Source organism: Leucobacter sp. Ag1, from assembly GCF_000980875.1.
Taxonomy (GTDB): domain Bacteria; phylum Actinomycetota; class Actinomycetes; order Actinomycetales; family Microbacteriaceae; genus Leucobacter; species Leucobacter iarius.
In genome coordinates this window covers 1-57,671 of sequence record NZ_LAYO01000094.1, presented here as the reverse complement: position 1 = coordinate 57,671, position 57,671 = coordinate 1, and the positions used below count along the sequence as shown (strand labels likewise).

The following is a 57,671-nucleotide window of genomic DNA, read 5'->3' as shown; positions in this document are numbered from 1 at the left end:
TCCCATGACGACCCTCCAGTGGATCCTGGTGATCGGCGGCGGCACCGCGCTGACGATCACGCTCATCGCCGCGCTCATCCGCGCGATCATCGGGCCGACCGTGCTCGACCGCATGATCGCCTCGGACGTCTTCCTGACCACCGTCGTGCTCGGGCTCGGCGGCGACATGGTGATCCGGCAGCACACCGATTCGATCACGCTCATGACGGCGATCGCGGCGACCGCCGTGTTCGGCACGATCACGGTCGCGCGGCACGTGCACCGCACCGACGGCCCCGAGTCCGTCGGCCCGATCACCCAGCCGGGCGAACCCGGACCCGAAGACGCTGCGCACGCGACGGAGGAGGCCCGATGAACCTGCCCGAATGGGTCGACACGGCCTGCGATATCGCCGCTGCGGTCTGCGTGCTGGGTGCGGCCGTGCTCGCCGTCGCCGCGGGCGTCGGCCTGCTGCGCTTCTCCGATCCGCTCTCGCGACTGCACGCGGCGACCAAGCCGCAGATCCTCGGTCTCCTGCTCATCATCGCCGCGGTCGCGCTCTCGGACCGCTCGCTCCTGACCCTGTTCGCGCTGGTGCCGACCTTCATCATGCAGACCCTGACGGCTCCGGTCGCCGCGCACATGATCGGCCGCGCGGCGTATCGCGCGGGACACATCGACACCGAGCGCCTGTCGGTCGACGAGCTCGCCCCCGCGGTCGAGCAGTCCGATCACTCCTGAGCAGCACCGCTGACCGGCATCCGTCCGAATCCGTATTGCCAGGACCCCCGCTTGGGGGTCATTTCCCGGGAGTCCGCCGAGACCGACCCTCCCGACTGTCACCCTGAGAAGAAGCTGTGTCTTCGCGGCACCGCTGATTCGACCGGTTCAGGAAGGGAAAACCGTGGCTTCAACGAAATCCAGGCCCGCTCGGCGGCTCGCCGCACTGGTGGGCGGCACCGCCGTACTGCTGGGAATGGGGGTGATCGCGCCCTCGGCCGCGGTCGCGGCTCCCGCTCCGGCGCCCGCAGATCCGACCGTGCTCTTCCAGGAGGGCTTCGAGAACGGGACGGGGACGGACGTCATCGCCCTCCCGTCCTACACGGGAAGCCAGGGAGCCTCCTACACCGCTGATCCGTTCTGGCTCAGCGCGGCCGCGTGCAACGGCCTGGTGCTCCAGGGCGGCGGCGACTGGAGCGGAGCGGGAGCTCCGTGCGCCGTCCCCGAACACCGGGACCGGCTCATGGACCTCGCGGGAGTGCTCGGCGCAGGAAACGCGTCGAACCACCTCGTCGCGGCCTACACTGACGCCGACGGACCCGCGGGCCAGACGCTGCTCGCCAAGTCCTCGGGCAGTGGGATCCAGCTCACCAAGGGCCACTTCTACGTGGCGGGCATCGACATCGCCGAGGTGAACTGCTTCGCGGCGGCCGACTCGACGATCTCGTTCGGGCTCGTGCTGCCGAGCGGCGAGGTCATGATCGACGGCGCGCCCGCCGTGGCCTGCAGCACCGGCCAGACCACCACCGTGAACGGGCACGAGATCAAGTACGGCTCCTTCCGGAGCGCCGGTTTCAAGGCGCCTGAGACGGGCGCCGGCGAGTACGTCGTGCGCAACCTGCAGACCGGCGGCGGCGGCAACGACTTCGCCTACGACAACCTCGTGCTGATGGACGCGACCCCGACGCTGCACAAGTCCTTCTCGAAGGACGCGGTCGAGGTCGGGCAGCCGGTCACGATGCAGCTGACCGTGGTGAACACGAGCGAGCTCTCCGAGAAGACCGGCTGGGGCTTCTCGGATGCGATGCCCGCGGGCATGAAGGTGGCGTCGACGCCGAACATCGCCTCGACCTGCGCCGCCGGCGACGTCACCGCGGCCGCCGGTTCCTCCGCGCTCTCGGTCGAGAACGGTTCGCTCGCGAGCGGCGCCGAGAGCTGCACGATCTCGGTCGACGTCGTCCTCGACAAGGGCGGCGACTTCACGAACGTGATCACCGGCATGGACGGTCTCGGCGGCACGCCGAGCGCCGCGGTCCGCGCGCTCGTCCCCTCGCTGTCGCTGACCAAGACCGTCGCTCCCGAGACGCTGACCGCCGACCAGCGCGAGGCCACCTACACCTTCACCGTGCGCAACGACGGCGACGTCGACCTGCACGATGTGGCGGTGACCGATCCCGGTCCGATCGGCGGCACGGGCACGATGGGCGCCATCGACTGCGGCGGCGTCACCGACCTCGCCGTTGACGAGCAGATCGTCTGCACGGCCGTCTACACCGCCGGGCTCGATGATCTCGACGGCACCGCGCTGAAGAACGAGGCCAAGGCGTCCGGCGTCAGCCCCGCCGGCACCCGCGTCGACGCCGACGCCTCGGCCCAGCTGCCGACCGTCGCCCCGAAGCCGGAGCTCACCCTGGTGAAGTCCGCCGACACGGACGTCGCGACCCGCGCCGGCCAGAAGATCGTCTACTCGTTCCTCGTGACGAACACCGGGAACGTGACCGTCACCGACGTCGCGGTGGCCGAGGGCGACTTCTCGGGCAAGGGCGAGCTCGGAGACATCGTCTGCCCGGCAGCGGCCGAGTCTCTCGCGCCCCAGGCGAAGGTGACCTGCACCGCCGACTACACCGTCGTGGCTGCGGATCTCACGGGCAAGGCGATCACCAACACTGCGACGGCATCGGGCACCGGCCCGAACGGTGCGGTCGTGTCGAAGGCGGCAGCCGCGCAGGTGAAGACCCAGGCACCCGCTGAGCTCGCGGTCACGGGTTCGGCGTCCGGCTTCGTTCCGGCCGCCGGCGCGCTGGCGCTGCTGCTCATCGCCGGTGGCGCGACCGTCGTCGCGACCCGTCGCCTGAACGCTCGTTCCTGAGCCGGGAGCGTCGCCTGATCCGATCCGGCGGCGGTAGCGCGAAGGGCCCGGTCCTCCTCGAGGAGGACCGGGCCCTTCGTCGTGCGTCGGCCTAGAGGTCGACCAGGTACCGGCTGTAGGCGGGCACCGTGAGGAACGTCGGGAAGTTGTCGCCGAGCGACACGTCCTCGAACAGCTCCGTCGCGTCGTCGTAGCGGTCGCCCGGGAAACGGTCGAAGCCGGCGACGGTCTCGCGCACGAGCTCCTGCACCCACTCGCGGGTGATGCGGGTGCCCTCGGCGGTCGACTGATCCTGGTGGATCCACTGCCAGATCTGCGAGCGGCTGATCTCGGCGGTCGCGGCGTCCTCCATCAGGTTGTCGATCGCCGCGGCGCCGATGCCGCGCAACCACGCCTCGATGTAGCGGATGCCGATCGAGATGTTCTCGCGCACGCCGGCCTCGGTGACGTCGCGGCCGATGTGCACATCGAGCAGCTGAGCCGCGGTGACCTCGACGTCGTCGCGCTGGCGATCGACCTGGTTGGGGCGGTCGCCCAGCACGGCGTCGAACTCGGCGCGAGCGACCGGGATCAGGTCGGGGTGCGCCACCCAGGTGCCGTCGAAGCCGTCGTTGGCCTCCCGGTTCTTGTCGGCGCGGACCTTCTCCTCGGCACGACGGGTGATCTCGGGGTCGCGACGGTTCGGGATGAACGCGCTCATGCCGCCGATGGCGTGCGCTCCGCGCTTGTGCGCGGTCTTGACCAGCAGCTCGGTGTAGGCCCGCATGAACGGCACCGTCATGGTGACCTCGCTGCGGTCGGGGAGCACGAAGCGGGCGCCGCGGCCGCGGTAGTTCTTGATGATCGAGAAGATGTAGTCCCAGCGACCGGCGTTCAGGCCGGCGATGTGGTCCCGCATCACGTAGAGGATCTCCTCCATCTCGAACGCGGCGGGCAGGGTCTCGATCAGCACCGTGGCGCGGATCGTGCCGTGCTCGAGGCCGAGGGCCTGCTCCGTGTAGGTGAAGATGTCGTCCCAGAGCTTCGCCTCTTCGCTCGATTCGAGCTTCGCGATGTAGAAGTAGGGCCCGCGTCCGCGGGCGACGAGCTCGCGCGCGTTGTGGAACGCGTAGAGGCCGAAGTCGACCAGGCTGCCCGAGGCCGCACCGGACTGGCCGTGCGCGTCGACGTAGCGGATGTGCTTCTCGACGAGGTGCCAGCCGCGGGGGCGCATCACGATCGTGGGGGTCTGCTCGGCGGTGACGCGGTACTCCTTGCCCTCGGGGCTCGTGTACTGCAGCTGATCACGGATCGCGTCGAACAGCGACAGCTGGCCGCCGATGACGTTGTGCCAGGTGGGACTCGTCGCGTCCTCCTGATCGGCGAGCCACACCTTGGCGCCCGAGTTGAGCGCGTTGACGGTCATCTTCGGGTCGGTGGGGCCGGTGATCTCCACGCGGCGATCCTCGAGGCCCGGGCCGGGGCCGGCGACCCGCCACTCCGCGTCCTCGCGGATGTGCCGGGTGTCGGCGCGGAACTTCGGGTCGCGGCCGTTGCCGATCTCGTACCGGCGGCGCTGCCGGTCTGCGAGACGCTCGTGGCGGATACCGGCGAAGCGCCGGTGCAGCTCGGTCAGGAACTCGAGCGCCTCGGGAGTGAGGATCTCCGCGGAGCGGGGGATGGCGGGGCCGAAGACCTCGATGCGCGGGCCGATGGTCGCGGGGGTGGCGGTCTGCTGCTGCGGGGCCGCCTGCGTGGTGGTCATGATCTGTTCCTTCCGAGGGAGCCGATGATCGAAGTGGAGAACCGGTGCCGAGCGATGCGCGGGATCGGAGGATCCCGGATGTTCGGCGGTGATTCCATCTTGAACGGCGGTGACGGGCCCGGACCGGCGATTCCGCAGGTGAAGTTCCGGGGAATTTCTGCTTGGCGGAATTTTCGGGATCTGGCACCATGGGCATATGACGCTCACCGCAGCCCCGCGCACCCCGGCCGTCGAACCCGCCGAGGACGACACCGCCGACGCGCTCACCCTCGGCCGCCGCATCCGCGAGCGGCGCGCGCAGCTCGGTCTCACCCTCGAGCAGCTCGCGACCGCGATCGACCGGGCGCCCTCCCAGCTCTCGGCCATCGAGAACGGCAAGCGCGAGCCCCGGCTGCCGATCCTGCGCGCGCTCGCCGCAGCGCTCGACTGCACCGTCGACGAGCTGCTCGCCGACGAGGCGCCCAGCGAGCGGGCGGCGCTCGAGATCTCGGTCGAGCGGGCGCAGCGCGGATCGGTGTTCCGTTCGCTCGGTATTCCGGCGATCCGCGTGTCGAAGGCGACGTCCGACGACACGCTGAAGGCGATCCTCGGGCTCCACCAGGAGGTCGAACGGCTGCACCGCGAACGCGCGGCGACGCCCGAAGAGGCCCGCCGGGCGAACACCGAGCTGCGCGCCGAGATGCGAGTCCGCGGCAACTACTTCGCGGAGCTCGAGGCCGAGGCCCAGCGGCTGCTCGGGGCGGTCGGCTACAGCGGCGGCCCCGTGTCGCAGCGCACCATCGCGCAGGTCGCCGAGAAGCTCGGCTTCAGCCTGCACTACGTGACCGATCTGCCGCACTCCACCCGTTCGGTGATCGACCGTCGCAACGGCCGGATCTACCTCGGCGCGAACCTGCCCTCGCGGGACGCCCGGGCTCCGATCCTGCGGGCGCTCGCCAGCCTCGTCTGCCGGCACGAGGAGCCGCGCAACTACGGCGACTTCCTCCGCCAGCGCGTCGAGGCCAACTACCTCGCGGGTGCGGTGCTGCTGCCGGAGGACGCGACGGTGGAGCTGCTGAGCGCGGCGAAGCGCGAGCGGCAGATCTCGATGGAGGATCTGCGCGACGCGTTCGCGGTCTCGTACGAGATGGCGGCGCACCGCTTCACGAACCTCGCGACCGAGCGGCTGGACCTCGAGGTGCACTTCATGAAGGCGCATGAGTCCGGCACGCTGATCAAGGCCTACGAGAACGACGGGGTGCGCTTCCCCTCGGACGCTCTGGGCAATCTCGAGGGGGCGACCGTCTGCCGCAACTGGACCGCGCGCACCGTGTTCGCGCAGCCCGACCGCTTCAACCCCTGGTATCAGTACACCGACATGGCGGCGGGCGGCACCTACTGGTGCACCTCGCGCGTCGAGAAGGCGAAAGAGGGGGAGTACTCGGTCAGCGTGGGCGTGCCCTTCGACGCGGTGAAGTGGTTCCGCGGTCGCGAGACCTCGCACCGCAGCACCTCCGACTGCCCCGATGAGCGCTGCTGCCGGCGGGCGAGCGACGGCCTGACCCGCAAATGGGAGAGCGCGGCATGGCCGGAGGCCGCGACGCCGACGAGCCTGCTGGCGGCGCTGCCGACCGGCACCTTCCCCGGGGTCGACGCGCACGAAGTCTACGAGTTCCTCGAGGCCAACGAGGTGCGCTGAGCTATGGGTCCGCTGAGCATCTGCGTGCGGCACCCCGTCACGGGATGCGCCGGGCCGAGCGCTGCGATAGCGTAGAAGGACGACCCCAGAAGCACGCACCGCACGTCGCGGTACCGGAGGTGAGAGACGACATGAACGCCGAGAATCTCCAGCATCGCCCGGATGACACCGAGGCCCGCTCCACGCAGCAGTTCCGCGAGGATCTCAACGCGATGATCCGTTCGCGCGCGACCGACCTCACGGTCGACGAGCAGGAGGCCGTGCAGGCGCTCCCCTCAGGTGCAGCGCTGCTGGTGGTGCGCCGCGGTCCCGACCTGGGCGCCCGATTCCTGCTCGACCAGAAGGTCACCGTCGCCGGTCGTCACCCCGAGGTCGACATCTTCCTCGACGACGTCACGGTCTCCCGCAAGCACGCCGAGTTCCGGCGCGAGGGCACCCGCTTCTTCGCGCGCGACCTCGGGTCGCTCAACGGTACCTTCTGGGACGGCCAGCGCATCGACGGCGAAGTCGCCCTCGAGGACGGCTCCGAGGTGCAGGTGGGCAAGTTCAAGTTCACCTTCTTCGCCTCGCGCTTCGATCTCGCGGACCTCGCCTGACATGGCGGCGTCGGCCGCAGCGGTTCCCGCCGCATCGAATCCGGCCGGTGCCGGCGCACGGTTGAGCATCGGGCAGGTGCTGTCGCACCTGCAGGGCGAGTTCGGGGACCTCACTCCCTCGAAGCTGCGCTTCCTGGAGGAGCAGGGGCTCGTGACCCCGGAGCGCACGCGCTCGGGGTACCGCAAGTTCTCGCAGGCCCACGTCGAGCGGCTGCGCCTGATCCTGACCCTGCAGCGCGACCACTACCTGCCGCTGAAGGTCATCGCCGAGGTGCTCGACGAGGTCGATCAGGGCCGCGACCCGGTCATCCCCGGTGCCGCCCCGCGGAGCGCCTCGAGCATCCTCATGCCGCGACGGCTGCTCGGCCGCGAGGAGCTGCAGCAGCTCACGGGCGCGAGCTCCCGGTTCCTCGGCGAAGCGATCGCCGCCGGCCTGCTGCCCGCCGCCGAGGTGTTCCCGCACGACGCGGTCGCTGAGGTCACCGCGCTCTTGCGCCTCGCGGAGCAGGGGATCACGCCCCGTCATCTGCGCGCCGTGCGCGTCGCGGCGGAGCGCGAGGCCGAGCTCATCGAGCACGCGGTCTCGAGCCGGGGCGTGCGCGGCGGAACCCCGCACTCCACGGAGGACGCGCTGGCCATCGCTGCCGAGCTCGAAACCGTGCGGAGCGGCGTGCTGAAGCGCCGCCTCACCGGCCGCTGAGTCGACTTCTTCGGGCCCGTTCGACGGGCGCTCCGCGTGTTTCCGCGGATCCGTCGACGACGCGCGCGACTCGCCCCCCGAAGGTCGTTGCACCGGGGTCGAGTGCTCGATACCTTTGAAAGGTCCGGATAGGCCGGAGCAGACGACAGGGGACCAGCATATGGAGCAACTCAGCCAGGCGCCGGGCGACTCCGCGGAACTCAATATGCTGTTCGCCGACGGACTTCCGAAGCCCGACGCCGATGGCGGGTACAAGGGTGCGATCGCCGCTCGCGCGGCCGGCATCACCTACCGTCAGCTCGACTACTGGGCCCGTACGGGGCTCGTCGAGCCCACCGTCCGCGGTGCCAAGGGCTCCGGGTCGCAGCGTCTCTACGGCTTCCGCGACATCCTCGTGCTCAAGCTCGTCAAGCGCCTGCTCGACACGGGCATCTCGCTGCAGCAGATCCGCACCGCGGTCGAGCAGCTGCACGAGGCCGGCGTGCACGACCTGGCGCAGACCACTCTCATGAGCGATGGCGCGAGCGTCTATCTCTGCACTTCCAACGACGAGGTGATCGACCTCGTCAGCCGTGGGCAGGGCGTGTTCGGCATCGCCGTCGGCAAGGTGCTCCGCGAGGTCGAGGTCACTCTGGTCGACATGGACGAGCACCGCGCCGAGGCCGAGTCGGCCGTCGATGAGCTCGCGGTGCGCCGCCGGGCCCGCAAGATCTCCTAAGCGCTCCCAGCGTCCTCAGCGCCGCCGCTCGTCGGCGTCGTGCTCGGAACTCGATAGTCGAGTCGCTCCTGCACGGTTGCCCGATTGGGAGCCGTGCGACCGGCGGGTTTGGCGGGAGCGATCAGCGCGAAGCGCCGATCGCGGATGGATCGTCGCGCGGGCCCAATCGGGCGACCGCGCAGGGGCGTCAGTTCGCCGCGGGATCCGAGACGACGTCCGAGTCGTCGCCCTCGTTCTCGACGACCGCCGTGGCCTGCGTCGCCTGGCGGGCCAGGGGAGCGCTCGCTGCGCCTTCGAGCTTGGCGGAGCGGAGCACCCGGTCGAGGATCTGGTCGAAGTAGCCGGCCATTTCTTGCGCGGCTTCGCCCGGCCACATGTGCACGGGCTTCGCCGCGCCCTGGGCCTGCTGCAGGGAGGTGCGCTCGGGGAGCTGCGGGCTGAGCACGAGGGGGCCGAACATCTCGCGCAGCTCGCGGGTGCGGAACTGGTGCTCCATCGACTGCGGGCGAGTGCGGTTGATCACGATGCCGAGGGGCTGCAGTCGCGGGCTGATGCCGCGTCGGATCTCCTCGATGGCGCGGAGCGCACGGTCGGCGGCGGCGACGGCGAAGAGGCCGGGCTCGGTGACGACGAGCACGCGGTCGCTCGCGGCCCACGCGGTGCGCGTGAGCGCGTTCAGTGAGGGCGCGCAGTCGATGAGGACGAGGTCGTAGTCGGCCTCGACGCTCGCGAGCGCCTCCTCGAGCTTCCAGATGTCGCGGACCGACGGGTGGGGGCCGTCGAAGTTGATGGCCGAGGGGCTGCCGATGAGCAGGTCGATGGCGCCCTCGTGGTGCTGGTTCCAGCCGCTCGCGGCGATCGCCGAGCGGACCGTCTTCTCTTTCGGGTTCTCGAGCACGTCGGCGATGTTGCCGTGCCCCTCGGGGTTGACGTCCATGCCGGTGGAGACGTCGGACTGCGGGTCGAGGTCGACCACGAGGGTCCGGAGCCCGCGGGAGAACGCCGCCGAGGCCAGGCCGAGGGTGACGGTCGTCTTGCCGACGCCGCCCTTGAGGGAACTCACACTCAGAACATGCACGGCATCAAGCTTAGGGGAAGAAGCCTGAACGGAACATCTCCCAGTGCGGTTCGCGGGGATCCCGCAGGGCGATTCCGCGGCGCCGGTAGACTCGATTCCCATGGCTGTACGTGAGATTCGAAAGTTCGGCGACCCGGTGCTGCGCACCGTCTGCGAGCCCATCACCGAGATCGACGAGGGTGTGCGCGCCCTGGTCGCCGACCTGTGCGACACGGTCGCGTTCGACGGTCGCGCGGGGCTCGCCTCGACGCAGATCGGTCACACGCTGCGCGCGTTCAGTCTGCACATCGACGGCGAGATCAGCTACGTGCTCAACCCCGAGATCGTCGAGCTCGCGGGGGAGCCGACCCCGACCGGCGAGGGGTGCCTGTCGGTGCCGGAGCTCTGGTTCCCGGTGCTGCGCTACCCCCGGGCCACCGTCCGCGGTATCGATCTCGACGGTGCGGAGGTCGTGATCTCGGGCGAGGGGCTCCTGGCGCAGGCGCTGCAGCACGAGTGCGACCACCTCGACGGCAAGCTCTACCTGAACCGGCTGGATCGTGAGAACCGCGGCGAGGCGATGCGGCAGATCCGCACCTCGGACTGGTTCTGATCGATCCCGCGTCGGCTGCGGCCGCGCGGTGAACGCCGAGGGCCCCGATCCATCAGGATCGGGGCCCTCGGCGTTGCGGGCGATGCCCGGGCGGAGCGTTCGCGGTCAGCGCGGGGTCGAGATCGCCGCGGTCTGCGGGTTGTCGCCGTAGAGCGCCGCGATCTCGGAGGCGTAGTCGCGCAGAATGTTGTCGCGCTTGATGCTGAGCTTCGGCGTCAGGTGCCCGTTCGCCTCGGTGAACTCGACGGGCAGGATCACGAACTTGCGGATCGACTCGGCGCGCGAGACGAACTCGTTGCCGTGGTCGATGGCGCGCTGGACCTCGGCGAGGACCTTCGGGTTCACCGCAGCCTCTTCGAGGCTGAGGCTCGGGTTCTCCCCGTTGTTCTTCAGCCAGGTGCCGAGCATCTCGCCGTCGAGCGTGACGAGCGCGGCGATGAACGGCTTCTGCTCGCCCACGACGACGACCTGGCCGACGACGGGGTTGGAACGGATCGGATCCTCGAGCACCGCGGGGGCGACGTTCTTGCCGCCAGCGGTGACGATGATCTCCTTCTTGCGACCGGTGATCGCCAGGTAGCCGTCGTCGTCGATGGAGCCGAGGTCGCCCGTCTTGAAGAAGCCGTCCTCGGTGAACGCCGCGGCCGTGGCCGCGGGGTTGTTCCAGTACTCCTTGAAGATGTCGATGCCCTTGATCTCGATCTCGCCGTCCTCGGCGATGCGGATCGTGTGGCCGGGCAGCGCCGGGCCGACGGTGCCGATCTTGAACTTCTCGGGCAGGTTGACGGTGGCGGGCGCCGTCGTCTCGGTGAGGCCGTAGCCCTCGAGGATCTTGATGCCGAGCGAGTGGTAGAAGTGGCCGAGGTATCGGCTGAGGGGTGCGGAGCCCGAGACGGCGTAGCGCACGCGGCCGCCGAGCGCTGCGCGCAGCTTCGAGTAGACGAGCTTGTCGAAGAGGCGGAACCGGAGCTCGAGCATCAGCGGGACGCGACCCGTCTCCTGCGCTTCGGAGTAGGCGACCGCGACGCGCGCGGCGGCGCGGAAGATCTTGCCCTTGCCCTCGCCCTCGGCCTTCTGCTCGGACGAGTTGTAGACCTTCTCGAACACGCGCGGCACGGCGAGCAGGAACGAGGGCTTGAACGTGTTCAGCGCCGGCAGCAGCTGGGAGGTGTCGGCCTGGTGGCCGACGCGCACGCCCGCGTGCACGGCGAGGGTCGAGATGAACCGGGCGAAGACGTGCGCGAGGGTGATGAAGAGCAGCGTCGAGGCGCCCTCCTCCTGCACGACCTGCGAGAGCGCGGCGCCGGCGTTGCGCGAGAGGTCGACGAAGTTGGCGTGGGTGAGCACGCAGCCCTTGGGGCGCCCGGTGGATCCCGAGGTGTAGATGAGGGTCGCCGGGTCGGAACCGACCGCGATCGAGCGGCGGCGCTCGATCTCCTCGTCGGGGATCTCGTCGCCCGCGGCACGGAGCGCGTCGAGCGCGCCCTCGTCGAGGCGCCAGGTCAGGTCCAGGTTGGAGAGGTCGCCTCGGACCTCCTCGAGCCGCTCCGCGTGATCCCGCGTCTCGGTGATGATGCCGCGCGCGCCGGAGTCCTCGAGGATCCAGTGCATCTGCAGCGGGGAGGAGGTCTCGTAGACCGGCACCATGATCGCGCCCGTATAGAAGAGGGCGAAGTCGACCAGCGTCCACTCGTAGCTGGTCTTGCACATGAAGCCGATGCGGTCGCCGGGCTGCACGCCCCCGGCCACGAACCCCTTCGCGACCCGGATCACCTCGTCGCGGAACTGCGCGGCGGTGATGTCGCGCCAGCCCGACTCCTCGGGGACCGCGAAGAGCGGTCGATCGGGCGTGGCGGCCACCCGCTGCTCGAGCAGGTCGGTCACGTTGTCCTCGGGGACGTGCGGGATGACGATCGGCGTCTCGGTCTGATTCACGGCAGCTCCTTCGGCACCAGGGCGAGGTCTCTGGGCGGCTTCTTCGCCGCCGGTTTCTGCCTGCCACCCTATTGCATGCGACCATGCGACGCCCGGCTCCAGTATCCTGTTTCGAGTCGAAGGGACGTCTCCGCCGTGTTCTACTGGATTCTCAAGCACCTGGTCATCGGACCGCTGCTGAAGACGATCTACCGACCCTGGGTCGAGGGCGCCGAGAACATCCCCTCGTCGGGTCCGGTCATCATCGTCGGCAACCATCTGTCGGTCATCGATTCGTTCATCATGCCGATCATGGTCGATCGGCGGGTCTACTTCCTCGCGAAGAGCGACTACTTCACCGGGACCGGCCTCAAGGGCTGGTTCGTGCGCAGCTTCATGCTGTCCGTCGGGCAGCTGCCGATCGACCGCTCGGGCGGCAAGGCCTCCGAGGCGTCGCTGAACACCGGGCTCGGCGTGCTCGATCGCGGCGACGTGCTCGGCATCTACCCCGAGGGCACCCGCAGCCCGGACGCGCGGCTCTACCGCGGACGCACGGGCGTCGCCCGCCTCGTGCTCGAGTCCGGCGCGGTCGTGGTCCCGGCGATCATGGTCGACACCGAGAAGGCCATGCCGATCGGGGCGAAGCTCCCGCGGATCCGCCGCATCGGCACCGTCATCGGCAAGCCGCTCGACTTCAGCCGCTTCGCGGGAATGAGCGCGGATCGTTTCGTGTTGCGCAGTGTGACGGACGAGATCATGCTCGAGATCCAGAAGCTCAGCGGTCAGGAGTACGTCGACGTCTACGCATCGAGCGTTCGGGCGGCCAAGCGCCCCTGATCGGTCGCAGCAGCGGTTTCGATCACCTCCGCCGGGTTCGCTCGTGATCCCGCCCGTCGAGTACCCTGGAAAAGTTGCGGCGAACGGCCGCGGCATGCGGGTTCGTCCCGCAGATTTCGAGAAACGGCGGAGACCAATGGGCGGTCAGACTGAGACGGCAGTGAAGCGGGACGTGTTGGCGGAGCTCGACACGTATCGCACTCGCGAGGCGAAGCAGCAGCCGACCTGGCCCGACGCGGCAGCCGTCGAGGCGGCTTCGGCGAATCTCGCCTCCCAGCCCCCGCTCGTCTTCGCCGGCGAGGCGGACCAGCTGAAGCAGCGGCTCGCTGCGGCCGCACGCGGCGAGGCTTTCCTGCTGCAGGGCGGCGATTGCGCCGAGACCTTCGAGGCCGCGACCGCCGACAAGATCCGCGACCGCGTCAAGACGCTGCTGCAGATGGCGGTCGTGCTGACCTACGGTGCGTCAATGCCGGTGATCAAGCTGGGCCGTATGGCCGGCCAGTTCGCCAAGCCCCGCTCGAGCGACACCGAGACCCGCGATGGAGTGACGCTCCCGGCGTTCCGCGGCGATCTCGTGAACGGCTACGACTTCACCCCCGAGTCGCGCGCGGCGGACCCGTCGCGGCTGGTGCAGGGCTACCACGTCTCGGCTTCGACGCTGAACCTGATCCGCGCCTTCACGCAGGGCGGCTTCGCCGACCTCCGTCAGGTGCACGCCTGGAACCAGGGCTTCGTGTCGAACCCGGCCAACCGCCGCTACGAGTCGCTGGCGGCCGAGATCGACCGGGCGCTCAAGTTCATGGAGGCGTGCGGCGTCGAGAGCGCCGCGCTGACCCAGACCGAGTTCTACGTGAGCCACGAGGCGCTGCTGCTCGACTACGAGCGTCCTCTGACCCGCATCGACTCGCGCACCGGCGAGCTCTACGACACCTCGGGGCACATGCTCTGGATCGGCGAGCGCACCCGCGAGCTCGACGGCGCGCACGTCGAGTTCCTGTCGCACGTGCGCAACCCGATCGGGGTCAAGCTCGGCCCGACCGCTTCGGTGGACGACGCCATGCGCCTCATCGACAAGCTCGATCCCGAGCGCGAGCCCGGCCGCCTCACGTTCATCACGCGCATGGGCGCGGGCAAGATCCGCGAGGCGCTCCCGCCGCTGCTCGAGGGCGTCAAGGCCGCGGGCGCTCAGCCGCTGTGGGTCACCGATCCGATGCACGGCAACGGGATCACCACGGCGACCGGGTACAAGACCCGCCGCTTCGATGACGTCATGGACGAGCTCCGCGGCTTCTTCGAGGCGCACCGCGCCGCCGGCACGGTCCCCGGCGGCATCCACGTCGAGCTCACCGGTGACGACGTGACCGAGTGCCTCGGCGGATCCGAGAACATCGACGAGGAGACGCTGGCGACCCGCTACGAGTCGCTCTGCGATCCCCGACTGAACCACATGCAGTCGCTCGAGCTCGCCTTCCTCGTGGCGGAGGAGCTCAAGCAGATCGCGCACTGAGGCGCACCGCGCCGGTGACGCGAACGGCCCGGATCCCGCAGGGGATCCGGGCCGTTCGCGTTTCGCGGGGGCGAGCAGTCAGAGCTCGAAGTTGAGCGTGATCTTGGTGCCCTTCGGCACCATCTCGCCGGCGGCGGGCTCGGTGCTCTCGACCTTGACCGCGTTCCAGAGCAGCTCGGGAACCGCCGTCTGCGGGTCGAAGCCGGCGTCCTTGAGCGTCTGCACGCCCTTGCGCATCTTCTGGCCCGAGACATCGGGCACCTCGAACAGCTCGGGGCCCTTGGAGACGGTGAGGCCGACGGAGTCGCCGGGCCGCACCGGGTCGGTCGAGTAGATCACGCCGATGACCTTGCCCTTGGCGATGTCGTCGCTGAACTCCTCGACGTTCTTACCGGAATCGACCGTCAGTTCCTTGTCGGCGAGCGCCGAGGTCGCGGCGTCGACGGTGCTGCCGGTCACATCCGGGACCGTGCCGACCGAGACGACGAGGTCGACCTTCGCCTGCTCGGGGTACTGCTCGCCGAGACCCTTGCCGTCGGAACCGAGGGCCGCGATGACCGTGCCGTTCTTCGCGTCCGAGCTGAACTGGCGACCCGTGACCTTGCCGAAGGTGAACCCGGCCTTCGCGATCGCGGCCTCGGCCTGATCCTGAGGGAGACCGACGAGCGTCGGCACGGGCAGGATGCGCGGACCGGTGGACTCGCAGAGCTCGACCGCGGTCTTGCGATCGACCCGGGAACCGGCTCCGGGCTTGGTGCTGACCGCTTTCCCCTTGGGGATCTCGACGCTCGAGCACTCGGTGCGCGTCGCGGTGAGCGTGAGACCGCTGAGCTCGGCCTTCGCCTCGGCGAAGGGGAGCCCGGCGACGTCCGGGACCGTGACCTGGGAACCGGGGCCCTGCCCGAACCACCAGCCGGCACCGGCCGAGGCGGCGACGGCGAGCGTCACGAGGAGGGCGATGATTCCGCCGCGGCGCTTGCGGCGGCGGGCCGTCGCGGCGGCGAGGCCGACCGCACCGGCATCCGCCGGTTCGGGGATCTCGGGAGCGGGCTCCGGAGCGCCGTCGGTGGGGGCCTCGGCCACGGGATCGAGCACCGTGGTCGAAGGCAGCACCGAGGTCGCATCGAGCCCGAGGTCGCTCGGGAGCACCCGGGTCGCGTGGAGCGGGGAGCCCGAACGGATCCGCTGCAGCTCGGCGAGCGCCTCCGAGGCGTCGGCGGGGCGGTTCGCGGGGTCCCGCTGCGTCAGCCAACGCACGAGCGCGTCGAACTCGGGGCTCGACTCGGACGAGATCGTCGACGGGACGGGAACCTCGCCGTGGGCGTGCTGGTATGCGATCTGCACCGGCTGCTCGCCCGTGAACGGCTGCGTTCCGGTGAGCATCTCGAAGAGCATGATCCCGAACGCGTAGAGATCGCTGCGGGCGTCGGCGACGCCGCGGGTGACGAGTTCGGGGGAGAGGTACGCGATCGTGCCGAGCAGGGCCTGGCCCGTCGTGGTGTTCGCGCTGACGGCGCGCGCCAGCCCGAAATCGCCGATCTTGATCCGGCCGTCGTCGGCGAGCAGCACGTTCTCGGGTTTGAGATCGCGATGGACGATGCCGGCGCGGTGCGCGGCGGCGAGCCCGGCGAGCACCGCCTCGCCGATCTCGAGGGTCTGCTCGGAGGTCAGGCGCTGCTGCTGCTTGAGCAGCTCGCGGAGCGTGATGCCCGGCAGATACTCCATGACCAGATAGGGATGCCCGGCATCGTTGCCCTGGTCGAACACGTTGACCACGTTGGGGTGCGCGAGTCGGGCCGCGCTGCGCGCCTCCTGCTCGAAGCGACGGGTGAAGTTCTCGTCGTCGGCGAGGTGCGCGTGCATCACCTTCACGGCGACGCGGCGCTCGAGCCGCAGGTCGTTCGCGACATAGACCATCGCCATACCGCCGCGCGCGATGCGCGAGCGGATCACGTAGCGCTCGTCGAGGGTTCGTCCCACGAGCGGATCGGAGGGGGCAGAGGTCACCCGCAAATTCTACGGACCCGAGGGTTCCCCAGTCTGGATCCTCACCGGCGTTGCCCGGAACCGCGCCGCGGATCGGGATCCGCGACGGCTCTCCCGCCCGGTGCTCCGGGCGCGTCCGCCGCTGAGCGGCATCGCCCTGCGGGGATCACCCGATCCGAATCGCCCGGCTGGAACCGCTCGCGGCTTCGTGGCAGAGTTGAGGCGTGGCCGAGAATTTCCTCACTGGTATCCAGACCCTCACCGTCCCCGAGCTGACCGAGCGACTCGGACTCGCTCCGAGCAAGGTTCGGCGACTCATCGAGGATCAGCACCTCGCAGCCGTGCGCATCGGCGGTGTGCTCCGTGTTCCCGCAGCGTTCCTGCAGGGCGACGAGCCGCTGAGCTCGCTGCGCGGCACCCTGCTGGTGCTGCGCGACGCCGGCTACTCGGAGGAGCAGTCGATCGAGTGGCTGTTCACCGAGAACGCGGAGGTCGGCGGGATCCCCATCGAGGAGCTGCAGAACGGACACAAGAGCGCGGTTCGCCGCGCCACGCAGTCGCTGGCGTTCTGACGGGACGCTGACGGGCCGGGGCCGGGAGAGCCGGAGCCGGCCGCTCAGAAGGCGCGTCGACCCGAACGGTCGGCGAGCGACCCGAGACGCGCCTTGGCATCGGCGTTGATCGGCGCGGCGGCGAGCGACTGCGTCGCCCGGTCCAGGTTGCGCGTGATCATCTCCTCGACCCGGTCGAGCGCGCCGCTGTCGCGGATGGTCCGCTGCAGCATCTCCACCTGCTCGTCGTCCAGCTCGGGATCGCCGAACATATCGTCGAACACCCGGCGCTGAGTGTTCGGCAGGGCCTCGCGCGCGAGCGTCACGAGCACGGTGCGCTTGCCCTCGGCGAGATCGTCGCCCGCAGGCTTGCCGGTGACCTCCGCGTCGCCGAACACGCCGAGCACGTCGTCGCGCAGCTGGAAGGCGACCCCGACGGGCAGTCCGAACTCGGCGAGCGACTGCTCCTGCTCCTCATCGGCCCCGAACAGCGCGGCGCCGATCAGCAGGGGAGCCTCGACGCTGTACTTCGCCGACTTGTAGACGAGCACGCGCGTGGAGCGCTCGAGCTGCTCGGCTTCGGGCGCGGCGGCGGGACGCTGCTCCTCGAGCACGTCGAGGTACTGGCCGACGGCGACCTCGCTGCGCATGCGATTGAAGTGCTCGCGCGCGGCCCGCGCCGCGGCGCGATCATCGGTCGCGTCACAGGCGCGCTGCATCAGCTCGTCCGACCAGGACTGCAGCAGATCGCCGAGCAGGATCGCGCCGGCGAGGCCGAAGTGGTCCGCGTCGCCGCGGTAATCGGCGTCCTCGTGCAGGCCCGCGAAGTGGCGGTGCGCCGACGGGCGACCGCGGCGCGTATCGGACCGGTCGATGACGTCGTCGTGGATCAGCGCGGCGGCGTGGAACAGCTCCAACGCACAGGCGGCGTCCAGGATCCGGTCGGCATCGGGGCCGAGAACAGGGCTCGCCGCGCCCGGGGCGACACCGTCCGTCTCGGATTCGTCGGCGTCGTCGAAGTCGACACGACCGACGGATCGGGCACCGAGCACGCAGAACTGGGCGCGCAGTCGCTTGCCGCCGGCCAGGTAATCGGCGGCTTCGTCGAGCAGCGGGATCGCGTCGGGGCCGAGGGCCTCGAGCTGCTGACGGTGATCGGCGAGCACATCGCCGATCCGCTCCTGTACGAGGCCTGCAAGTCGGATGGTTTCGTGCACGCAGCTAGCCTAGCCGTCCGCGTGCGGCGTAGAATCGAGGGAAGAATTCCGGATCGATCGAGGAGGCGGACGTGGCACTGTCCGAGCATGAGCAGCGGCTGCTCGACGAGATGGAGCGGCGGCTGTACCAGAGCGAAGCCGACGTGATGTCGGCTTCCACGGGTGAGCGTCGTCGGGTCGACCTGCGGTCGTTGGTGCTCGGCATCATCGTCGTGCTCGTCGGGGTCGGCGTGCTCATCGGCGCCGTCGCAGGATCGCAGCTGTGGCTGGGCCTCGTCGGCTTCGTCGTGATGCTGGGCGGCGCGGTTCTCGCGCTGACCCGACGCACCCCGGCCGAGCCGGGCGAGGTGCACGAGCCGGTCGCGGCCGGCGGGCGCGCCCACTCCGGCGGACGCCGTTCGAACATGAACGAGCGCCTCGAGCGCCGTTGGGACGAGCGTATGGAGGGCGAGCGGTAGCTCGCGACGCGCAGCGTCGGCCCACGGCGTAGGCCGAAGCAGATGGAGAAGACCGCGGTCGGGTGACCGCGGTCTTTTGCTGTGCCCGGGCCGGGTTCGCGTTCGGCAGGACATCCGGGTTCGGAAGGAGCGTTGCGCCGAGATCGTCCTTCTGAACGCGGATCTCCTTCGACGGGCGAGTGCCCCCGCTGTGCGCCGCTCCACCGCGCTCCACCCCGCACCCCTCCACTCGCTCCACTTCGCTCCACTCCGACTTCGCGGCGAGCCTGAAGCGGAACCGAAGCGACGGTGAATCCGCGTGTTTCCGCGGATCTGGGAGACGCATTCGCGACGGGAGCGCGCCCGGCATCGACAGAGTCGGGGCCGGAATCGTGCGGGCGGGGGCGCGACCTTCTTGGCTCAGGATCGTGATGATCCCACCGATCCCGCCGAACTTCGCACAGAAACCTGGGGAACTCGGGAATAAATCTGAGGGAAGTGGAGGAAAGTGGAGTACTGTGGGAGCACCCGGACCCCGCAGGGAGGAGGTGACCCCATGTTCCTCGGTACTTTCACACCGAAACTGGACGACAAGGGCCGCCTCATCCTGCCCGCGAAGTTCCGCACGGAGCTCGCGGACGGTCTGGTGATCACCCGTGGTCAGGAGCACTGCCTCTACGTGTTCAGCGAGCAGGAGTTCGCCGACATGCACGATCGGATCCGTCAGGCGCCGATCACCTCGAAGCAGGGCCGCGACTACCTGCGCGTCTTCCTCTCGGGAGCGCACGCGGAGACGCCCGACAAGCAGAACCGCGTGACGATCCCGCAGGCGCTGCGCGAGTACGCCGGTCTCGACCGCGACCTCGCCGTGATCGGTGCGGGCAGCCGCGCCGAGATCTGGGACGCCGAGGCCTGGCAGCGATACCTGGCTGAGCAGGAGTCCGCCTTCTCGCAGATCGAGGAGGAGGTGATCCCGGGCATGTTCTGACCCGGTGCCCGCGGCTCTTCGTCTACCGCCCTGTCGCACTTCCCCGGCGACAGGTGGGCTGACGGAGAACCGGGGGTCCCGGACCGGCCCGAGCACCATGAACGCAGCAGACTTCCGCGCGAACCACGACCCGTCCGACCACACCGAAGCCACACGTGAGGCCACCGCCATGAACGACACCGCACGCGACGCGTCCGCAGATCCCCGGGATCCCGGCGCGCTGCACACCCCGGTGCTGCTCGATCGCTGCCTCGAACTGCTGGCGCCGGCCATCGAGCGCCCGGGCGCCGTGGTCGTCGACGCCACGCTCGGCATGGGCGGCCACAGCGAGGCGATGCTCGAGGCGCACCCCGAGCTGACGCTGATCGGGCTCGACCGCGACACCGAGGCGCTCGCGCTCGCGGGGCGCCGGCTGGAGCGCTTCGGCGATCGCGCGATCCTGGTCCACGCGGTCTACGACGAGATCGCGGAGGCGGTGCGCGGCGCCGGCTTCGACCGGATCGACGGCGTGCTGTTCGATCTGGGCGTCTCGTCGCTGCAGCTCGACGATGCCGATCGCGGCTTCGCCTACGCGCAGGACGCACCGCTCGACATGCGCATGGATCAGGAACGCGGGGTGACCGCGTTCGAGATCCTCGCGACCGCGTCGGAGGGGCGCCTGCGAGCGATCTTCGAGCGCTACGGCGAGGAACCGCTCGCCGCGCGCTACGCCCGGGCGATCGTCGCGGCCCGCGCGAACGGCCCGATCATGCGCAGCGGGGAGCTCGTCGACGTGCTGCAGGAAGCGACTCCGGCGGCGGTCCGCAACCAGCGGCACCCGGCGAAGCGCGTCTTCCAGGCGCTGCGCATCGAGGTGAACGGCGAACTCTCGGTGCTCGAGCGGGCGATCCCCGCCGCGCTCGACCTGCTCGCCGTCGGCGGCCGTGCCGTGATCATGTCGTACCAGTCCCTCGAGGACCGCCTGGTGAAACGCGAGCTCGTGCGTCGCAGCCGATCCACGGCGCCGGCCGGCCTACCGGTCGAACTGCCCGAGCACCGTCCCGAGTTCCGCCTGCTGACCCGCGGCGCCGAACTCGCCGACACCGAAGAACGCGAGCGCAACCCGCGCGCCATCCCCGTGCGCCTCCGTGCTGCCGAACGAGCCAGGGAGATCTGATGAACTCGACGGTCCCTCTCGACCGCGACGAGCTGCTGAGCGGCTTCGCCGCGCCCGCACCCGCGCGCCCGGCACCGGTCCGGCCCCTGCGTCCCGCGGAGGCGCCTCGTCCCGCCGCTCGGCGCAGGCCGCGCGTCATGGCCGGCGCGCTCACCGCGGTCGGGGTAATCCTCGCGATCATGGCGGCGCAGCTCGGACTGAGCATCCTGGTCTCCCAGGGGGCCTACGAGGTGCGCGCGCTGCAGGTCGAGGAGCGCGATCTGGGCCGCGTGCAGAGCGTGCTCAAGCAGAACCTCGAGAAGCTGTCGTCCCCGCAGAACCTCGCCGAGAACGCCACTGCGCTCGGCATGGTGCAGAACTCGCAGCCGGCCACCCTGCGGCTCAGCAGCGGCGCGGTGCTCGGCTCACTCGAGACCCGCACCAGCGAACCGCTGAAGAACACGGTGCCGAACGCGACGCTCGAGTCGATGCCGGTCGTCGATGCGAAGGGTCTGCTCGTCTCGCGCAATGCCGCCCAGCCCGGAGCGGCCTCAGGGAACTTCGCGACCACGCCGGTAGCGTGGAAGGGCAAGCTGCCCGCGCCGGATACTCACTAGTCGTCTCGCGGGCGAACGAGGAGGGTCCATGCGGAACGGGCGGATCCGCGTGAGGCGGCGCGCGTTGGCGCTGCTGATCGTGGGAGTGGTCGCGGTGGTGTTCGCCGTGCGGCTCTTCGACCTGCAGGTGGTGCAGGCGCCGAAGCTGAACGCCGACGCGAAGGACAAGCGGGCCGTGCCGGTCTCGATCCCGAGCGTGCGCGGCGACATCGTCGACCGCAACGGCGATGTCTTCGCGACGACGGACGAGCGCTACGACGTGCAGCTGTCGCCGAAGAACACGGTGCTGAACGGCGGCCGCTTCTACCGTCCGGTCTCGCCGGGCAGCGCGGCGACGGTGGAGGTCACCTCGAAGGAGGCCTTCGCCGAGATCGGTGCGATCACCGGGCAGAAGCCGGAGGAGATCCAGAAGATCGTCGACGACGCGCTCGCGAAGAACAAGAAGTCCGACTTCGCCTACGTGAAGCGCTCGGTCGATCTCGTCGCGCTCAAGAAGCTGAAGGATCTCGGCATCCCGTGGCTGACCTTCGACACGGCCTACTCGCGGGTCTACCCGAGCGGCGCCGTCGCGGGCAACATCGTCGGTTTCTCCGGTTCCGACGGCAAGCCGCAGGCCGGCATCGAGATCTCGCAGAACTCCTGCCTCACGGGCAAGGACGGCTCGGAGGTCTACGAGCGCGGGGCTGACGGCGTCGCGCTGCCCGGCAGCGTGGTGGTGACCCAGCAGGCCGTCAACGGTGGAACGGTCAAGCTGACCCTCGACCGCGACCTGAGCTGGCAGGCGCAGGAGATCATCAACAAGCAGGTCGCCGACGTCGGAGCCGAGTGGGGCTACCTCGTGATCATGAACGCCAAGACCGGCGAGCTGGTCGCGGTGGCCGAGAACAACTCGGTCGACCCCAACAACGTCGACGGCTCGCCGAACCGCGAGGCGCGCTCGTTCACCTCGCCCTACGAGCCGGGCTCCACATTCAAGAGCATCACGGCCTCGGCGCTCATCGATCAGGGCAAGGCGACGCCGGTCACCCCGAACCTCACGCCGTCGCACTGGGAGCCCGAGCCCAACGTGCAGTTCAGCGACTCCTTCGTGCACCCGCCCGAGCAGTGGACCCTGAACGGGATCATGGTGCACTCCTCGAACGTCGGCATCTCGATGCTCGGCAACCAATTGAGCCCGGCGGTGCGCTACAGCTACCTGCAGAAGTTCGGCATCGGGCAGTCGACCAAGGCCGGCATGCCGCTCGAGGACTCCGGCCTGCTCAACCCGCCCGACAAGTGGGACCGCCAGACGGCCTACAACACGATGTTCGGCCAGGGTCTCTCGTCGACCATCGTGCAGACGGCGGGCGTCTACCAGGCGCTCGCGAACGGCGGCGTGCGGATCCCGCCCACGCTCGTGCAGAGCTGCACCTCGGCGAACGGCGACGTGAAGAAGCCGGATCACGGCAAGCCCGTGCGCGCGGTCTCGGAGAAGACGGCGAGCACGATGATGGGCATGCTCGAATCGGTCGTGCAGGAGGGCTGGATCAAGCCATACCTCGAGATCCCCGGCTACCGGATCGCGGGCAAGACGGGCACCGCCGAGGAGGTGGACCCGGCGACGGGCCGCTACCGCACCGACTACGTGCACTCGTTCGCGGGCATCTTCCCGGCCGACGACCCGCAGTACGTCGCGGTAGCATCGGTGGCGTTCCCCTCGTCGGGAGACGGCGGCATCGCAGCGATGACCGCCTTCCGGAACGCCGCCGAGGCGACGATCCGCACGTTCCACATTCCGCCGTCGAAGGGCGCATACAAGCCCATTCCGACCGACTACTGATCCGCGCGACCCGCGGCAGAGATGGAGATCCAGTGACGACCGACGGTGCGATGAGCATCCGACCCGCGCATCCGACCGAGATGCCGCTCGAGCGACTCGCCGAGCGCTTCGGTCTGGAGCACGACGGCGAACTCGGGGGCTGTGCCGTCACGGGCGTCTCGATCGACTCGCGCGACGTGCAGCCGGGGGATCTCTACGTCGGTCTGCCGGGAGCCAAGCACCACGGCGCGGACTTCGCCGCGACGGCCGCCGAGCGCGGTGCGGTCGCGGTGCTCACCGACGACGCGGGTGCCGAGCGCGCCGCTTCGGCCGGCCTGCCCGTGCTCCGCTCGGCCGGGCACCCGCGCGAGATCCTCGGCGAGGTCTCCGCCGCGGTCTACGGCACCGAGCGCCTGGGCGACGGGCCCGACGGGGCGAAGATCTTCGGCATCACCGGCACCAACGGCAAGACCAGCGTGGTCTACCTGATCGCCGAGCTGCTGCGCGCCGCGGGGATCACCGCGGGCCTCAGCTCCACCGCGGAGCGCCGCGTGGGCGACGCGGTGATGACGAGCGGGCTCACGAGCCCCGAGGCGTCCGAGCTGCACGGGCTGCTGGCGCGCATGGTCGAGGAGGATGCCCGCGGGATCGCGCTCGAGGTCTCGGCGCACGCGGTCGAGCGCCGTCGCATCGACGGCGTCCACTTCGACGTCGTGGCCTTCAACAACTTCTCGCAGGACCACCTCGACGACTTCGGCGACATGGAGTCCTACTTCGCGGCGAAGCTCGCCCTGTTCGCCCCCGAGCACGCCGCCCGCGGCGTGGTCGTCGTCGATTCGCCGTACGGTGTGCGCGTCTCGCGCGAGTCGAGGATCCCGGTCACGACGCTCGCGACCGAGTACGGGGTCGAGGCCGATTGGCACCTCGCGGTGACGCGTCAGGACCTCGACGGCGTCAGCTTCGTGCTCCAGGGCCCCGAGGGCGCGCGGTTCCGAGGCCGCGTGCCGGTGTTCGGCCGCTTCATGGCCGAGAACGCCGCGCTCGCGCTGATCATGCTGCACGAGGCCGGGATCCCCATCGCGCAGGTCGAGGCCGGGCTCGAGAACGGCCTCATCCCGGTGTACATCCCGGGCCGTCTCGAAGCGATCAACCCGGCAGGCCCGGGCCCCCGCTTCTACGTCGACTACGGCCACACCCCCGGCGCGTTCCAGACCATGCTGGACGGGCTCGCCGAGGTCGCCCCCGGCCGCATCATCTTCATGTTCGGCGCCGACGGCGACCGCGACACCACGAAGCGTGAAGAGATGGGCCGGATCGCCGCCGCGGGCAGCGACGTGCTGATCGTCTGCGACTACCACCCGCGCACCGAGGATCCCGCCGCGATCCGCGCCCAGCTCATCGCCGGGGCGCGCGAGGCGAACCACGCCGAGATCATCGAGGTCGCGGATCCGCGCGAGGCCGTGCGCCGCGCCATTTCGATCGCGGGTCCCGAAGACGTTATTCTGTATGCCGGTCCCGGGCACGAGGACTATCAGGAAGTAGCCGGGCAGCACCTCCCGTACTCGGCTCGAGACGAAGTACGCGGAGCGCTCCGCGAGGCAGGACTGCTCCAGTGATCGAACTCACGCTCGACGAGATCGCCGCTGCGGTCGACGGACGCCTGGTGCCCGGTGCATCGGGTGCGACCGGCGCCACAGCGGTGACGGGGGAGTCCCAGACCGATTCCCGCGAGGTCACCGAGGGGCAGATCTTCTTCGCCCGCCGCGGCGAGGAGACCGACGGGCACCGCTTCGCGGCGAAGGCCGTCGACTCCGGTGCCGCGCTGCTGGTGGTGGAGCGCGAGGTCGATGACCGCGTGCCCCAGATCGTCGTCGCCGACAGCACCGATGCGCTCGGGGCGCTCGCGACCGAGGTGGTGCGCCGCGTGCGCGGTGCCGGCGGCCTCCGCATCGTCGGGATCACCGGTTCCAACGGCAAGACCACCACGAAGAACCTCGTCGCAGCGATGGCCGACCGGCTCGGACCGACGGTCGCGTCGGCGAAGTCGTTCAACAACGAGGTCGGCGGCCCGCTCACGATGCTCCGCGTCGAGGCCGGCACCGAGACGCTCGTCGCCGAGATGGGGGCGAGCGCCGAGGGCGAGATCACGCGCCTCACCGACATGGCGCAGCCGCACATCGGCGTCGTGCTGACCGTCGGGCTCGCCCACGCGGGCGGTTTCGGCGGGATCGAGACCACGTTCCGCACCAAGAGCGAGATGGTGCGCGCGCTCGACGCGACCGGCGTCGCGGTGCTCAACCGCGACGACCCGCGGGTCGCCCGCATGGCCGAGCTGACCGAGGCGCGCGTGCGCTGGTTCGGCCAGTCCGAGGCCGCCGACGTGCGCGCGAGCGACATCGTCGGGGACGCGAGCGGCACCCGCTTCACCCTCCACGCCGACGGCGCATCGCGCCCGGTGCGTTTCCGCGTGCTCGGTGAGCACCACGTCATGAACGCCCTCGCCGCGGCGACGGTCGGGCTCGAGCTCGGTCTCGACCTCGATGCCGTCGTCGAGACGCTCGAGGCCGCGGTCGTCGCGGCTCCCGGCCGCATGGAGGTGCTCGGCGGGCGCGACGGCATCACGATCATCAACGACGCCTACAACGCGAGCCCCGACTCGATGAGCGCCGCGCTGCGCACGCTCGCGCAGGTGCGGCGTCCCGACGCGCGCTCGGTCGCGGTGCTCGGCGCCATGAGCGAGCTCGGCGAGCTCGCGGGGGACGAGCACGATCGCATCGGCCTCCAGGTCGTGCGCCTCGGCATCTCCGAGCTCGTGGTGGTGGGTGCTGATGCGCGCCGCCTGCACATCTCGGCCATCAACGAGGGCTCCTGGGACGGCGAGAGCGTGCTCTTCGACTCCGCCGACGACGCATTCGACTACCTGAAGTCCGGCCTGCGGCCGGGCGACACGGTGCTCGTGAAGTCCTCCAACGCCGCCGGCCTCCAGGCGCTCGGCGACCGGCTCGGTGCGGAGTTCGCGCCCGCCTCCGACGCCATGACCGAGGAGGTCACTGCATGATCGCCCTGCTCATCGCCGGCGGGTTCTCCCTGCTCTACTCGCTGCTGCTGACCCCGCTCTTCGTGCGGGTCTTCAACCGCCTCCGCTGGGGCCAGCCGATCCGCGTCGACGGCCCGAAGGAGCACGAGGTCAAGCGGGGGACGCCCACCATGGGCGGGCTCATCTTCCTGTCGGGCTCCGTCATCGCCTACTTCCTCGGCAAGTTCATCATGGGGGAGACGCCGACCCCGTCGGCGATGCTCGTGATCCTCATGGCCGTGGGCGCCGGCCTCGTCGGCTTCGTCGACGACTTCATGAAGGCCCGCATGCAGAACTCGGCCGGCCTGAACGGCTGGGCGAAGATCGTCGGCCAGATCCTCGTCGCGGTCGCGTTCGCGCTGCTCGGCCTGCAGTTCGCGAACCAGGCGGGCGTCACCCCGGTGTCCACGCACATCTCGATCTTCCGCGACCTCCCGTTCGACTTCATGGCGCTCGGCTCGGTGCTCGGCATCATCGTGATCGTCATCTGGATCATCCTGATCGTCACCTCCGCCACCAACTCGGTGAACGTGACCGACGGCCTCGACGGCCTCGCCGCGGGCGCCGCGCTGTTCGCCTTCGCCGCCTACCTCGGCATCGGCTTCTGGCAGTCGGCGCAGAACTGCGCGACGACGGCGGGCAAGGCCGGCTGCTACGAGGTGCGCGACCCCATGGACCTCGCGGTCATCGCCGCCGCGTTCCTCGGCGGCCTCGCCGGTTTCCTCTGGTGGAACACCAACCCGGCGCACGTGTTCATGGGCGACACCGGCTCGATGGGCATCGGCGGCGCGATCGCCGCGCTCGCGATCCTCACCCGCACCGAGCTGCTGCTCGTGCTCATCGGCGGCCTGTTCATCATCGAGACCGGCTCGGTCATCGTGCAGCGCCTCTACTTCAAGGTGACGAAGGGCAAGCGCATCTTCCTGATGAGCCCGATCCACCACCACTTCGAGCTCAAGGGTTGGGCCGAGGTCACGGTCGTCGTCCGCTTCTGGATCATCGCGGGACTCTTCGTGGTGGCCGGCGTGGGCGCGTTCTACGGAGAATGGTTGCTGCAGCAATGACCATCGATGTCCGCGAGCGCGTGCTCGCACTGTCCAGCTGGCACCACGACTGGTCGGTACTGCGCGTCGCCGTGCTCGGCCTCGGCGTCACCGGGTTCTCGGTCGCCGATACGCTCATCGAGCTCGGGTCCCGCGTCCGCGTCATCTTCGCGGGCGAGGATCCCGAGCGCGAGCAGCTGCTGCGCGTCATCGGCGCGGAGCAGGCCCGGATCGCCGGCGACGAGGCGCAGCTCGCCGACCTCGCCGCGTTCGATCCCGACCTCGTCATCGTCTCGCCCGGCTACCGCCCCGATCACCCGCTGACCGAGTGGGCGATCGCCCGCGGCACCGTGGTGTGGGGCGACATCGAGCTCGGCTGGCGCCTGCGCGACAAGACCGATCGGGTCGCCGACTGGATCTGCATCACCGGTACCAACGGCAAGACGACGACCTCGCAGCTCACGGCCCACATGCTGCTCGCCGGGGGGCTGCGCGCGGCCCCGGTGGGCAACATCGGCGTGCCGATCCTCGACGCGCTGCGCGACCCGCAGGGGTACGACGCGCTCGTGGTCGAGCTGTCGAGCTTCCAGCTCGAGCGGCTCGGCGAGATCTCTCCGTACGCGAGCGTCTGCCTGAACATCGCGGACGACCACCTCGACTGGCACGGCTCCGCCGAGGCGTACCGCGCGGCGAAGGCCAAGGTCTACGCGCACACGCAGGTCGCCTGCGTCTACAACCGCGCCGACGCGGCCACCGAGCGCATGGTCGAGGAGGCCGACGTGGTCGAGGGCGCCCGCGCGATCAGCTTCGGCCTCGACGCGCCGCCGCCCAGCGGCTTCGGCATCGTCGACGGACTCCTCATCGACCGCGGCTTCCATGCCGAGCGCCGCAGCTCGGCGTACGAGCTCGTCACGATCGAAGAGCTGCAGGAGCGCCACCTGGGAGCACCGCACCTGGTGCAGAACATCCTCGCGGCGGCGGCACTGGCACGCTCGCGCGGGGTCGAGCCCGAGGAGATCGCGACCGCGATCCTGAACTTCGAGCTGGACGCCCATCGCGCTCAGCATCTCGGCGTGCTCGACGGCGTCACCTGGATCGACGATTCGAAGGCCACCAACGGGCACGCCGCGGCCGCATCGCTGCGCGCGCTCGAGCGCGTGGTGTGGGTGGTCGGAGGCCTGCTCAAGGGAACCGACATCGGCGAGCTCGTCGAGACCCACGCGGAGCGCCTGCGCGGCGCGGTCGTGATCGGGGCCGAGCGCGAGGCCGTGCTCGCCGCGTTCGCCGAGCACGCGCCCGGCGTCGCCGTGAGCGAGATCGTGCCCGAGGGATCCGACTTCGACGTCGCACGCGCTGCGGTCGATGCGGCGGCGGCGCTCGCTGACGAGGGCGACACCGTGCTCTTCGCACCGGCCGCGGCCTCGATGGATCAGTTCACCGACTACGCCGATCGCGGGCGGCGCTTCCAGGCTGCCCTTCGCGCACTCGCCGAGGGCCGCTGACGTGAGCGAGCAGTCGGCGTCGACCCCGGGGCGCGGCGCGTTCGGCCGTGCGCGGATCCGCCTGGGCGGCGCGATCCCGACCCCGGGCGACCCGACGGTGGTGGCGCTCTACGCGATCACCTTCCTCCTGGTCGGCATCGGGCTGATCATGGTGCTCTCGGCCTCGTCCATCACCTCCTACCTCGACGATCAGGGCTTCCTCGGAGGATTCTGGCGCCAGGCGACCTACGCGCTCATCGGCATCCCGCTGATGATCTTCGCGGCGACCCGCACGATCGAGTTCTGGCGGCGCTGGGCCTGGTGGCTGTTCGGTCTCGGGATCTTCCTGCAGCTCCTCGTGTTCACGCCGCTCGGCGTCGACGTCTACGGCAACCGCAACTGGATCCAGATCGGTTCGTTCTCGGCGCAGCCGTCCGAGGCGCTGAAGCTCGCGCTCATCGTCTGGATCGGCGCCGTGCTGATGTCGAAGGAGCGACTGCTCACGCAGACCAAGCACGAGCTGATCCCGATCGTGCTGCCGGGCGCGCTCATCGCCCTCGGCACGGTCATGCTGGGCAAGGACCTCGGCACCACGATAATCATGGGCGCCTCGGTGCTCGGCGCGATGTACTTCGGCGGCGTCAGTTGGAAAGCGCTCGGCTACACCTTCGCGGGGGCCGCGCTCGCGGCGTTCTTCTTCGTCGTGACGAGCCAGAACCGCATGGATCGCCTGTTCGGCCACGCGGGCGGCAACAGCGACTACAGCGGCCTCGCCTGGCAGCCGCTGCACGGCCTGTGGGCGCTCGCCGGCGGCGGGCTCTTCGGCGTCGGCCTCGGCGGGTCGAAGGCGAAGTGGAAGTGGCTGCCGGCGGCCGACAACGACTACATCTTCGCGATCATCGGCGAGGAGCTCGGCATGATCGGCGCGGTCCTCGTGATCGTGCTCTTCATCGTGCTGACCGTGTTCATGCTGCGCGTGATCGGCAACGCGCGGGACCGCTTCGGCAAGGCCGTCGTCGGCGGGATCCTCGTCTGGATCGTCGGCCAGGCCTTCGTGAACATCGCGGTGGTGATCGGCATCCTGCCGGTGCTCGGGGTGCCGCTGCCCCTCATCAGCGCCGGCGGCACCGCGCTCATCGCGTGCCTGGTCGCCATGGGCGTGGTCATATCGATCGCGCGCGACAACGCGAAGCACCGAGACGAGATCACCACCACGGAGGCGACACGATGACCACCTACCTGCTGGCCGGAGGCGGAACCGCCGGGCACGTCAATCCGCTGCTCGCGCTCGCCGATCTGATCCGGACGGAGGAGCCGGACGCGGAGATCGTGGTGCTCGGCACGAAGGAGGGGCTCGAAGCCCGCCTGGTGCCGGAGCGCGGATACGAACTGGTGACCATCGAGCGCCTGCCGTTCCCGCGGAAGCCGAGCGCCTACGCGCTGAAGTTCCCGGCGAAGTACCGCCGAGCCATCGCCCGGGTGCGCGAGCTGATCCGCGAGCGCGGCGTCGACGTCGTGGTCGGCTTCGGCGGCTACGCCTCGGCGCCCGCCTACCGGGCCGGCGCGAAGGAGGGCGTGCCCGTGGTGATCCACGAGGCGAACGCGAAACCCGGCATGGCGAACAAGCTCGGGGCGCGCTCGACGCCCTACGTCGCGGTCACCTTCCCCGGCACCCCGATCCCGAACGCTCGGGTCACGGGGATGCCCCTCCGCCCCGAGATCACGGGGCTCGACCGCGCTGCGCTCCGCGCCTCGGCGCGCGAGCACTTCGGTCTCGACCCCGAGCGGCGCACGCTGCTGGTGACGGGCGGCTCGCTGGGCGCCCGCGCGATCAACCGCGGCATCTCGAGCGAGGCCGCGGCGATCACCGCGGCCGGGATCCAGGTGCTGCACGTCTGGGGCGGGCTCACCGAGCTCGAAGATCCGGGCGTCGCGGGCTACGAGGTGCTGCCGTACTGCGACCGCATGGACCTCGCATTCGCCGCCTGCGACCTCGCGGTCTCGCGCGCCGGATCCACGACCGTGAGCGAGCTCGCCGGACTCGGCATCCCCGCCGTGTTCGTGCCCTACGGCCATGGCAACGGCGAGCAGCGCTTCAACGCCGCCGCCGACGTCGAGGCCGGCGGTGCGCTGCTCGTGGACGACGCCGAGCTGACTCCCGAGTGGGTGCGCGGCACCCTGATCCCGCTGGTCGGCGACGACGCGCGGCTCGCCGAGATGTCGGAGCGGGCCCGCGGGGTCGGCGCCCTCGACGGAACCGAGCGCCTGCTCGCGCTCGTGCGCGAGGCGCTGGCGGCGCGCTGACCACGCTCTGACGCGATAGGATCGCCCCATGTCTCGCAGCCTCCTCCTTCGGAGCCGCAGCAGGGTGTGAATCGACCGGCGCCCTGCCAGCGGCGCCGTTCGTCGTGCCGGTCAACGCTTCGCTGATCGGAGAATCCTCCCGTGCCCATTCGTCCCAGACCCTGGCTGATGCTCGCCGTCATGGTGTTCGGCCAGGCCTCGACCACCGTCGTGGTCGCGACCCCCGCGTTCCTCATCCCGTATTTCACGCAGGAGCGGGGCATGAGTCTCGCGGGCGCCGGCCTGCTCGCGGGCATGCCCAACCTGGGCCTCGTGCTCGCGCTCTTCCTCTGGGGCGCGCTCGCCGACCGGGTGGGCGAGCGCCGGGTGCTGATCATCGGTCTCAGCCTGAGCGTGCTGGCGGTGGCGCTGTCGATGCTGGCGGGCGACGGTTTCTGGCTCGGCGCGGCGTTCGTGCTGGGCGGCGCGATGACCGCCTGCATCAACAACACGAGCGGGCGCCTGATCACCGGATGGTTCCCGGTCGGTCGCCGCGGGTTCGTGATGGGGATCCGGCAGACCTGCCAGCCGTTGGGGATGGCGGTCGCGGCCGTCGCGGTGCCGCCCATCGCGGCGGGTGCGGGCGTCGTCGCTGCGCTCGGCTTCGGCGGGATCCTGCTGCTCGTCAGCCTGATCGCCTGCGTCTGCGCCGTGGTGGATTCGCCGTCGTCCGCCGTGGCCGGAGCGGCCGGAGCCGCGGGAGCGGCCGGTGCCGCGGGCGAGAGCCGGCCCGAATCCAATCCGTACCGGGGATCCGCGACGCTCGTGCGCATTCACGCGGTCTCGATGCTGCTCGTGGTCCCGCAGTTCGCCCTCTCGACCTTCGGTCTCGTGTGGTTCACCGTCGGGTTCGGGTGGAGCGCCCTCGCCGCGGGTGCGCTCGTGGCGGTCTCCCAGTTCGCGGGCGCCGCCGGGCGCATCGCGGTGGGGCTGTGGAGCGATCGCGTGCGCTCGCGCCTGCGTCCGCTGCTGCAGGTCGCCGTGATCGGCGTGGTCGTGCTGGTCCTCGCCGCGGTCTTCGGATGGGCCGGGTGGGCCGTTCCTGCCGCCGTGGCCTACGTCATCGCGAGCTGCGTGAGCGTCGCCGACAACGGGCTCGCCTTCACCGCGGTCGCCGAGACCGCGGGGCGGGGCTGGGCCGGGCGCGCGCTCGGGATCCAGAACACCGGGCAGTTCCTCGCAGCGGCAGCGGTCGGCCCGGTCGTCGGCGGGCTCATCACCCTCGTCGGCGTGCCGACGGCGCTCGCCCTCATCGCCCTGGCGCCCGCCGCGGCGATCCCGCTCGTCCCGCGGGAGGGCCGCCGGGCCCGGGAGCCGAAGGCTCCGGTGGGAGCGCGCTGAGACCCGCGCCACACCGGGCATCCGCGCCGCGGGAACGCGGGCGCGGAACGGTAGTCTTGTCGGGCACGACCTGAGGAGGCGCCCAGATGATCTATCCCGATCTCGACATGCAGATTCCCGACGAGCTCGGGAAGGTGCACTTCGTCGGCATCGGCGGTTCCGGCATGAGCGGAATCGCGCGCATGATGCACGCCGCCGGCGTGCGGGTCTCGGGCTCCGATCGCAGCGCCAACTACAACACGAAGGCGCTCGCCGAGCTCGGCATCGACGTCAGCATCGGGCACGACGCCGCGAACGTCGGCGACGCCGACACGCTCGTCGTGACGGGTGCGCTCTGGCAGGACAACCCCGAGTACCAGCTCGCGCTCGCGAAGGGCCTCCCGGTGCTGCACCGCTCGCAGGCCCTCGCGTGGCTCGCGCGCGGCAAGCGCCTCGTCTCGATCGCCGGCGCGCACGGGAAGACCACCTCGACCGGCATGGTCGTGACCGGGCTGCTCGGCCTCGGCGCCGACCCGTCCTTCGTCAACGGCGGCATCATCGAGTCCCTCGGCACCTCGTCGGGCCCGGGAACCGACGACCTCTTCGTGATCGAGGCCGACGAGAGCGACAAGTCGTTCCTGCTCTACGACACGGCGATCGCGCTGATCACCAACGTGGATCCCGAGCACCTCGATTTCTACGGCTCCCGCGAGAACTTCATGCAGGCGTTCGTCGACTTCGCTCGCGGCGCACGGGAGCAGATCGTCGTCTCGGCCGACGACTCCGGAGCGCTCGAAGTGCTCGCTTCCCTGCGCGAGCAGGCCGCGGGCGGCGAGCTGCCCGCCATCCGCACTTTCGGCGAGGCCGAGGGCGCCGACGTGCGCCTCGTCTCGCTCGACGACTCCGGCCCCGTGGCCTTCGAGGTCGAGCTGATCGGCGCCGACGGGGCGGTCGAACGGCACCGGGCCCAGCTCAGCGTCTTCGGCCGGCACAACGCGGTCAACGCGGTCGGCGCGCTGGCCGTGCTCACCGGGCTCGGCTTCGACGCGGCCGCTTCGCTCCGCGCGATCAGCGAGTTCGGCGGCACCAAGCGCCGCTTCGAGTTCCACGCCGAGGTGGGCGGCGTGCGCGTGTACGACGACTACGCGCACCACCCGACCGAGGTCGCGGCGCTGCTCGATTCGGCGCGCGCCGTCGTGGGGGAGGGCCGCCTCATCGCGATCCACCAGCCCCACCTCTACAGCCGCACCAGCCTGTTCCACCGCGAGTTCGCGGAGGTGCTCGAGCAGGGCGCCGATCGCACCGTGGTGCTCTCCGTCGACGGCGCGCGCGAGGATCCCGTGGCCGGTGTCACCGGTGCGCTCGTGGCCGACGACTTCTCGGACCAGAGCCGGGTCGCATACATCGACGACTGGCAGCGCGCGGCCGACTATCTCGCCGAGATCGCCGAACCCGGCGACGTGATGGTGACCATGAGCTGCGGTACCGTCTACCAGATCATCCCGCAGGTGGTCGAGGCGCTGCACGGCCGGTTCGACGCCGACGGCGAGTGAGTTCGTCGTGCCGATGAGACGGCGGTGCGCGTGAAGCGCCCGAGCGGGTTCGACCGCGAGCCCGAGCCGGAGCGCGATGCACCCGTCGCGCCGGAGACGTCGGCGAGCGACCACCGAGGCGGATCCGACGGTGGTTGGCTGCTCCGGCGACGCGGTTCGGGCCGGGCCGCCGAGACGCCGCCGTCCGATGCCGAGGCGACCGTCGCCGAGGTCATCCCTGAACGGGCCGAGGAGGCTCAGCGCGACCCGAGCGATCTCGCCGACGTGCTCGGCGATGCGCGGTTCGGCACGGCCGATGCAGGCAGAGCGGCTCCTCCGGAGCGCGGCGCCTTCTCGGCTCCCGCCGGAGCATCCGCGGACGAACTGGCGACGACCGACCTGAGCGACGCCGCGCTCGATGCGCGGGGGGCCGACGGCGGCCTCATCGCGAAGCTGCGTGCGCGCTCCGACCGTGAACCCGATCCGATCCGGGCCGCCGAACGCGATCTGCGGACGGCCACGCGACTGCGCCGCCGGCGCGAGCGTCGCGAGCAGCGCCGGTTCACCGTGCACACTCGCCGCCGTCGCCGGTACTGGCTGATCGCCGCAGGCGCGGTGGTGGCGCTCGCGCTCTTCGTCGCGATCGGGGTGCTCAGTCCGCTCATGGCGGTGCGCGACATCCGCGTGACGGGGGCGTCGAGCGTGGACGCGGCGAAGGTGAAAGATGCGCTCGGCCGGTTCGACGGCGTGCCGCTGGCGCTGGTAGATGACGGCGAGGTGCATCGCGTCCTCGCGGACTTCCCGCTGATCCAGCGCTACGCGATCGAGCGGATCCCGCCGGGCACGCTGGTGGTGCAGGTCGAGGAGCGCATTCCCGCGATCACGGTGGCGAAGGGGAAGAAGTTCGAGACCTACGACCCCGCGGGCGTGCTCGTGGGGACCGCCGACAAGCGTCCCGCGGGGGTGCCGCTGGCGACCGGCGCGGCGTCGTCACCCGGCTCTCCGGCATTCGCGGCTTCGGCGAAGATCGTGCGCGACATGCCCGACGCGCTGCGGAAGCAGCTCGCCTCGGTGACCGCGTCGAGCGGGCAGGACGTCCGTTTCACCCTCACGAACGGACTCGAGGTGCTGTGGGGCGAGGCCACCGAGACGCAGAAGAAGTCGGCGGTGCTGCAGGCGCTGCTCACGGGGCTCAAGGGGCGCTCGGTGCAGAAGATCGACGTCTCAGCGCCGAACGCGCCCGTCTACAACTGAGCTCCGAGCGGGGAGCGGGCCGGTTTTTCGCGGAGATTGCGCCGCGCCGGTGTGTCGCCGGTGCCGTTCCGGGCTGTCGCCGTACCTTGGGAACCGCCCGAAATGTATACCCGGATACTAACTTTCACCTTGAGGTAGAGGTTGAAGGTTGAGGGGGAGGACCCACGTGTCAACGAACCAGAACTACCTGGCCGTCATCAAGGTCGTCGGTGTCGGCGGCGGCGGCGTCAACGCGGTGAACCGCATGATCGAGCTCGGCCTGAAGGGCGTCGAGTTCATCGCGGTGAACACCGATGCCCAGGCGCTTCTGCTCAGCGACGCTGACGTCAAGCTCGACGTGGGCCGAGAGCTCACCCGCGGCCTCGGCGCGGGCGCCGATCCCGAGGTCGGGCGTCGCGCCGCCGAGGATCACGCCGACGAGATCGAGGAGGCGCTGACCGGCGCCGACATGGTCTTCGTCACCGCAGGCGAGGGCGGCGGTACCGGAACCGGTGCGGCTCCCGTCGTGGCGCGCATCGCCAAGTCGATCGGTGCACTCACCATCGGCGTCGTGACCCGACCCTTCAGCTTCGAGGGCCGCCGCCGCGCCGCCCAGGCGGATTCGGGCGTCAACGCTCTCCGCGAGGCCGTAGACACCCTCATCGTGGTGCCCAACGACCGCCTGCTCGAGATCAGCGAGCCCGGCATCAGCATGATCGAGGCGTTCGCCGCCGCGGATCAGGTGCTGCTCGCCGGTGTCCAGGGCATCACCGACCTCATCACCACCCCGGGTCTCATCAACCTCGACTTCGCCGACGTGAAGTCGGTCATGCAGGGTGCGGGCTCCGCTCTCATGGGCATCGGCTCCGCACGCGGCGCCGACCGCGCCATCAAGGCCGCGGAGCTCGCGGTGGCCTCTCCGCTGCTCGAAGCCTCGATCGAGGGCGCGCACGGCGTGCTGCTGTCGATCCAGGGCTCCTCGAACCTCGCGCTCAGCGAGATCTACGAGGCGTCCTCGCTCGTGCAGGACGTGGTCCACGCCGAAGCCAACATCATCTTCGGTACGGTCATCGACGACACGCTCGGCGACGAGGTCCGTGTCACCGTGATCGCCGCGGGCTTCGACTCCGAGCCCGCCGCCGCGCAGCAGAACCCGCCGCGCCGCTCGGAGCGCTCGCGTCGCGCGGCTCGCGCCGAGGCCAACGATGAGAGCTCGCGCCCGCTCGCGGCCGTCGAGTCGCCCTCCATCGAGCCCGCCACCGTGGGCGCCGCAGCGTCCGCAGGGGAGGGCGAGTTCGGCGAGGCGATCTCGAACCCGCCGCTCGAGGCGCGCATGGTCGATCCCGCCTTCGACGGCGTGGACGACGACGACCTCGACATCCCCGAGTTCCTGCGCTGAGCATGGACGCGGAAGCTGTCGACGCGAGCCGGACCGCACTCGCGGCCCGGCTCGCCGGCGTTACCGAGCGGATCGGTGATGCGGCGCGCGCGGTCGGCCGCTCGCCCGAGGAGCTCACGCTCATCGTCGTCACCAAGTTCCACCCGGCGACCCTCGTCGCGGACCTGGCTGCCCTCGGTGTGCGGGACGTCGGTGAGAATCGGCACCAGGAGGCGCAGGACAAGGCGGCGGAGCTCGCCGATCTCGATCTGCGCTGGCACTTCATCGGGCAGCTGCAGACGAAGAAGGCGCGGCAGGCCGCGCGCTACGCGCACGCGATCCACTCGATCGACCGGGAACGCCTCGTCGACGCGCTCTCGGGGATCGAACGCACGGTGGACGCGTTCCTGCAGGTCAACCTCACCGACGATCCCGGCCGCGGGGGCGCCGCACCCGACGAGCTGGATCGGCTCGCCGAGCGGGTCCTCGAGACGCCCAGCCTGCGCCTTCGCGGAGTCATGGCCGTCGCCCCCCTGCCCGAAGAGGAGGAAGCGGCCCGGGCCTTTGAACGCCTCCGCGGGTATTCGGAGCGGGTTCAAGCCCTGGCGCCCGATGCCACCGCGATTTCCGCGGGGATGACCCACGATTTCGCCGAGGCGATCGCCGCCGGCGCGACACACCTTCGCATCGGCAGCGCAATCACCGGAAACCGACCGGCGGCCGGTTAGCCTCGAAGTAACCGCGCAAGCGTGTAGGGAGTAGAACATGAGCAACCCGCTGAAGAAGACCATGGTGTTCCTCGGACTCGCCGAGGACGAGCTGGAGGAAACCGGCGAGCGTCCGGCCCCGGCGCCCGCCGCCGAGACCGCTGCGCCCGCCGCAGCCCCGCGCCCCGCGGCGCAGAAGGCGCCGGTCACCCCGCTGCGCAAGGTCACCCCGACCCGCGCGCCCGCGGCACCCGCGATGAACGAGATCCTCACGGTGCACCCCAGCGAGTACCGCGATGCGGCTGCGATCGCCGAGAGCTTCCGCGACGGCATCCCGGTGATCCTCAATCTCTCGCGCATGAACGACGCGGACGCGAAGCGACTGATCGATTTCGCGAGCGGTCTCTCCATGGGGCTCCGCGGACGCATCGAGCGCGTCACGAGCAAGGTCTTCCTGCTGTCGCCCGAGCACATCGCGACGGCCAGCGACGAGGATTCGGGGTCGGAGACCGGCTCCTTCTTCGTGAGCCCCTCCGCCTAGCGCGTTGGCGATCCTCGCGATCCTCAGCCTCGTGCTGAGGATCCTGCTGCAGACGTACGTCTTCATCCTCTGGGCACGATTCGTCCTCGACTGGGTGCGGGTGCTCAACCCCCGCTTCCGGCCGCGCGGCGTCTGGCTCGCGGTGGTGGAGGCCGTCTACACGGTCACCGATCCGCCCATCCGGATGTTCCGGAAGATCCTGCCGCCGATCCGCCTCGGGGCCGTCGCGCTCGACCTCGGCTGGATGCTGACAATGCTGAGCTGCTGGATCCTTCTCGCGATCCTCCCCTGATTTCCTGTCCCGAACCTCCGTCCCGCGCACGCACCCGCGAGGCGACGCCCTGCGAACTCCCTGGGCGAAGCCGAGCGATTGTTTGCTACCGTGGTTCCCATCCCACCGAAGTGGAACCGAAGCGAAAGAGATCCACGAATGTCACTGACACCCGAAGACCTTCTGAATCACGAGTTCTCCATCACCAAATTCCGTGATGGCTACGAGGTTGACCAGGTCGACGATTTCCTGGATCAGATCGCGGCAGAACTGCGCCAGCACGAAGAAGAGAAGGCCGAACTGCGCAAGCAGATCGAAGAGCTGACCGCGAAGCTCGCCGAGGCCGAGGCCGGCAAGTCCGAGCCGCAGGTCGAGGCGTCCGAGCAGACCATCGTGGTCGATGCCCCGGCTCCGGCCGCAGCTCCCGTCTCCGCGCCGAGCTTCGGCGAGGGCGACGCGGTCAAGTCGAGCGCCATGCTGCAGCTCGCGCTCGAGCTGCACGACAAGCACGTCAGCGAGGGCGAAGCCAAGCGCGACCAGCTCATCCGCGACGCCGAGGCGAACTCGGCCCAGCTCGTGCAGGAAGCGCAGAAGCAGCGCGCCGAAGAGCTGCGCCTGCTCGGCGAGGAGCGCATCGACTTCCGCAACAAGATCAAGGAGCTCCGCGAGTTCGAGGGCGAGTACCGCAACACGCTCCGCTCGTACATCCAGTCGCAGCTCCGCGGCCTCGAGGGCTCGCCCGAGCCCGGTGGGGCTCCCGAGGGCCTGCAGTAGTCCGGGGCGTGAACGACGCATCCGAACGGGCGGCGCGAATTCGCGCCGCCCGTCCTGCTTCGCGGCGACGACTGGTGCCCGTGCTCCTGTTCGTCGTCGCGATCGTCGTGTTCGCGACCGATCAGCTCGTCAAGAACTGGGTCGTCGACACGCTGCCCGAGGGCCAGACCGTTCCGGTCCTCGGCGATTTCCTCCAGTGGCACTTCGTGCGCAACCCGGGGGCGGCGTTCTCGCTCGCGAGCGGCTCCACCTGGATCTTCACGATCCTCGCCACGGTCGTCGTCTGCGTGATCCTGTGGCAGATCCGCCGGCTCGGCTCGCTGCTGTGGGCGGCCTTCTTCGGGCTGCTGCTCGGCGGCGTGCTCGGCAATCTGACCGACCGCCTCACGCGTCCGCCCGGGTTCCCGGTCGGGCACGTCATCGATTTCATCTCCACGCCGTGGATGATCCCCGCGATCTACAACATCGCCGACATCGCGATCTGCACCGGCATGGCGCTGTTCGTGCTGGTCACGCTGTTCGGGCTCCCGCTCGACGGATCGCCGCGCCGCAAGCGAGGCGAGGAGGAGCCCGAGAGCTCCGACGCACCCGCGGCCGACGCCGACCCGGAGCCGGAGACCCGCTGATGGAGCACCGTTCCCTTCCCGTTCCCGACGGTCTCGCGGGCGAACGCGCCGACAGTGCCATCGCGAAGCTGCTCGGCTTCTCGCGCAGCTTCGCGGCGACCGTGGTCGAAGCCGGCGGCGTCGAACTCGACGGTCGCGTGCTCGGCAAGTCGGACCGACTCGCGGCCGGAGGCTGGCTCCAGGTGAGCTGGACCGAGAAGCGCGAGCCTGAGATCGTCCCCGTCCACCTGCCCGAGCTGGGCATCGTGCACGACGACGACGACATCGTGGTGGTCGACAAGCCCGCGGGCGTCGCGGCGCACCCGTCGCTCGGCTGGCAGGGTCCGACCGTGCTCGGCGCACTCGCCGGGGCGGGCTTCCGCATCGCCACCTCCGGTCCCGCTGAGCGTCAGGGCGTGGTCCACCGGCTCGACGCGGGCACGAGCGGGCTGATGGTGGTCGCCAAGAGCGAGCACGCCTACCGCGAGCTCAAGCGCGCGTTCAAGGAGCGCGAGGTCGAGAAGATCTACCACGCGGTCGTGCAGGGGCATCCGGATCCGTTCGCGGGCACCATCGAAGGGCCCATCGGCCGGCACCCGAACCACGAGTGGAAGTTCGCCGTGACGCGCGACGGCAAGCCCTCGATCACCCACTACGAGACGATCGAAGCGTTCCCGTACGCCTCGCTGCTCGAGATCCACCTCGAGACGGGCCGCACACACCAGATCCGCGTGCACATGTCGGCTCAGCGGCACCCCTGCGTCGGCGACGCGATGTACGGCGCCGACCCGAAGCTCTCGGAGCGCCTGGGGCTGACCCGGCAGTGGCTGCACGCCATGCGCCTCGGATTCCGGCACCCCGCGACGGGCGAGCCGGTGGAGTTCGCGTCGAGCTACCCCGAGGACCTGCAGCACGCGCTCGACGTGCTCTCCGCCTGACCCCGTCGTTGATGTCGGCGGTGCCGCCTATGATTCCCGCATGGGAATCGAGATCCGGCCCGCCGACGTCTACGCGGACGTCCGTGCGGTCATCGGGCCGAAGCGGCCCGAGTCGAACGTCTGCTTCTGCCTGAGCTATCGCATCGGCTCCGCCGAGAACACGCGGCTCCGCGAGCCCGAGCGCAGCGAACGGGTGCGGGGCCTGTGCGCCGAGGATCCTCCTCCGGGGGTGCTCGCATATCTCGACGGCGAGCCCGTCGGCTGGGCCGCGGTGCATCCGCGGGCCGGCACGAGCTTCGCCCGCAACCGCAAGATCCCGCACATCGACGATCTCGACGTCTGGTCGCTCTGGTGCTTCCGGGTGCGCCCGGGGCACCGCGGTGCGGGCGTCGTGCATGCGCTCGCGACCGGCGCGGTCGAGTTCGCGCGCGCCAACGGAGCGCCGGCGATCGAGGGCTACCCGGTCGACAACGCCGGTGAGCCGGTGCATCAGACCATGGCCTACGTCGGCACGCGATCCGTGTTCGAGCGCGCGGGGTTCTCCTGGGCGGCCGACACCGACTCGGAGCTGGCCGGATTCCGTCGCGTGGTCATGCGCCTCGACCTCCGAGGCGCGCCGTGAGCGCCCGCGGGCACGGCACCGCAGAGCTGCGCGGCCTGCTCGACGAGCTGCGGGCGCGGATCGAGGCCCGGATCGCGCGGGTCTCGGCCGAGCTGGACGAACTCGCGCGGGCTCGCCGGAGCGAGAGCGACGACGACGAGCACGACCCGGAGGGCGTGCCGCTGTCGACGGAGTGGTCGCGGCTCTCGGGTCGGCTCGACGCGGCGCGCGCCGAGCTGAGCGGCGTCGAGGAATCCGAACGGCGCCTGGCGGCTGGGGAGTACGGGGTCTGCACGGCGTGCGGCCGCGCGATCCCGATCGCCCGGCTCCGGGCGCGCCCGGCCGCCCGCACCTGCGTGCCCTGCGGGGAGCGCCTCGCCAGATAGCGCCGGGGCCTCCCCGAGCGCCCGGAGCGCGCCCGTTGTCAGCGGTGCGCGGTACCCTGGGACGGCCGACGAAAGGGGTCTGATTCGTGTCAGCGAACGACGGGTTCGTGCACCTGCACGTGCACAGCGAGTACTCGATGCTCGACGGGGCCGCACGCGTCGGGCCGCTCATGGACGCGGCAGCCGCTCAGGGCATGCCCGCCATCGCGGTCACCGACCACGGCAACACCTTCGGCGCATTCGATTTCTGGCGTCAGGCGAAGGACCGCGGTCTCAATCCGATCATCGGCATCGAGGCCTACCTCACCCCGGGCACCCACCGCACCGACAAGACCCGTGTGCGCTGGGGCAGCGGTGGCGGCGACGACGTCTCGGGCGCCGGCGCCTACACCCACATGACCATGCTCTCGGAGACGACCGAGGGCATGCACAACCTCTTCCGGCTGTCGAGCTACGCCTCCATGCAGGGCTACTACTTCAAGCCCCGCATGGACCGCGAGCTGCTGCAGACCTACGGCAAGGGGCTCATCACCACGACGGGCTGCCCCTCGGGCGAGATCCAGACCCGCCTGCGTCTCGGGCAGTACGCCGAGGCTCGGCAGGCGGCGGCCGAGTTCCAGGACATCTTCGGCAAGGAGAACTTCTTCTGCGAGCTCATGGATCACGGGCTCGACATCGAACGCCGGGTCCAGTCCGACCTCATCAAGATCGCGCGCGACCTCAAGATCCCGCTCGTCGCCACGAACGACCTCCACTACGTGCACGAAGCCGACGCCGAGGCCCACTCGGCACTGCTCTGCGTGCAGTCGGGTTCCCGCCTCGACGACCCGAACCGTTTCAAGTTCGACGGGTCGGGCTACTACCTCAAGACCGCGGCCGAGATGCGGCACATCTTCCGCGACTTCCCCGACGCGTGCGACAACACGCTGCTCATCGCCGAGCGCTGCAACGTCGAGTTCAACACGTCGGCCAACTACATGCCGCGCTATCCCGTGCCCGACGGAGAGACCGAGGACAGCTGGTTCATCAAGGAGGTCGAGAAGGGGCTGCACTACCGCTACCCGAGCGGCATCCCCGATTCGGTGCGCAAGCAGGCCGAGTACGAGATCGGCGTCATCACGCAGATGGGCTTCCCCGGGTACTTCCTCGTGGTCGCAGACTTCATCAACTGGTCGAAGGACCACGGCATCCGCGTGGGCCCCGGTCGCGGCTCGGGCGCGGGATCCATGGTCGCCTACGCGATGCGCATCACCGATCTCGATCCGCTGCAGCACGGCCTCATCTTCGAGCGATTCCTCAACCCCGACCGCGTTTCGATGCCCGACTTCGACGTCGACTTCGATGATCGCCGTCGCGGCGAGGTCATCAAGTACGTCACCGAGAAGTACGGCGACGAGCGCGTGGCGCAGATCGTCACCTACGGCACGATCAAGTCGAAGCAGGCGCTGAAGGACGCGTCGCGCGTGCTCGGCTTCCCGTTCGGCATGGGCGAGAAGCTCACGAAGGCGATGCCGCCCGCCGTCATGGCGAAGGACATCCCGCTCTCGGGCATCACCGACCCGGAGCACCCCCGCTACAAGGAGGCGGCGGAGTTCCGCGCCGTGCTCACCGAGGATCCTGAGGCGAAGCTCGTCTACGACACGGCGCTCGGCCTCGAAGGCCTGAAGCGGCAGTGGGGCGTGCACGCCGCGGGCGTCATCATGTCGAGCGACCCGCTGATCGACATCATCCCGCTGCAGAAGCGCGAGCAGGACGGCCAGATCGTCACGCAGTTCGACTACCCGACCTGCGAGGGCCTCGGCCTGATCAAGATGGACTTCCTGGGGCTGCGCAACCTCACGATCATCTCGGACGCGCTCGAGAACATCCGCCTCAACCGCGGCGAGGAACTCGACCTCGAACGCCTGGAGCTCGACGACGCGCCCTCCTACGAGCTGCTCGCCCGCGGCGACACGCTCGGCGTGTTCCAGCTCGACGGCGGCCCCATGCGCGGCCTGCTGCGCCTCATGAAGCCCGACAACTTCGAGGACATCTCGGCAGTGCTCGCGCTGTACCGTCCGGGCCCCATGGGCGCTGATTCCCACACCAACTACGCGCTGCGTAAGAACGGCCTGCAGCCGATCACGCCAATCCACCCCGAGCTCGAGGAACCGCTGAAGGACATCCTCGAGACGACCTACGGCCTGATCATCTATCAGGAGCAGGTCATGTCGATCGCTCAGCGGGTGGCGGGCTTCTCGCTCGGCCAGGCGGACATCCTCCGCCGTGCGATGGGCAAGAAGAAGAAGTCCGAGCTCGACAAGCAATACGAGGGCTTCTCCGGCGGCATGAAGGATCGCGGCTTCTCCGAAGCGGCGATCAAGGCGCTCTGGGACATCCTGCTCCCGTTCTCGGACTACGCCTTCAACAAGGCCCACTCGGCCGCGTACGGCGTCGTCAGCTACTGGACCGCCTACCTGAAGGAGCACTACCCGGCCGAGTACATGGCCGCATTGCTCACGAGCGTCGGCGACTCGAAGGACAAGCTCGCGCTCTACCTCAACGAGTGCCGTCGCATGGGCATCAAGGTGCTGCCGCCCGCCGTCAACGACTCCTTCGCGAACTTCTCGGCCGTCGGCGACGACATCCGGTTCGGTCTCGGCGCGATCCGCAACGTCGGCACGAACGTGGTCGAGGGCATCCGCGAGGCGCGCGAGAGCAAGGGGCGCTTCGAGACCTTCCACGACTTCCTCAAGAAGTCGTCCATCACGGTGCTGAACAAGCGCACGGTGGAATCGCTCATCAAGGCGGGCGCGTTCGACGGCCTCGGCGGGACCCGCCGCGCGCTGGTCGAGATCCACGAGCAGTCGATCGAGAGCGCCGTCAAAGAGAAGCGCGACGCCGAGCACGGCAACGTCGGGTTCGACTTCGACAGCCTCTTCGCCGAGGCGGCCGAGGAGCACGGCGACGCGGGCGAGACCGTCTCGCAGGTGCCCGACCGGCCCGAGTGGACCAAGAAGGACAAGCTCGCGTTCGAACGCGAGATGCTGGGCCTCTACGTCTCCGACCACCCGCTGCGCGGCCTCGAGGCCGCGCTCGCGAAGGAGGCGAGCGATTCGATCGAGCGCGTCACCAACCCGGAGTCCCACCTCGACGGCGAGATCGTCACCGTCGCGGGGCTGCTCACGAGCGTGCAGCACCGCACGGCGAAGTCGGGCAACCTCTACGGCATGGTCACCATCGAGGACTTCACAGGCGAGGTGCAGGCGCTCTTCATGGGCAAGTCGTACCAGGAGTTCGGCAGCCTGCTGCAGCCGGACTCGATCGTCGCGCTGCGCGGCAAGGTGAACGCCCGCGACGACGGCATGTCGATGCACGCCTACGGGGTCAAGCCGATCGACGCGGCCGTGCAGGACGACGCGAGCACGCTCATGCTGACGCTGCCCGACCAGCGGGCGACGGAGGACCTCATGCACGAGCTGAAGGGCACGCTGAAGCGGCACCGCGGCGAGAGCGAGGTCCGGCTGCACCTGCTGACCTCGACGAGCGTGCGCGTCTTCGACCTTCCCTTCCCGGTGCGCATCACCTCCGATCTGTACGGTGAGCTGAAGGGCCTGCTGGGTCCGCGCTGCCTGTCGGAGCCCGGGGCGTAGGCTGGCGTCATGCGTGAACTTCAGCAGCGGATCCAGGCGGCGCTCGGTGCGCACGCGGAGGTCGACCCCGCGGTCGAGATCGAACGTCGAGTGAGTTTCCTCGTCGAGTACGCCCGCGCCGTGCCGGGAGTGCGCGGTTTCGTGCTGGGCATTTCCGGTGGGCAGGATTCGTCGCTGGCCGGCCGCCTGGCGCAGCTCGCGGTCGAGCGGCTGCGCAGCGAGGGCGCCGAGGCCGAGTTCGTCGCGGTCCGCCTGCCCTACGGGGTGCAGCACGACGAGGACGACGCGCAGCTGGCGCTGTCGTTCATCCGTCCCGACCGCGCGGTCGCGGTGGACATCGCGCCGGGCGTCGACGGGATCGTCGCCTCGGTCGACGCCGCGCTGGGCGAGGCGACCACCGACTTCACCAAGGGCAACGTGAAGGCGCGCATGCGCATGATCGCGCAGTACGCGATCGCGGGCGACCGCGGTCTCCTCGTCATCGGAACGGACCACGCGGCCGAGGCGATCACGGGCTTCTTCACCAAGTTCGGCGACGGCGCGGCCGATGTCGTGCCGCTCGCGGGGCTCACCAAAGGGCAGGGCGCGGCGATGCTGCAGCACCTCGACGCCCCCGAGCGGCTCTGGCAGAAGGTGCCCACCGCCGACCTGCTCGACGGCGAACCCGGTCAGTCCGACGAAGCGAGCCTCGGCGTCAGCTACCCGGTGATCGACGCGTATCTGCGCGGCGAGAGCGTCCCCGAGTCCGCCGCCGAGAACCTCGAGCGCCGCTACCGAGGCACCGAGCACAAACGGCGCCAGCCGGTCGGTCCCGACGACGACTGGTGGCGCGCGACCGGGGGAGCCGCGCGATGACCACGAGCTACGTGCTGGCCGGCGGCTGCTACTGGTGCCTCGACGCCGCCTACCGAGCGTTGCGCGGCGTGACGGACGTCGCCTCCGTGTTCACGGGCGGCCGCACCGAGCACCCGAGCTACGCCGAGGTCTGCACCGGCAGCACCGGCCACGCCGAGGCGGTCGTGGTGACCTTCGACGAGTCGGTGCTGCCGGCCGAGGTCGTGCTCGACGCCTTCTTCACGATGCACGACCCCACGCAGCTGAACCGGCAGGGCGCCGATGTCGGCACCCAGTACCGCTCGGCGATGTTCCCGCGCGACGATGAGCAGCGTGCCCGCTTCGTCGCCGCGCGGGATCGAGCGGCCGAGTGGTGGCCGGGCGAGATCGTGACCGCGATCGAGCCGTTCGGGCCCATCTATCCGGGGCCTGAGGAGCACCAGGACTTCTTCGCGAAGAACCCGACGCAGGGCTACTGCCTCGCCGTCGCCGCGCCCAAGGTGAGCAAGATCCGCGCCTCCTTCAGCGCGTATCTCGTCTGAGTCGACCGTCGGGCATGTTCGGCGCTGCTCGACGAGGCTCGGCCCGGAGCGGTCACGACGCGAGCGGAAGCTCCTCCCCGTCGTCCTCGTCGGTGCGCCCGAACGCCGCCTGAACCGGCGTCCCGGCCGGTTCTTCGGGTTCCTCCGTGGTCGTCGGATCTTCCGCCTTCGTCGATTCCATCGCCTCGAACGCGGACGCCGGGACACCTGCTCCGGGGACCGTCCATGCGGAGGCTCCGGACACGTCGGGCGCGCCGGAGGCGACGGACGACTCGGAGCCGGCTGACGTGCCGGGAGCGCCGGCCTGATCGGTCTGGTCAGCCTGACCGGTCTTGTCGGTTCCGACGCGATCGTGGCCTTCCGCATCGGAAGCGGGGGAACCGGTCGAGTCGGCGGAGCCCGGGGCGGGGACCGGGAGCGATGTGACGGTCGCGCCGTCGCGCTGGACCGACGTCTGCCTCGCGAACCGGGAGGTGCCCCAGCGCAGCTCGTGGCCGAGCGCATCCGCCTCGATCTCGACCGAGGTGCCGCTGCGCTCCTTGTTCTCCCAGTTGCGGACCCGGAGCTTGCCGCTGACGAACACGCGGTCGCCCTTCTGGAACGAGTAGTGCGAGTGCTCGGCCAACGAGCGGAACGCGGTGATCGAGTACCAATTGGTCCCGCCCTCCACCCAGTCGCCGCGCTCCCGGTCGTAGCGGCGCTCGCTGCTCGCGAGCCGGAACGAGCACAGTGGAACGCCGGCGCCCGTGCGGATCAGCTTCGGAACCGTCGCGATGGTGCCGACGACGGAGATGGGGGTGCTCATGAGGGTCCTCCTCTGCGGTTGCGCCCGGCGTCTGACGCCCGGGCTGCTCGATGGGGTGAGGCGGGCGGTGCGCTGGAGGCGACCGATCCCACCGGCCTCCAGTGTGGAACCCGATCGGGGTCCGGCGCCCCGCGAAGCGAGGACTGTGCACGCGATCCGCAAGGGTCCCGCTCCGATGCGCCCTGTGCACGGAGAACGACAGATGCGGGGGCTCGGACCGGCGGCCGCGGCGGATGCGCCGTGCCGGATCCTTTCACCACGACCCCGTACACTGAGCCGGGTGAGCAGTGCTTCCCCCCGTCGCCCCCGTCGATTCCGCGCGACCGCATCCGTCGCGCTCGCCGCAGGACTGCTCGTCGGCGTCCCGGCGCTGAGCGGGTGCGCGATCTTCGAGGGCCCGACGCCCGAGACCCCGGCTCGCACGACCCCGGCCCCGCCCAAGGAAGCGCCGAAGCTGATCCCCGATGGAACCGCCGAGCAGAACGAGCCCTTTTTCACCGAGGTGATCCGGACGTTCTCGGCGGGCAAGGAGGCGGTGCAGGGCGAACCGGTCGTGCAGGCCGTCGCCAAGGCCGGCTTCGACAAGCAGGCGATGCAGGTCAGCTTCGACAAGACCAAGACCGACCTCGTCGCCGACTACATCTACGTCTCGGTGCGAATCGGGCAGGGCTGCCTCATCGGCCAGATCTCGACGACCGACCGCAGCTTCTCGGTGGATCAGGTCGCCGCGCTCGGCCCGAACAAAGACGTGTGCCTGATCGGCAAGACCCGACCGATCGACTTCTGATCCGCCCTAGCTGAGGTCCCAGAGCAGCCGGTAGTAGGCGATCCGCTCGGGATCCGGTTCGATCCCGTATCCGGCGTAGACCGCGGCCTCGTACCCCGGACCGTAGTTCCAGACCGTGCTCCAGGATGCGATCGCGAGGTCTGCCCAGCGGTCGGCTGTGCCGAGCGCGCCCAGATCGACGTGAGCGAGGAACGCGCCGGACTCGTCGAGCAGCGTGTTCGGCGCGCAGGCGTCCCCGTGGCAGACGACGGGTTCGTCGACCGGGGGAGCGTCGCGCAGCAGCTCCCGCGCCTGTCGGATCGAGAGCGCGCGATGCTCGGGCGACCAGTCCGCGGGCCCGATCCCGCGTGACAACCGTTCCTCGGCCTGCTCGAGGCGCCGCTCGATCGACCAGTCGAAGGGGCAGGCCGAGGCGTTCAGCCGGTCGTGCAGCTCCCGCAGACCGGCGCCGATGGCGCGGGCAGCGGTCCCGGGTTCGGCGATCCAGCGCGGGGCGACCGCCGAATCGCCCCGGAGCGCGGCCGTGACGAGCCAGGATCCGCTCCGATCCGAGCCCGCCTCGACGACCGAGGGCACCCGCGCGCCCTGCGCGGCGGCCCACCGCAGCCGAGCGGCTTCCGCGTCGAGATCGAGCTCCGGGGTGCCTGCGGCGACCCACTTGAGGTAGCGGCCCGCCGTGCGGTCTCGGAAGGTGAGACCGCCGAGTTCGTTCTCCCAGACCGTCTCGAGCGGACCGGCCGCTCGATCGAGGATCGCGCCCGGCGTTTCGACCGGTTCTTCGGGGGCGCCCGCGAGTGCTCGTTCCGTCATCCCTCCATGCTGTCAGCTGTTCACGGAGGATGTCGGTGCGGGCGGCTAGAGTAGAGGCGATTCTCATCAGACCAGAGCACAAGGAGTTCGGGGCGTCCTCGCCCGGAAAACATATGGCCGAGTACATTTACCAGATGGTTCGCGCCCGCAAGGCGGTCGGCGAAAAGCTCATCCTCGACGACGTGACCATGGCGTTCCTGCCCGGAGCGAAGATCGGCATGGTCGGCCCCAACGGCGCCGGTAAGTCGACCATCCTCAAGATCATGGCGGGTCTCGACACCCCGTCCAACGGCGACGCCGCGCTCGCGCCGGGCTTCTCGGTCGGCATCCTCATGCAGGAGCCCGAGCTCGACGAGTCGAAGACCGTGCTCGAGAACATCCAGGACGGCATCGAGATCAAGGCCAAGGTCGACCGGTTCAACGAGATCTCGGCGCTGATGGCCGAGCCCGATGCCGACTTCGACGCGCTGCTCGCCGAAATGGGCACGCTGCAGGAAGAGATCGACGCGGCCGACGGCTGGGATCTCGACAACCAGCTCGAGCAGGCCATGGACGCGCTGCGCACGCCGCCCGGCGACGCGCAGATCGGCCCGCTCTCGGGCGGTGAGCGACGCCGCGTCGCCCTCACCAAGCTGCTGCTGCAGAAGCCCGACCTGCTGCTGCTCGACGAGCCCACCAACCACCTCGACGCCGAGAGCGTGCTCTGGCTCGAGCAGCACCTGCAGAAGTACCCCGGCGCGGTCATCGCGATCACGCACGATCGGTACTTCCTCGACAACGTCGCGGAGTGGATCGCCGAGGTCGACCGCGGTCGCCTCTACCCCTACGAGGGCAACTACTCGACCTACCTCGAGAAGAAGGCCGAGCGCCTCGACGTCCAGGGCAAGAAGGACGCGAAGCTCGCGAAGCGCCTGAAGGAAGAGCTCGAGTGGGTCCGCTCGAACACCAAGGGCCGCCAGGCCAAGTCGAAGGCGCGTCTGGCGCGCTACGAGGAGATGGCGACGGAGGCCGAGCGCACCCGGAAGCTGGACTTCGAAGAGATCCAGATCCCCGCGGGTCCGCGTCTCGGCAACATCGTCATCGAGGCGAAGAAGCTCGAGAAGGGCTTCGGCGACCGCAAGCTCATCGACGGCCTCTCGTTCTCGCTGCCGCCGAACGGCATCGTCGGCGTCATCGGCCCGAACGGCGTCGGCAAGACCACGCTGTTCAAGACCATCGTGGGCCTCGAGCCGCTCGACGGCGGCGACCTGAAGGTCGGCGAGACGGTCAAGATCAGCTACGTCGACCAGAACCGCGCCAACATCGATCCGGAGAAGACGCTGTGGGAGGTCGTGTCCGACGGGCTCGACATCATCACGGTCGGCAAGACCGAGATCCCCTCGCGCGCCTACGTGTCGAAGTTCGGGTTCAAGGGTCCGGACCAGCAGAAGAAGGCTGGCGTGCTCTCGGGTGGTGAGCGCAACCGACTGAACCTCGCGCTGACGCTCAAGCAGGGCGGCAACCTGCTGCTCCTCGACGAGCCGACCAACGACCTCGACGTCGAGACCCTGCAGTCGCTCGAGAACGCGCTGCTCGAGTTCCCCGGTTGCGCCGTGGTCATTACCCACGACCGGTGGTTCCTCGACCGTATCGCGACGCACATCCTCGCCTACGAGGGCACCGAGGAGGAGCCCGCGAACTGGCACTGGTTCGAGGGCAACTTCGAGGCGTACGAGGCGAACAAGCTCGACCGTCTGGGCCCCGACGCGGCGAACCCGTCGCGCAGCCACTACCGCAAGCTCACGCGCAACTGACGCTCGTCGGGAACGGGGTGCAACCGCAACGGTTGCGCCCCGTTCCCGTTTCGGGCAGGCACCGACTCCCACAGACCGGAAGGATCCCCGCATGGCGCGCACCCATGTCGACCTCGAGCTCCGCTGGGGCGACCAGGACGCATACGGGCACGTGAACAACGTCGCCTACGCCCGCTACCTCGAGGAGGCGCGCGTGCGCACCTTCTGGCTGGGCAGCGGACGCGAGCGCACCGGCATGGAACGGCACTTCCGCGGAGACGATCCCGACGGGCCGAAGATGCTGGTCGCGAGCCAGCAGATCGAGTTCCTGCGCGTGCTCGAATACGCCGAGCAGCCGATCACCGTCGAGTTGTGGATCGGAAAGCTCGGCGGGTCATCGCTCGAGGTGCACTACGAGGTCATCGACGGCTCCCAGCCGGAACGCACCGTGGTCGCGCGTGCCATCACCGTCGTCGTGATCGTCGACGGGAAGACCCTGCGGCCGATGCGGCTCTCGGGCGAGGGACGCGAGTCGGTCGAAGCCTGGGTGGACGAACCGCTGCAGCTCGGACGCCGCTGACGCCACCCCGGGTCCTCGGTGTCAACGAACGGCGCTCCGGTCCGGATCGAGCCGACTCCGCAGGGCGGCTCGAGCTCTCGAATACCGCTGCCGCGCGGCGGCAGGACGCAGTCCGAGCACAGCGCCCGCTTCGGCGACACCGAATCCCTCCCACGCGATGAGCAGCAGCAGTTCCCGGTCGCGCTCGGGCAACCGGGCGAGCTCGCGCTCCAGCTCATCGTCGAAACGCGGCGGAGCCTGAGCCTCCTCGGTGAGTTCCTGGCGGAGCCGTTCGGCCAGCTCGCTGGTCCGCACCCTGCCCCGGCGCGCACGCGCGAGGACCTTGCGCGCCACACCGTAGGCGTACTGCCTCAGCCGTTCCGGCTCCGCAGGGATCCGGTCGGACTTCGCCAGCAGGATCAGCACGGTGTCCGCCGCAGCGTCGGCCGCGTCGTCCCGGTGGCCGAGCCTGCGCAGGAAGTATCCCGTGAGCTCGGGCAGCATCTCGGCGAGCGCGTGGTCCGCATCGAACGGTTCGAGCCCGACTGCGGGCGATTCGGGTCGGGTACCGGGGCGCGCTGTCGTCTCGGCGGTCATCGGATCTCACCGGCTTCGAGACGCCGGAGCAGCGCCTCGTACTCGGCCCACACGGGAGAGCCGCGGTCGAGATCCGGATAGCGGGCACTGAGGTCGAGCCAGCTGCGCAGCGACTCCGCGTGCATCGCCCGGAGCTCGGGTGTCGACGGCGATCCATCTCGCTGGTTGGCGAGCGTGCGCGCCGCAAGCCCGGCCTCCGGGCCGCCGAGTGCCATGCGATCGATGAGCTCCCACAGGCTGGAGCGGATCCCGCCACCGTCGGAGGCGACGATGCCGGGCCAGCTGGGCGCTTTCCTCAACACGCTGATCGCCGCGTCGCGACGGGCGGAGTCCCCGGACGCATCGGCGACGATCCACTCCCTGGTCCAGGCGAGCACGACTTCGCGCTCGTAATCGTCCACGATCCGGATCCGTTGCATGCTGATGTCCGAACCCCGGTAGCGTTCGGAGATCAGCCGGGCGGCGCCGTCCCAGTCGAATCCTCCGGGGACCGGGAGATCGCGCGGTGCCGTGCTCGCCACGTACGCGCCGAAATCGGGTGCGGAGGCGCGGATCCACTCGTCCCCGCGGAGGGACTCCGTCGAATCGGTCCGCTGGAACTCGCCGCTCTGCGCCTCGAAGAGCCTGCCTGCGACCGCTGCTCCCGGGCCGGCGAGGGACCCGATCGCGATGAGCGCCGCGGTCGAGATCCCCAGGATCCGGAGCCGTCTCCGCGGGCGCCGGCGCTGCCCGGCGGCGTCCGACAGCAGTGAGCGGGCGGCGCTCGGATCGATGCGCGGATCGGGCAGCGCGAGCTGCGCGAGGCGCGAGCTCAGCTCCTCATCGGTGATGGGCATGGGGTTCTCCGTTCGCGGGGTCACCCGTACCTGCCGCCGAGCACGCGAAACGTGACAGCGGATTTCCGATTACCCTCGCGGGAGCCGGACCGTGACCTCCTGGGAGACCGATGCGACGAGCGCGCCCGATCGGTCGTAGAAGCGTCCGGTGGAGAGCCCGCGCCCACCCTGCGCGGTGGGGGATTCGAGCTCGTAGAGCAGCCAGTCGTCGACGCGGAACGGCCGGTGGAACCACATCGCGTGGTCGAGGCTCGCCGCACGCATCCCGGGCGTCGCCCAGGGGATCCCATGGCGCCGGGCGACGGGCTCGACCAGCAGGTAGTCGCTCGCGAAGGCCAGCGCGGCGCAGTGCTGCAGCGATCCGCCCTCGAAAGTGTCACGGCTGCGCATCCAGACCCGCTGCTTCGAGGTGCGCTCGGGCACCTCGAGCAGGATGTCGGACTCGACGTAGCGGAAGTCGAACGGACGGTTGAGGATCCAGGATGCGCGTCCGCCGTCGGCGAGGTGCCCGTACTTCTCCCACACCGCGGGCAGCTCCTCGGGCGGCACGACGCCGCTCAGGTCGACGGGGTCCTGGTGCTCGAGCCCGTCGTCGTCGGACTGGAACGAGGCGATCATCGACATGAGCACCTCGCCGCCCTGGTAGGCCTGCGTGCGCCGCGTCGAGAACGATCGCCCGTCGTGCAGACGGGCGACCTCGAAGGTCATGCGCTCGATGCTGTCGCCCGGCCGCAGGAAGTAGGCGTGCATCGAGTGGATCTCGCGGTCCTCGGGTACGGTGGCCCCCGCGGCCGAGATGGCCTGGCCGAGCACCTGGCCGCCGAACGAGCGTCCGTGCGGCGTCGGCAGCGCGGGACCGGTGAAGATGTCGTCCTGGGTGCGGGCGCCCGCGTCGAGCACCGAGATCATCGTCATGAGATCGGGATCTGTGGGCATCGGAACCTCCTGGCGGCGCGGAACGGCTGTCCGCCTCAGTCTATGACCGGCGGCGGCTCCGTCCGGGGAAGTCGGCGCGGCGTCCGTCCGGGTGCCGCGACTAGGCTGGAGCCGATGTCCGCACCGCTCCGCCTCGCCGATCACGCCACCCGCGACGACCTCCGCATCTTCCTCGAACGCCTGGAACGCGCCGGGCGCGCGGAGGTGCGCATGGTGACCCGCGGGTCGACCCTCGCGGTATTCGGCTGCACCCAGGCGCCCGCGGGCCTGCTGGATCCGCTCCCGGTCGTGCTCGCGGCCCGTGCTTTCGCGCTGGCCGAGCCGCCGACGGACGCGGTCGACGCCACGGTCGCGAGCCGGGCGCTGCTCGATCGGATCGCGCGGATGGGCGTGCTCGGCCGGGACCTCGACGTGCCCGACGCGACGCTCGCCGCGGCGTGGGCCGGCGTGCTGCCGCCGACGAGCGGCTGGGAGGCCGCGGGATCGATCGACGCGGCATCGCTCGCGGCGGTCGCCGCCGAGGGCGTGCAGCGGGTCGCCGCCGCACTGCCCGATCAGCCGGGCGAGGCCGTGGTGCAGAAGGTGCGTGCGCAGGTCTGGGGTGTGCCCATCGCCGACGGAGTGCCCGCGGCAGCCGCGTTCGCGGCCGAAGCGCTCGGGTTCCTCCGCGACGAGCAGGTGCTCAGGATCAGCCGCTCGCGCAGCTGGACCCGGCTCTCGGGCTCCCGCGGGGACGTGCTGGTGCGCGGGGGTCTCGGCTGACGGTGACCCGTGACGGCCGATCCTCGGCTACACTAGGACGGTCAACCCGAGGAGTGTATTCATGGCCAACGTCAACGGCATCATCGACCCGCCCATCGACGAGCTGCTCGCCAAGGTGGATTCGAAGTACGCCCTGGTCGTCTTCGCGTCGCAGCGCGCCCGTCAGATCAACGATTACTACACCGATCTGCACGACGGCAACCTCTTCGACAACGTGGGCCCGCTCGTCGAGTCCTCCGTCGACGACAAGCCGCTGTCGATCGCGCTGCACGAGATCGTCGAGGGCAAGCTGACCATGACCAAGCGCGCCGCGGTCGAGGAGCTTCCCGCTGAGGCCGACTCGGCCGAGGAGCTGTCGGAGTAACCCGCAGCAACGATGTCGGCGGCGTCGGATAGCCTTGGGGCTGTTCCGGCGCCGCTGTCGTTTTTCCGAGCGCCGACCCCGCTCGGTGCCGATCGCGAGCCGCAGCGTTCGCCCGTGCACCAGTCCGCACTCAGCCACTTCCCACAGAGGAGCCCATCGTGTCCCTTCGCCAGTTCACCTCGGAGTCCGTCACCGAGGGGCACCCCGACAAGATCTGCGATCGCATCTCCGATTCGATCCTCGATGCGCTGCTCGAACAGGATCCGGGCGCGCGCGTCGCGGTCGAGACCCTGGTGACCACCGGGTTCGTGCACGTCGCGGGCGAGGTATCGACCACGGGCTACGTCGAGATTCCGCAGATCGTGCGCGACGCGGTGCGCAAGGTGGGCTACACGAGCTCCGATATGGGCTTCGACGCGGGCTCGTGCGGCGTGTCCGTGTCCATCGGGCAGCAGTCTCCCGACATCGCGAACGGCGTCGACGCCTCGCTCGAGGTGCGCGAGGGCGCGACGGCGGACGACGCGCTCAACCAGCAGGGCGCCGGCGACCAGGGCATCATGTTCGGCTACGCGACCGACGAGACCCCCGAGCTCCACCCGCTGCCGAGCTGGATCGCCCATCGTATGGCCGAGCGTCTCACCGAGGTGCGCAAGAGCGGGATCCTGCCCGAGCTGCGCCCCGACGGCAAGACCCAGGTGACCATCGGCTACGACGGCGATCGCCCGGTCAGCGTCGAGGCTGTCGTGGTCTCGACCCAGCACTCGGCCGACATCTCGCAGCCGGCGCTGCGGGAGGCGATCGAGCGCGAGGTCATCCGCCCCGTGCTCGGGCGCGTCGAGCTCGCGAGCGGCGACGCCGAGCTGTTCATCAACCCGGCCGGTCCGTTCGTCATCGGCGGCCCCATGGGCGATGCCGGCCTCACCGGCCGCAAGATCATCATCGACACCTACGGCGGGGCGAGCCGCCACGGCGGCGGCGCGTTCAGCGGCAAGGATCCGTCGAAGGTCGACCGCTCGGCCGCGTACGCCATGCGCTGGGTGGCGAAGCACGTGGTGCGTGCCGGACTCGCGAAGCGCGCCGAGCTCCAGGTCGCGTACGCGATCGGCCGCGCCCACCCGGTCGGCCTCTACGTCGAGACCTTCGGCACCGAGACCGTTCCGCGTGAGCGCATCGAGGCGGCGGTCCGCCAGGTCTTCGACCTGCGTCCGCTCGCCATCATCCGCGATCTCGAACTGATCCGCCCGATCTACGCGCAGACGAGCGCCTACGGGCACTTCGGCCGCGAGCTGCCCGACTTCACCTGGGAGGCGACACCCCGCGTCGCCGAGCTGCGAGCGGCCGCAGGGATCGACGCGGCGTGACCGCCGAGGGTGCTGCCGGCCGCAGGGTCGCCAGGATCCTGCTCGACACGAGCCTGCCGCAGCTCGACCACCTGTTCGACTACGCGATCCCGGGCGAGCTCGCCGACGAGATCCGGGCGGGACAGCGCGTGCGGGTCCCGTTCCGCTCGCAGAACCGCAAGAGCTTCGGCACGGTCATCGAATTCACCGAGCAGAGCGACTTCGGCGGCGAGCTGGCGCAGATCGCCGAGATCGTCAGCCCGCTGCCGACGCTCACCCCCGAGGTGTGGCGGCTGGCGCGCGCCGTGGCCGACCGCGCCGCGGGTAGCGCAGGCGACATCCTGCGGCTCGCGATCCCGACGCGCCAGGTGCGGGTCGAGAAGCAGCACCTGGCGGGCACCGCGCCCGATCCGGGTGAGCAGGACACGCCCTTCGAAGCCGAAGAATCCGACACTGAGCTCGCCGGCCTGCTGACGGGCGGGGCGCGCCTCGCGATCGATGCTTCGCACGGACCGGTCCGGCTGGGCACGGGCGAGTGGGTCGGCGGGTGGAGCCTGCAGCTCGCGCGCGCAGCGCTCGCCGTGCACGCGGAGGGCCGTAGCGCGATCGTCGTGCTGCCCGACTACCGCGATCTCGATCAGCTGCGCGACGCGCTCGCGTCGCTCGGGCACGCGGGCGTCGTGCGGCTCGACGCCCGGCAGTCGAAGGGCGAGCGGTACGCGGCGTTCCTGCGCGCGCTCGACCCGGAGCCCCGCATCATCATCGGCAACCGATCGGCGGTCTACGCGCCGGCCCACGAGCTCGGGGCGATCCTCATCTGGGACGACGGCGATCCCGTGCTGGCCGAACCGCTGTCACCGTACGTCCACGCGCGCGATGCCGCGCTCGTGCGGGCGGGGCAATCGGGAGCGGGGCTCCTGTTCGCCGCGCACTCCCGCAGCGCCGAGGTCCAGCGCCTCGTCGAGATCGGCTACGTGCAGGCGCAGCGGCACCCGCCGCGCCGCACGCGCGTGGTGCACGCCGACGCGTCGATGACCCCCGACGCATTCGCCGGTCGTGTGCCCGAGTTCGCCGCCCGCATCATCCGTCAGGAGTCCCGTCGGGGCCCCGTGCTCGTGCAGGTCGCCACCCCCGGCTACGCGCCCGTCGCGGTCTGCGCGTCGTGCGGCGACGCCGCGCGCTGCCGCGCCTGCGCCGGACCCATCGGCTTCCGTTCAGCCGGCGTCGCCGCCTGCCGCTGGTGCGGCGAACCCGCGCGCCCCTGGCAGTGCGGCACGTGCGACGGGACCGTGCTCACCGAGCGCGGCATGGGGTCCCAGCGCACCGTCGAGCAGTTCGAGCGGCAGTTCTCCGACGCCCGGGTGCTGCTCAGCGACGGGGAGCATCCGCGCGAGCGCGTCGATGCGCGTCCGGCACTCGTGGTGGCGACGCGCGGCGCCGAGCCGATCGCCGCGGGCGGCTACCGTGCGGTCGTGCTGCTCGACGCCGAACGGCTGCTCGGCATCGAATCGCTGCGAGCGGCCGAGGACTGCCTGCGCTGGTGGGAGAACGCCGCCGCACTCGCGGCCCCCGACGGGCAGTGCGTCATGGCGTCGGGCGGCGGTCCGACCGTGCAGGCCTTCGTCACCGGACGCACCGAGGAGTGGCGCTCGGCCGAGCTGCACGACCGGCACGCGCTCCGGTACCCGCCCGCGGTCCGCGTCGCGAGCGTCACGGGCGGAGCCGCCGAGGTCGAGCGCGCGCTCGCATCCATCCGGGACCTCGGCGCGCAGGACCCGGCCGTGCCCGGCATCGACGTGCTCGGGCCGGTTCCCGCTCGCGGGCCGAGCGGATACGAGCAGGTGCCCGGGATCGTGCGCCTCATCGTGCGTTTCGACTACGGGCTCGGCGCCGAGATCGCGCGGCGGCTGCGCGGCGTGCTCGTC

55 protein-coding genes (1 of these 55 running past the window's edge) are annotated in these 57,671 nt (G+C 70.2%); 45 read left to right on the top strand and 10 right to left on the bottom strand.

What is annotated here, in order from left to right; translation table 11 throughout:
• The 4 genes from XM48_RS08545 to XM48_RS08530 all read left to right on the top strand — a co-directional run.
• Positions 1-8: the 3' end of a Na+/H+ antiporter subunit E gene (locus tag XM48_RS08545; protein ID WP_046455384.1), read on the top strand. It extends 541 nt beyond the left edge of the window; only the last 8 of its 549 coding nucleotides appear in the window; its start codon lies beyond the left edge, outside the window; the stop codon is at positions 6-8.
• Positions 5-355: a hypothetical protein gene (locus XM48_RS08540; RefSeq protein WP_046455383.1), complete on the top strand. Its 351-nt coding sequence runs from the start codon at positions 5-7 to the stop codon at positions 353-355. Before XM48_RS08545 ends, XM48_RS08540 begins: the two co-directional genes overlap by 4 nt.
• Entirely contained in the window at positions 352-720 is a 369-nt protein-coding gene (gene mnhG, locus XM48_RS08535) for a monovalent cation/H(+) antiporter subunit G (RefSeq protein WP_046455382.1), read from the top strand. The genes XM48_RS08540 and mnhG overlap by 4 nt, the downstream gene beginning before the upstream one ends.
• A 163-nt stretch (positions 721-883) precedes the next feature.
• Complete coding sequence (locus tag XM48_RS08530) at positions 884-2,848, top strand: DUF11 domain-containing protein (protein ID WP_156174983.1); 1,965 nt, start codon at positions 884-886, stop codon at positions 2,846-2,848.
• Between the two features lie 91 nt (positions 2,849-2,939).
• On the opposite strand, the gene aceB is transcribed toward XM48_RS08530, so the two are convergent.
• On the bottom strand, positions 2,940-4,592 hold the full coding sequence (aceB, locus tag XM48_RS08525; RefSeq protein ID WP_156174982.1) for a malate synthase A: 1,653 nt from the start codon (positions 4,590-4,592) through the stop codon (positions 2,940-2,942).
• A gap of 196 nt (positions 4,593-4,788) precedes the next feature.
• Here aceB and XM48_RS08520 point away from each other — a divergent pair, with 196 nt between their 5' ends.
• The 4 genes from XM48_RS08520 to XM48_RS08505 all read left to right on the top strand — a co-directional run bounded on the left by XM48_RS08520 (position 4,789) and on the right by XM48_RS08505 (position 8,284).
• A complete protein-coding gene (locus tag XM48_RS08520) occupies positions 4,789-6,270 on the top strand; it encodes a helix-turn-helix transcriptional regulator (protein ID WP_046455380.1) in 1,482 nt (493 codons plus the stop codon).
• A gap of 131 nt (positions 6,271-6,401) precedes the next feature.
• Complete coding sequence (locus XM48_RS08515) at positions 6,402-6,866, top strand: FHA domain-containing protein (RefSeq protein ID WP_046455379.1); 465 nt, start codon at positions 6,402-6,404, stop codon at positions 6,864-6,866.
• 1 nt (position 6,867) lies between these two features.
• On the top strand, positions 6,868-7,566 hold the full coding sequence (locus XM48_RS08510; protein ID WP_046455378.1) for a MerR family transcriptional regulator: 699 nt from the start codon (positions 6,868-6,870) through the stop codon (positions 7,564-7,566).
• Between the two features lie 160 nt (positions 7,567-7,726).
• Complete coding sequence (locus XM48_RS08505; protein WP_046455377.1) at positions 7,727-8,284, top strand: MerR family transcriptional regulator; 558 nt, start codon at positions 7,727-7,729, stop codon at positions 8,282-8,284.
• A 187-nt stretch (positions 8,285-8,471) separates the two neighbouring features.
• Here XM48_RS08505 and XM48_RS08500 read toward each other — a convergent pair whose 3' ends face one another.
• Complete coding sequence (locus tag XM48_RS08500; RefSeq protein WP_046455376.1) at positions 8,472-9,362, bottom strand: ParA family protein; 891 nt, start codon at positions 9,360-9,362, stop codon at positions 8,472-8,474.
• Between the two features lie 100 nt (positions 9,363-9,462).
• On the opposite strand from XM48_RS08500, the gene def reads away from it, so the two are divergent.
• Entirely contained in the window at positions 9,463-9,954 is a 492-nt protein-coding gene (def, locus tag XM48_RS08495) for a peptide deformylase (RefSeq protein ID WP_046455394.1), read from the top strand.
• Positions 9,955-10,059: 105 nt separating this feature from the next.
• Here the strand turns inward: def and XM48_RS08490 are convergent, their stop codons facing one another.
• Positions 10,060-11,889, bottom strand: coding sequence for a long-chain fatty acid--CoA ligase (locus tag XM48_RS08490; RefSeq protein ID WP_046455375.1), 1,830 nt, complete (start codon positions 11,887-11,889; stop codon positions 10,060-10,062).
• 135 nt (positions 11,890-12,024) lie between these two features.
• Between XM48_RS08490 and XM48_RS08485 the strand changes: the two genes are divergently transcribed.
• Together XM48_RS08485 and XM48_RS08480 are read left to right on the top strand one after the other, a co-directional pair.
• A complete protein-coding gene (locus tag XM48_RS08485) occupies positions 12,025-12,705 on the top strand; it encodes a 1-acyl-sn-glycerol-3-phosphate acyltransferase (protein ID WP_046455374.1) in 681 nt (226 codons plus the stop codon).
• A gap of 136 nt (positions 12,706-12,841) precedes the next feature.
• On the top strand, positions 12,842-14,212 hold the full coding sequence (locus tag XM48_RS08480; RefSeq protein ID WP_046455373.1) for a class II 3-deoxy-7-phosphoheptulonate synthase: 1,371 nt from the start codon (positions 12,842-12,844) through the stop codon (positions 14,210-14,212).
• Positions 14,213-14,290: 78 nt separating this feature from the next.
• On the opposite strand, the gene pknB is transcribed toward XM48_RS08480, so the two are convergent.
• A complete protein-coding gene (pknB, locus tag XM48_RS08475; RefSeq protein ID WP_046455372.1) occupies positions 14,291-16,219 on the bottom strand; it encodes a Stk1 family PASTA domain-containing Ser/Thr kinase in 1,929 nt (642 codons plus the stop codon).
• Between the two features lie 203 nt (positions 16,220-16,422).
• Between pknB and XM48_RS08470 the strand changes: the two genes are divergently transcribed.
• Positions 16,423-16,770, top strand: coding sequence for an Rv2175c family DNA-binding protein (locus tag XM48_RS08470; RefSeq protein WP_046455371.1), 348 nt, complete (start codon positions 16,423-16,425; stop codon positions 16,768-16,770).
• A gap of 44 nt (positions 16,771-16,814) precedes the next feature.
• Here the strand turns inward: XM48_RS08470 and XM48_RS08465 are convergent, their stop codons facing one another.
• Complete coding sequence (locus XM48_RS08465) at positions 16,815-17,966, bottom strand: polyprenyl synthetase family protein (RefSeq protein ID WP_046455370.1); 1,152 nt, start codon at positions 17,964-17,966, stop codon at positions 16,815-16,817.
• Positions 17,967-18,037: 71 nt separating this feature from the next.
• Here XM48_RS08465 and XM48_RS08460 point away from each other — a divergent pair, with 71 nt between their 5' ends.
• The 26 genes from XM48_RS08460 (at position 18,038) to msrA (ending at position 46,178) form a co-directional block, all read left to right on the top strand.
• Positions 18,038-18,424 carry a DUF3040 domain-containing protein gene (locus XM48_RS08460; RefSeq protein ID WP_046455369.1) on the top strand — a complete coding sequence of 129 codons (387 nt, stop codon included), beginning with the start codon at positions 18,038-18,040 and terminating at the stop codon, positions 18,422-18,424.
• 535 nt (positions 18,425-18,959) lie between these two features.
• Positions 18,960-19,391 carry a division/cell wall cluster transcriptional repressor MraZ gene (mraZ, locus tag XM48_RS08455; RefSeq protein ID WP_046455368.1) on the top strand — a complete coding sequence of 144 codons (432 nt, stop codon included), beginning with the start codon at positions 18,960-18,962 and terminating at the stop codon, positions 19,389-19,391.
• Positions 19,392-19,560: 169 nt separating this feature from the next.
• Positions 19,561-20,547: a 16S rRNA (cytosine(1402)-N(4))-methyltransferase RsmH gene (gene rsmH, locus XM48_RS08450; RefSeq protein WP_046455393.1), complete on the top strand. Its 987-nt coding sequence runs from the start codon at positions 19,561-19,563 to the stop codon at positions 20,545-20,547.
• Positions 20,547-21,143: a hypothetical protein gene (locus tag XM48_RS08445; RefSeq protein ID WP_046455367.1), complete on the top strand. Its 597-nt coding sequence runs from the start codon at positions 20,547-20,549 to the stop codon at positions 21,141-21,143. The genes rsmH and XM48_RS08445 overlap by 1 nt, the downstream gene beginning before the upstream one ends.
• Before the next feature lie 28 nt (positions 21,144-21,171).
• Complete coding sequence (locus XM48_RS08440) at positions 21,172-22,962, top strand: penicillin-binding protein 2 (RefSeq protein ID WP_046455366.1); 1,791 nt, start codon at positions 21,172-21,174, stop codon at positions 22,960-22,962.
• A 50-nt stretch (positions 22,963-23,012) separates the two neighbouring features.
• Positions 23,013-24,557, top strand: a complete 1,545-nt coding sequence (locus XM48_RS08435; RefSeq protein WP_046455392.1) for a Mur ligase family protein — start codon at positions 23,013-23,015, stop codon at positions 24,555-24,557.
• Entirely contained in the window at positions 24,554-25,999 is a 1,446-nt protein-coding gene (gene murF, locus XM48_RS08430; RefSeq protein ID WP_046455365.1) for a UDP-N-acetylmuramoyl-tripeptide--D-alanyl-D-alanine ligase, read from the top strand. The genes XM48_RS08435 and murF overlap by 4 nt, the downstream gene beginning before the upstream one ends.
• Complete coding sequence (gene mraY, locus XM48_RS08425; RefSeq protein WP_046455364.1) at positions 25,996-27,081, top strand: phospho-N-acetylmuramoyl-pentapeptide-transferase; 1,086 nt, start codon at positions 25,996-25,998, stop codon at positions 27,079-27,081. Before murF ends, mraY begins: the two co-directional genes overlap by 4 nt.
• Positions 27,078-28,562: a UDP-N-acetylmuramoyl-L-alanine--D-glutamate ligase gene (gene murD / locus XM48_RS08420; protein WP_084821068.1), complete on the top strand. Its 1,485-nt coding sequence runs from the start codon at positions 27,078-27,080 to the stop codon at positions 28,560-28,562. The genes mraY and murD overlap by 4 nt, the downstream gene beginning before the upstream one ends.
• 1 nt (position 28,563) lies before the next feature.
• Positions 28,564-29,772, top strand: a complete 1,209-nt coding sequence (locus tag XM48_RS08415; RefSeq protein WP_052961394.1) for an FtsW/RodA/SpoVE family cell cycle protein — start codon at positions 28,564-28,566, stop codon at positions 29,770-29,772.
• Complete coding sequence (locus XM48_RS08410) at positions 29,769-30,845, top strand: glycosyltransferase (RefSeq protein WP_046455362.1); 1,077 nt, start codon at positions 29,769-29,771, stop codon at positions 30,843-30,845. Before XM48_RS08415 ends, XM48_RS08410 begins: the two co-directional genes overlap by 4 nt.
• A gap of 141 nt (positions 30,846-30,986) precedes the next feature.
• Entirely contained in the window at positions 30,987-32,225 is a 1,239-nt protein-coding gene (locus XM48_RS08405) for an MFS transporter (protein WP_231580844.1), read from the top strand.
• A gap of 86 nt (positions 32,226-32,311) precedes the next feature.
• A complete protein-coding gene (gene murC, locus XM48_RS08400) occupies positions 32,312-33,757 on the top strand; it encodes a UDP-N-acetylmuramate--L-alanine ligase (protein ID WP_046455360.1) in 1,446 nt (481 codons plus the stop codon).
• 24 nt (positions 33,758-33,781) lie between these two features.
• Entirely contained in the window at positions 33,782-34,990 is a 1,209-nt protein-coding gene (locus XM48_RS08395; RefSeq protein ID WP_052961391.1) for an FtsQ-type POTRA domain-containing protein, read from the top strand.
• A 166-nt stretch (positions 34,991-35,156) separates the two neighbouring features.
• Positions 35,157-36,368, top strand: a complete 1,212-nt coding sequence (ftsZ, locus tag XM48_RS08390; RefSeq protein ID WP_046455359.1) for a cell division protein FtsZ — start codon at positions 35,157-35,159, stop codon at positions 36,366-36,368.
• A 2-nt stretch (positions 36,369-36,370) separates the two neighbouring features.
• Positions 36,371-37,075 (top strand): YggS family pyridoxal phosphate-dependent enzyme, encoded by a 705-nt coding sequence (locus XM48_RS08385; RefSeq protein WP_046455358.1) that lies wholly within the window; start codon positions 36,371-36,373, stop codon positions 37,073-37,075.
• Between the two features lie 37 nt (positions 37,076-37,112).
• On the top strand, positions 37,113-37,595 hold the full coding sequence (locus XM48_RS08380; RefSeq protein ID WP_046455357.1) for a cell division protein SepF: 483 nt from the start codon (positions 37,113-37,115) through the stop codon (positions 37,593-37,595).
• Between the two features lie 4 nt (positions 37,596-37,599).
• Complete coding sequence (locus tag XM48_RS08375) at positions 37,600-37,887, top strand: YggT family protein (protein ID WP_046455356.1); 288 nt, start codon at positions 37,600-37,602, stop codon at positions 37,885-37,887.
• Between the two features lie 138 nt (positions 37,888-38,025).
• Positions 38,026-38,640, top strand: a complete 615-nt coding sequence (locus XM48_RS08370; protein ID WP_046455355.1) for a DivIVA domain-containing protein — start codon at positions 38,026-38,028, stop codon at positions 38,638-38,640.
• Positions 38,641-38,720: 80 nt separating this feature from the next.
• Positions 38,721-39,266, top strand: a complete 546-nt coding sequence (gene lspA / locus XM48_RS08365; RefSeq protein WP_336653457.1) for a signal peptidase II — start codon at positions 38,721-38,723, stop codon at positions 39,264-39,266.
• A complete protein-coding gene (locus XM48_RS08360) occupies positions 39,266-40,183 on the top strand; it encodes an RluA family pseudouridine synthase (protein WP_046455353.1) in 918 nt (305 codons plus the stop codon). Before lspA ends, XM48_RS08360 begins: the two co-directional genes overlap by 1 nt.
• A 40-nt stretch (positions 40,184-40,223) precedes the next feature.
• A complete protein-coding gene (locus tag XM48_RS08355; RefSeq protein WP_046455352.1) occupies positions 40,224-40,805 on the top strand; it encodes a GNAT family N-acetyltransferase in 582 nt (193 codons plus the stop codon).
• Positions 40,802-41,170: a TraR/DksA C4-type zinc finger protein gene (locus tag XM48_RS08350; RefSeq protein WP_046455351.1), complete on the top strand. Its 369-nt coding sequence runs from the start codon at positions 40,802-40,804 to the stop codon at positions 41,168-41,170. The genes XM48_RS08355 and XM48_RS08350 overlap by 4 nt, the downstream gene beginning before the upstream one ends.
• A gap of 86 nt (positions 41,171-41,256) precedes the next feature.
• Positions 41,257-44,802 (top strand): DNA polymerase III subunit alpha, encoded by a 3,546-nt coding sequence (gene dnaE / locus XM48_RS08345; protein ID WP_084821067.1) that lies wholly within the window; start codon positions 41,257-41,259, stop codon positions 44,800-44,802.
• A gap of 9 nt (positions 44,803-44,811) precedes the next feature.
• A complete protein-coding gene (nadE, locus tag XM48_RS08340; RefSeq protein ID WP_046455350.1) occupies positions 44,812-45,657 on the top strand; it encodes an ammonia-dependent NAD(+) synthetase in 846 nt (281 codons plus the stop codon).
• Entirely contained in the window at positions 45,654-46,178 is a 525-nt protein-coding gene (msrA, locus tag XM48_RS08335) for a peptide-methionine (S)-S-oxide reductase MsrA (protein WP_046455388.1), read from the top strand. Before nadE ends, msrA begins: the two co-directional genes overlap by 4 nt.
• 52 nt (positions 46,179-46,230) lie before the next feature.
• Here msrA and ssb read toward each other — a convergent pair whose 3' ends face one another.
• Complete coding sequence (gene ssb / locus XM48_RS16935; RefSeq protein WP_052961390.1) at positions 46,231-46,983, bottom strand: single-stranded DNA-binding protein; 753 nt, start codon at positions 46,981-46,983, stop codon at positions 46,231-46,233.
• Between the two features lie 280 nt (positions 46,984-47,263).
• On the opposite strand from ssb, the gene XM48_RS08325 reads away from it, so the two are divergent.
• A complete protein-coding gene (locus tag XM48_RS08325) occupies positions 47,264-47,770 on the top strand; it encodes a hypothetical protein (RefSeq protein ID WP_046455349.1) in 507 nt (168 codons plus the stop codon).
• Positions 47,771-47,776: 6 nt separating this feature from the next.
• On the opposite strand, the gene XM48_RS08320 is transcribed toward XM48_RS08325, so the two are convergent.
• A complete protein-coding gene (locus tag XM48_RS08320; RefSeq protein WP_046455348.1) occupies positions 47,777-48,580 on the bottom strand; it encodes an aminoglycoside 3'-phosphotransferase in 804 nt (267 codons plus the stop codon).
• A 113-nt stretch (positions 48,581-48,693) separates the two neighbouring features.
• Between XM48_RS08320 and ettA the strand changes: the two genes are divergently transcribed.
• Both ettA and XM48_RS08310 read left to right on the top strand, forming a co-directional pair.
• A complete protein-coding gene (gene ettA, locus XM48_RS08315) occupies positions 48,694-50,373 on the top strand; it encodes an energy-dependent translational throttle protein EttA (RefSeq protein ID WP_046455347.1) in 1,680 nt (559 codons plus the stop codon).
• A gap of 91 nt (positions 50,374-50,464) precedes the next feature.
• Positions 50,465-50,932, top strand: a complete 468-nt coding sequence (locus tag XM48_RS08310; RefSeq protein ID WP_046455346.1) for a thioesterase family protein — start codon at positions 50,465-50,467, stop codon at positions 50,930-50,932.
• A gap of 21 nt (positions 50,933-50,953) precedes the next feature.
• Here XM48_RS08310 and XM48_RS08305 read toward each other — a convergent pair whose 3' ends face one another.
• The 3 genes from XM48_RS08305 to XM48_RS08295 form a co-directional block, all read right to left on the bottom strand.
• A complete protein-coding gene (locus tag XM48_RS08305; protein WP_052961389.1) occupies positions 50,954-51,508 on the bottom strand; it encodes an RNA polymerase sigma factor in 555 nt (184 codons plus the stop codon).
• Positions 51,505-52,344 carry a hypothetical protein gene (locus XM48_RS08300; RefSeq protein ID WP_046455345.1) on the bottom strand — a complete coding sequence of 280 codons (840 nt, stop codon included), beginning with the start codon at positions 52,342-52,344 and terminating at the stop codon, positions 51,505-51,507. Before XM48_RS08300 ends, XM48_RS08305 begins: the two co-directional genes overlap by 4 nt.
• Positions 52,345-52,413: 69 nt before the next feature.
• On the bottom strand, positions 52,414-53,280 hold the full coding sequence (locus XM48_RS08295) for an acyl-CoA thioesterase II (RefSeq protein ID WP_046455344.1): 867 nt from the start codon (positions 53,278-53,280) through the stop codon (positions 52,414-52,416).
• A gap of 114 nt (positions 53,281-53,394) precedes the next feature.
• Here XM48_RS08295 and XM48_RS08290 point away from each other — a divergent pair, with 114 nt between their 5' ends.
• From XM48_RS08290 to XM48_RS08275, 4 genes are all read left to right on the top strand, one after another.
• A complete protein-coding gene (locus XM48_RS08290; RefSeq protein WP_046455343.1) occupies positions 53,395-54,042 on the top strand; it encodes a hypothetical protein in 648 nt (215 codons plus the stop codon).
• Between the two features lie 61 nt (positions 54,043-54,103).
• A complete protein-coding gene (gene rpoZ, locus XM48_RS08285) occupies positions 54,104-54,406 on the top strand; it encodes a DNA-directed RNA polymerase subunit omega (protein ID WP_046455342.1) in 303 nt (100 codons plus the stop codon).
• A 158-nt stretch (positions 54,407-54,564) separates the two neighbouring features.
• Entirely contained in the window at positions 54,565-55,767 is a 1,203-nt protein-coding gene (metK, locus tag XM48_RS08280; protein ID WP_046455341.1) for a methionine adenosyltransferase, read from the top strand.
• The coding region (locus tag XM48_RS08275) for a hypothetical protein (RefSeq protein ID WP_046455340.1) at positions 55,764-57,671 on the top strand (1,908 nt) is incomplete at its 3' end. The genes metK and XM48_RS08275, both read left to right, overlap by 4 nt.

Bases quoted from the DNA above. Each gene is read 5' to 3' on its own strand.
- XM48_RS08520 (WP_046455380.1), top strand. From the start codon at position 4,789: ATGACGCTCACCGCAGCCCCGCGCACCCCGGCCGTCGAACCCGCCGAG.
- rsmH (WP_046455393.1), top strand. From the start codon at position 19,561: ATGAACGACACCGCACGCGACGCGTCCGCAGATCCCCGGGATCCCGGC.
- XM48_RS08355 (WP_046455352.1), top strand. From the start codon at position 40,224: ATGGGAATCGAGATCCGGCCCGCCGACGTCTACGCGGACGTCCGTGCG.
- msrA (WP_046455388.1), top strand. From the start codon at position 45,654: ATGACCACGAGCTACGTGCTGGCCGGCGGCTGCTACTGGTGCCTCGAC.
- ettA (WP_046455347.1), top strand. From the start codon at position 48,694: ATGGCCGAGTACATTTACCAGATGGTTCGCGCCCGCAAGGCGGTCGGC.
- XM48_RS08370 (WP_046455355.1), top strand. From the start codon at position 38,026: ATGTCACTGACACCCGAAGACCTTCTGAATCACGAGTTCTCCATCACC.
- aceB (WP_156174982.1), bottom strand. From the start codon at position 4,592: ATGACCACCACGCAGGCGGCCCCGCAGCAGCAGACCGCCACCCCCGCG.
- XM48_RS08310 (WP_046455346.1), top strand. From the start codon at position 50,465: ATGGCGCGCACCCATGTCGACCTCGAGCTCCGCTGGGGCGACCAGGAC.
- nadE (WP_046455350.1), top strand. From the start codon at position 44,812: ATGCGTGAACTTCAGCAGCGGATCCAGGCGGCGCTCGGTGCGCACGCG.
- rpoZ (WP_046455342.1), top strand. From the start codon at position 54,104: ATGGCCAACGTCAACGGCATCATCGACCCGCCCATCGACGAGCTGCTC.
- XM48_RS08295 (WP_046455344.1), bottom strand. From the start codon at position 53,280: ATGCCCACAGATCCCGATCTCATGACGATGATCTCGGTGCTCGACGCG.
- mraY (WP_046455364.1), top strand. From the start codon at position 25,996: ATGATCGCCCTGCTCATCGCCGGCGGGTTCTCCCTGCTCTACTCGCTG.
- ssb (WP_052961390.1), bottom strand. From the start codon at position 46,983: ATGAGCACCCCCATCTCCGTCGTCGGCACCATCGCGACGGTTCCGAAG.
- XM48_RS08445 (WP_046455367.1), top strand. From the start codon at position 20,547: ATGAACTCGACGGTCCCTCTCGACCGCGACGAGCTGCTGAGCGGCTTC.
- XM48_RS08290 (WP_046455343.1), top strand. From the start codon at position 53,395: ATGTCCGCACCGCTCCGCCTCGCCGATCACGCCACCCGCGACGACCTC.
- XM48_RS08510 (WP_046455378.1), top strand. From the start codon at position 6,868: ATGGCGGCGTCGGCCGCAGCGGTTCCCGCCGCATCGAATCCGGCCGGT.
- XM48_RS08320 (WP_046455348.1), bottom strand. From the start codon at position 48,580: ATGACGGAACGAGCACTCGCGGGCGCCCCCGAAGAACCGGTCGAAACG.
- XM48_RS08410 (WP_046455362.1), top strand. From the start codon at position 29,769: ATGACCACCTACCTGCTGGCCGGAGGCGGAACCGCCGGGCACGTCAAT.
- mraZ (WP_046455368.1), top strand. From the start codon at position 18,960: ATGTTCCTCGGTACTTTCACACCGAAACTGGACGACAAGGGCCGCCTC.
- XM48_RS08540 (WP_046455383.1), top strand. From the start codon at position 5: ATGACGACCCTCCAGTGGATCCTGGTGATCGGCGGCGGCACCGCGCTG.
- XM48_RS08515 (WP_046455379.1), top strand. From the start codon at position 6,402: ATGAACGCCGAGAATCTCCAGCATCGCCCGGATGACACCGAGGCCCGC.
- XM48_RS08380 (WP_046455357.1), top strand. From the start codon at position 37,113: ATGAGCAACCCGCTGAAGAAGACCATGGTGTTCCTCGGACTCGCCGAG.
- XM48_RS08385 (WP_046455358.1), top strand. From the start codon at position 36,371: ATGGACGCGGAAGCTGTCGACGCGAGCCGGACCGCACTCGCGGCCCGG.
- XM48_RS08305 (WP_052961389.1), bottom strand. From the start codon at position 51,508: ATGACCGCCGAGACGACAGCGCGCCCCGGTACCCGACCCGAATCGCCC.
- XM48_RS08435 (WP_046455392.1), top strand. From the start codon at position 23,013: ATGAGCATCCGACCCGCGCATCCGACCGAGATGCCGCTCGAGCGACTC.
- XM48_RS08300 (WP_046455345.1), bottom strand. From the start codon at position 52,344: ATGCCCATCACCGATGAGGAGCTGAGCTCGCGCCTCGCGCAGCTCGCG.
- XM48_RS08360 (WP_046455353.1), top strand. From the start codon at position 39,266: ATGGAGCACCGTTCCCTTCCCGTTCCCGACGGTCTCGCGGGCGAACGC.
- XM48_RS08480 (WP_046455373.1), top strand. From the start codon at position 12,842: ATGGGCGGTCAGACTGAGACGGCAGTGAAGCGGGACGTGTTGGCGGAG.
- XM48_RS08440 (WP_046455366.1), top strand. From the start codon at position 21,172: ATGCGGAACGGGCGGATCCGCGTGAGGCGGCGCGCGTTGGCGCTGCTG.
- mnhG (WP_046455382.1), top strand. From the start codon at position 352: ATGAACCTGCCCGAATGGGTCGACACGGCCTGCGATATCGCCGCTGCG.
- def (WP_046455394.1), top strand. From the start codon at position 9,463: ATGGCTGTACGTGAGATTCGAAAGTTCGGCGACCCGGTGCTGCGCACC.
- murD (WP_084821068.1), top strand. From the start codon at position 27,078: ATGACCATCGATGTCCGCGAGCGCGTGCTCGCACTGTCCAGCTGGCAC.
- XM48_RS08505 (WP_046455377.1), top strand. From the start codon at position 7,727: ATGGAGCAACTCAGCCAGGCGCCGGGCGACTCCGCGGAACTCAATATG.
- murC (WP_046455360.1), top strand. From the start codon at position 32,312: ATGATCTATCCCGATCTCGACATGCAGATTCCCGACGAGCTCGGGAAG.